The sequence below is a fragment of the Anaerofustis butyriciformans genome, assembly GCF_036289385.1.
GTDB classification, from domain to species: domain Bacteria; phylum Bacillota; class Clostridia; order Eubacteriales; family Anaerofustaceae; genus Anaerofustis; species Anaerofustis butyriciformans.
Genome location: NZ_JAYFFH010000010.1, coordinates 1 through 57,671, shown reverse-complemented (window position 1 = coordinate 57,671; position 57,671 = coordinate 1). Strand labels below are relative to the sequence as shown.

The following is a 57,671-nucleotide window of genomic DNA, read 5'->3' as shown; positions in this document are numbered from 1 at the left end:
TCTTGCGATAACTTCGTTTATAAATACAGACCTTGCAGCAAATTTAACTTTAATAGCATTTTTATGTTTAATGGTTTATATTATTTATTTTCTTATTAAAAAACTATTTAAGAATATAAACAAAATAAAAGATTTGGACAAGCAACTGCATAATCAAAAAGCTACTTTTTCTTCAAATAATATCCAAACAAATAAAACAGAATTAGAAAATGATGTTAAAGTAGAAGATATTATAGATATCCCCAAGCTACCAAGAAAACCATTATTCAGATATTCAGATTTACAAGTCTATAAAAACTTTTCTATTGAAGAAATTGAAGAAGAAATTAACAATACAATGATTTTGTTACAAGAAAATGAAAGCGAACTTGAACTCTCTCCTAATGATGAAAATCTTGTTAAAAACAAACTTGAACTAATAGATAAATATCAACACTTAGATATGCTAAAGAACAAAAAAATAAAAGCAGAACAACAAGAACCTGAGGAGGAAACCCCTATAAAAATTAAACATGAGATTGAACAGCAAAAGAAACAACGTAAAATAAATGCTAAATATTTACCCGTTGTAGGAACAAATTATACAGATGCATATTATATTTTAAGTAATACTATACGAGATAATGGTGGCATATGGAATGTTGGAGGTTATCAATATCATAATTTAATACTAACACTCCAAGCTGAACCTGATAATCCATATGATCCTAATGCAATATTAGTTACATACGAATCACCTAAAGATGCAAAGGTTGATAGAAGTGGTAAAATCGGACATTTACCAAAGGATGCCGCTAAACACATCAACATCAATCAAAAAATACAAGTTAAAGCAGAAATAGAAGAAGGCTATGGTGATATGACTGTTAGAATACCAGTTAATAGCATAGAGAAATATATTAAATAAAAAACTCCTCTACCTCGGCAAAGGTAAAAGAGTTTAAAATAAGTGTCATTGACACAATAATGAAACAAATATATTATAAGTCAATGGCACTCTAAAATCAAGCGAACAAACTTCGAACATGAAAGGAGTGTTATTTTTATACCATGAATATAAGCACTCTATAAAATTAAATTAAGGAGTAAAAAAATGGCAAAAAGAATTAATACGGCTACATGGTCACAAAAGTACAAACGTTGGCAAATTAACGTTCAAAAGGAGGGCATACGTAAAAGCTTTTATAGTTCAACAAAAGGACGTAGAGGTCAAATAGAAGCAAATAATAAGGCTGATGAGTGGTTAGAAAACAATATAGCAAACAACAACCAAACAGTTGAACAATTAAGCAAAGAGTTTATAGAATATCAAGCCTTAAGAGTTGGTACAAGCAGACTAACAAATATTAAAAGTCACTTTAAACTGTACATAAATAAAAAGATAGGCAAAAAGAAAATATCTAAACTGACGGAACAGGACTTACAAAACGTATTAGATTATATGTATAAGTTAGGTAAAGGCTATAATTACATAGACGAAACAAGGAAAACAATCTTACCATTCATGAAGTATTTAAGAAGAAATAAACTTACAACATTAAATCCGGAGTTTTTAGAGGTAAACAAGAAAGCAAAAAAGAAAACACAAAAAGGAACTTTGCAGCCTAATGATATATATAAGCTTTTTAACTCTTCTTATACCCTCTACTACGGGAAAAAGCAAAAGGATATCTTTATATATGCTTATAGATTTGCAGTTGTTACAGGGCTACGTAGAGGTGAAATAATTGGGCTTAAATGGTCGGATATTGTAAGAGATATAAACGGTAATAATATTTTATATGTAAATAGAGCTGTAAATGAGTATGAAGAGGAAACACAAGGAAAGACTGACAATGCTCAACGTTCATTTATTCTTCCAAATATTGCCGTTGATATTTTAAAAGAACAAAAACAACAATTTAATATTAATAGTGATTATATATTTTGTAATCAATATGGAGAAAGAACAAACCCTAAACTTTTATCAAGCAGGTTTAAACAATATGCATTATACAATAAACTATCAAGACACACATTGCATGAACTCCGTCATACGTTTATAAGTTTAAATAAAGATAATTTATCTATATCAATTCTTAAAGACTTTGTCGGTCATAGCCCTAATATGAAAACCTTAGATATTTATGGCCATGCAATAGACAATGAAACACTTGAAGCAAGTAAAAGCATAAATAGTCGATTTTATGACATCTTAAAAACAAATAAATAACACACCTTAAATCATTAAATTATTAAAGTGTGTTATAAAATGTGTTATTGCATAAAATAAAAAAGTTGAAATCCCTTTATACTAAGGTTTTCAACGTTTTGTTAAATGGTGCGGATGAAGGGAGTCGAACCCCCACACCGAAGTACTAGATCCTAAGTCTAGCGCGTCTGCCAATTCCGCCACATCCGCAGATTCATAAAGCTTTATTATTATATATAAAAAAATAAAATCTGTCAATATCTTTTTGAAATTTTTTTTATTTAAAATTTAAAAAATTTATAATTTTTTCTTAAGAAGTTCATAATATATATGTATTAATATAAAAAATATAATATAATACTTTTAAGGTGGTTTAAAGAAATGACAAGAGAAGAAAAAAGAATTTTCTTTAATGAAATAAAAGAAATAATTTCCCATAAAGAAGTACAAAAAATGCAAGGATATAGACAGCATGGAGGAACAACAACATATGCGCACTCTCTAAATGTTGCTTTATACAGTTATATTTTATCAAAAAAATTCAATTTAAAAATACAGGAAAAACAACTTTTAAGAGGTGCAATGCTACATGATTTCTATCTTTATGACTGGCATAATAAAACAGTAGAAAGAAAAGGAATGCATGGATTTAATCATCCTAAAGCAGCACTTGAAAATGCAAAAAAACATTTTGATTTAACAAAAAAGGAAGAAAATATTATACATTCTCACATGTGGCCACTAACCTTTAGAGCTATTCCCAAAAGTAAAGAAGCAATTATAATATGTTTGGTTGATAAGTGGTGTGCAATAATTGAATCAAAAGAACATTACATGGAAAAGATCAAAAGCAAAAAATTAAAAAATATCAATTCATACAAATAAAAGAGGATATATTCTTCTTTTATTTTTTTGTGATATAATTTATAAAAAGGGAGAGTTAAAATGATATTCATAATAATAACAGCTTTAATGAGCGTACTTATAATAATTTTTTTGATATTACTATTATACTTAACAATAAATGAATATAAACCTGAAGAAAGAGAAGATGCACTTCTTATAAGAAAAGACGAAGAACAAGAACTTCATATTAACGATTCTTTAAGTGTTCTTACATATAATATAGGATACTGTAACGACAGTGCCGACAGTGATTTTTTCATGGACGGAGGGAAAAGAACCAGAATCGAATCAAAAAAAATGGTAATAAGAAACCTTAAAGGGATTGAAGAAAATATAAGGAAAACAGGTTCTGACATAATTTTTATACAAGAAATAGACACAAAGTCAAAAAGAGGATATAATACAAACCAAGTAAGATACTTATCAAAAGTATTTAAAAAGACATCTTATTTTGCTAAAAATTTTTCATGTAAATATATCCCATACCCAATAAAAGACACCATTGGAAAAGTTGAAAGCGGAATATTAACTCTAAACCCTTATGAAACAATTTCGGCAAAAAGATATTCTCTTCCTGTTTCTTTTAAATATCCAATAAGATTATGCCAATTAAAACGATGTCTTCTTGTTGAAAGAGTTAAGATAGAAAACTCTAAAAAAGAACTTATTTTAGTAAATCTACATTTGGAAGCATATGACAAGGGAGAAGGGAAAGTAAAACAAACAAAGATACTTACGGATATTTTAAAAACAGAATACGAAAAAGGGAATTACTGTATAGCAGGCGGAGATTTTAATCAAATTTTTCCAAACACTAACATAAATAAATATCCTCTTATAAAAGATGAACACTTTAAACCGGGAAAACTTGATATAGAGGAATTTTTAAAAGGATGGAACATAGTTACCGATGACAAGACGCCTACATCAAGATTATTAAATGAAGAATTTGATGAAAAAAGCCCAAACACGCAGTATCATGTAATTGACGGTTTTATACTTTCTCCAAACATAAAACTTAACAACATAGAAACAATAGATACAAAGTTTAATTTTGCAGACCACAATCCGGTTAAAATAGATATAACACTTAAGGAGTAAAAAATGAGTATTATCGCAACAATAATAGGAATATTTTTAGGAATGTTTTGTTTTTCTTTATGGACAAAATATATGAATAAAACAGTAAATAAAAAGACAGAAACAATAAATAATAAAGACTATTTCATAATGAAAAAACCAAAATCAAAAGTAGTATTTCACACAGTAATATTAATTTTGGTTGTAGCCGGATTTGCATTATACAAACAAGGTCTTATATTTCATGATTCTATAATATGGGATGTACTGTTTATATTTGTAATAATAATGAATCTTTTTTCAGTTCAAAAAGCCATAAACAGAAAAGTAATAGTAGAAGACGAAAGAATAACGGATTCAAAGGGAAACACTTTTTATTTTTATCAATTCACTTCATGCAGAATTATCAACATGGCAACAATTTTATTTATTGACAATAATCCTGTATTAAAAATAGAAAATGATGATATAGGCTACAATATATTTTTAGAAAAATTAAAAAACTACAATATACAAATAATAGACATGAGAAAAAAGAGCATTTAAAATGCTCTTTTTTATAAGTAATTTATATTGAATTCTTTATTTGTTATAAACAACACTTCAACATCTTCATCTTTACTTCCGTGAAAAGCCTTACTTCCTTCTTTAAACCAAACAAAACTTCCCGCTTCAAAATCCCCTAAGTTCGTGTATAATGTTCCTTTTATTACATACATGCCATGAGCGCAGTCATGAGTATGCCAAGGTGTAAAAACTCCTTTTGGGTATATCATTATTTTTACCATCATTTTTGTATCTTCATCATCCACAAGATGCATTTCATAAGTAACATTTCCCGTATTTTTGCTTACACGTCTGTGTTCCTTTAAGTTAATATCTTCATTTTTAAATATAATATCGCCCATTTTACTACCTCTCTTTGATAAAAAATATAACTGTTAATATAACTGGTTATAATAATTATAACACTAAAACCCAAAATCATAATTAATATTTTTTACAAATTAAATAACCATATTTTTTAAACTTTTATAATGAAACAGTAAAATACATATTAAATTTTTCTAAAATAATCTAAAGAATTAACAAAAGACATAATAAACAAAATTTTTATGATACAATAAAACAAAAAGGAAAAATTAAAATGAATATTAAAGATTTAAATATTTCCGGAACACTTCCTTTAAAAGGAACCCAAAACACAAGAGACCTTGGTGGTTATATTACAAAAGATAAAAAAATAACAAAATATAAAGAATTTATACGTTCTTCATCTTTAAGCATTATAACAAACGAAGATATTGATTTTCTGATTAAATACGGTATAAAAACAGTGCTGGATTTAAGAAGTGAAGAAGAAGTTAAAGAAAAACCAAGTAAACTAAAAAATATAGACGGCATAAAATATTATAATGTGCCACTAAGCGTAAAAGATATGCAGGCAGACATAACAAAAGAAGACGGCTACTTTGATATGATACAAGGATATATAAAAAGACTGTCTAATAAAAAAGCAATCAAAGACATATTTGATATAATATCAAATAACCTAAATGGAGGACTTATATTTAACTGTACCGCAGGAAAAGACAGAACTGGAATTGTTTCAATGCTGCTTCTTGGCATTGCAAACGTAAGCTTAAAAGACATAGTTGCAAACTATCAAGTTTCACATACATATATGGGAGAAGATCCTGATTTTGTAAGAGAATATAACATAACAAAATCAAGAGTATTTCTATCAAAACCCGAATTTATAGATGCAACAATAGAATATATAATGGATGAATATTCTTCTTTTGAAAATTATTTATTATCATGTGACGTTACAAATAAACAAATAAACGATATAAGAAACAGATTTCTTGAAGATATAATTTTTTAGGTGAAAAAGTGAAAGATAAAAACAAAGAAAAAATAGCACCTATTATAATTGGAATACTTATTTGTATTCTTCTTATAATATATATATTATCAATCATATTTTTAAATATTTCTTTAATTTTTAAAGTAATTATAACTTTAATATTGATATTTTTAATAAAAACAATGATTAATGTTGTAATTGAAAGATTAAAGGAAATAGAGGAAGGAGAAGAAGATGATCTTAGTAACTACTGAAAAAATCGAAGGCAGAGAATTTGAAACACTTGGGCTTGTAAAAGGTTCATGTATTCAAACAAAAAACTTAGGTAAAGACATTTCTCAAACATTTAAAAATCTTGTTGGAGGAGAACTTAAGTCTTATACCCAAATGATGGACGAATCAAGAGCTATGGCAACAAAAAGAATGATTATGGAAGCAACAAATATGGGAGCAGATGCAATAGTTGCCGTAAAATATGCTTCATCTGCGATAATGCAAGGAGCTGCAGAAGTATTCGCTTATGGAACAGCTGTAAAATTCAAATAAAAGAGCTAAACAATAGGCTCTTTTTTATTTATTATTTTATTTATTATTTTATCATTTAATTAAAAATAAAATAATATATCCTCTTCCTTAACAAGCAAATATAGTGTATAGTTTAAAATATAAAAAACAAAAAGGAGTAACCCATGAAGAACGATATTATGTTGACAACCACAGAGACAATTCCGGGTAAAGAATTGGAAATATTGGGAATGGTAAGAGGCGAAGGAATTCAAACAAACAGTTTTAGCAAAGCAAGAGCAGACGCAACAAAAAACATGGTCAAAGTTGCACAAAACAAACAGGCAGATGCAATAATCAGCATAAGATATGCCTCATCACCTAGAATAAAGGAAAAAGCTGAAATATTGGCCTATGGAACTGCCGTAAAATTCAAATAAAAAAAGAGCAAAAAGCTCTTTTTTATTTACCATATCCCCATACTTCTTTGGGAATACTGTTAAGGTGTGTTAAAGTTCTTCTTCCGTACACAAGAAAGCACAAAAATACAAAATGCACACCGATTTGAACATAATCGATAGATAATACGGCAATAAGAGAATCTATCAAGTATAAAAATATTAATACGGAATACGATGCTCTTATATTTTTATAACAAAAGTACGCACAGCATCCGATTATCAATACGCACAATGCAACTGCCCCGTAAAACATAATCGAAAGAACAATATTGTCAACCCCCGCAAAAATACGTGCATTGGAAAACAATTGATCCACAAGTACAAAATTAAACCATGTTGCTCTTGTGTTTACCTGAACAATTAAAAGCACTATTTGAAATATCATAGCCAAAAATATAAATATAGGAAAAACTGATAATATTTTGGCTCTTCTTTCCAGTTTATCTTTTATAACTTTAAAATCAGCATAATTCATAATATACCTCCTAAGAATCTTTACCTATGATTCTTACTTCTTCTTCAAGCATTACGTTATATTTATTGTATACTTCCTTTTTCACATAATCAATAACTTCAAGAATATCTCTGCTTTTAGCTTTATTTTTATTAACAATAAAACCTGCGTGTTTTTCGCTTACGTAAGCATCACCTACATGAAAACCCTTAAGTCCTGCATCATCAATAAGTTTTGCTGCAATATATCCTTCAGGTCGTTTAAAGGTACTCCCCGCTGAGGGTTCCATTGGCTGAGCATTTACTCTATACTCTTTATTTTCTGCCATTTTATTTTTAATCTTTTCCGTATCGCCTTTTCTAAGTTTTATTCTTGCCGAAAGAACAACATATCCTTTTTCTTCAACATTACTGTGTCTATAACTCAAATCAAGCTCATCAGGTAAAAGCACTTTTATATCTTTTCCATCAAAAACAGTAACATCTACTAGTACATCTTTTAATTCTCCACCATGGGCACCGGCATTCATAAAAACGCCTCCCCCAAGACTTCCGGGGATACAGCTTGCAAACTCAAAACCTTCAAGTTCGTTTTTTAAAGCCTCGTTTGCAATTAAAGCAAGAGAAACTCCAGCATCTGCTTCTATTATATTATCTTTAACAGATAAATTTTTCATCATAGAAGTACTTATAACAACTGAATCTATTCCTCCATCTTTAACAAGAACATTACTTCCTCTCCCAAGAACAATATATTCTATATTATGTTCTTTAAGGTATTTAATAAGTTCAACTAAATTTTCACTGCTTAAAACATTTATATATAATTCAGCTTCTCCACCACTTCTAAATGTTGTGTGCTTTTTCATCGGCTCGTTTAACAAAACATTTTCTTCACCGACTATTTTTTTTATTTCTTCAACAAAAATTGTATTTATCATAATTCTCCTTTAACATTACTCTTTTAAAGTTTTTTTCTTTAAAAACTCAAATTTTGTTTCAGCCAAAATTAAAGCCGTAAATATTATAACAGCTCCCACAAGCATTTGCATAGTAAAAACTTCATTAAGGAAAATAATACCTAATATTGTTCCAAATACACTTTCCATACTCATAAGTATTCCCGCATGAGTGGGTGATGTATATTTCTGGGCAACATTTTGAATAACAAAAGTAATGGCAGAACCGACAACTCCCAAATAGAGCAAAGTGGGCATTGTGCTTCCGGTTATGTTAAATGTTGAAATTTCACCGTTGAAAACAAGAAAAATAAAAGCAAACACACCCGCAAAAAACATCTGCATCATACAAAGGATTATAGGGTCTTCTACTTTTGAAAAATGCCCCACAAAAAACACATGAAAAGCCCAAAAAACAGAACCTATAAGAGTAATCCCGTCATAATAGTTTATACTAAATCCTTCCTTTGGATTCATAGTAAGGAAGAATATCCCTATTATCATAAGAAAAGCCGCTAAGAAATTATGTTTTTCAGGTTTATTATCACCTATAAACATAGCTATAAACGGAACTATTGCAACATATACAGCAGTTAAAAATGCACTTTTACCAGCCGAAGTTTCCACAAGTCCATAAGTTTGGAATGCAAATCCAAGGAAAAGAACAAAACCTATAATTATACTTTTATATATTGTAGATTTTTTTATCAAATTAAGTTTTTTAATATTAAAAATAAAAAGCGTTACAAATGCTATTAAAAATCTAATAAATATTAGCTGAATTCCTGTTAATGAATCCAATGTATTTTTTGTAAATATAAATCCACTTCCCCATATTAATGCCATAATCAAAAGTGAAAAATCGGCAAGCATTGATTTATTTTTTAATTCCATATTTTTACCCCTTTAATAAATAATATCCGCTTAATTATAGCATAAAACTTTAGTTCTAAAAAGTTTATATTTAATTATTTACTTGTATATTTCAAAGTTTCATTTTTCTTTCATAATTTATTTAAATAGATATTTTAATTCTTTTATATAAATTTCTTTTATATTGTAAAACATTAATTACATTTTTTATAAATAATAAATTGCTTATGTGATTAAGTCACCGAAATAAATTTTATTTTAATATATAATTAATTCATAAAATCAAAGGAGAGAAAATATTATCATGAAAAATATTGTTATTATAGGAGGAGTTGCGGGCGGAGCAACTTTAGCTGCAAGATTAAGAAGAAAAGAAGAAAATGCAAATATCATCATATTTGAAAGAGGAGATTATATATCTTTTGCAAACTGTGGACTTCCTTACTATATAGGAGATGTAATAAATCAAAGAGCAAATTTACTTTTGGAAACACCAGAAGCAATGAAAAACAAATTTAACATAGATGTAAAAATTAAAAACGAAGTAATAGAAATAGATAAAGATAACAAACAAGTCAAAGTAAAAGACTTAATAACAAACGAAGAATATTATCAAAAATACGATAAACTAATTATTTCAACTGGGTCAAGTCCTATAAAACCTCCTATTGAGGGAATAGATAATGAAAAAATATTTACTTTATGGAACATAAACGATACTGACAAAATAAAATCTTTTATTACTAACAATAAACCTAAAAAAGCAAGTGTTATAGGCGGAGGTTTTATTGGGCTTGAAATGGCAGAAAATCTTGCAAAACAAGGCATTGAAGTTTCAATAATAGAAATGCAGGATCAGGTTATGGCACCTCTTGATATTGAAATGGCAAATCTTCTCCATGAAGAAATAATATCAAAAGGCATAAATTTAATTTTAAAAGATGGAGTAAAAGCTTTTAAGGAAGAAAAAGAACAATTAAATATTTTACTTCAAAGCGGTAAAAGAGTACAAAGTGACATGGTAATACTTTCAATAGGAGTAAAACCTAATAGTCTTCTTGCAAAAGATGCAGGATTAGAACTTAATCAAAGAGGCGGTATTGTTGTTGATGAACATATGAAAACATCAAAAGAAGACATTTATGCTCTTGGAGATGTTATTGAAGTTACTAATTTTATAACAAAAGATAAAACAATGATTCCTCTTGCAGGACCTGCAAACAAACAAGCAAGAATCCTTGCGGATTATCTAACAGGTGAAGATAAAGAATATAGCGGCAGCATGGGAACTTCCATTGCTCAAATATTCGGTTTAAATGCAGCCGCAACAGGTCTTAACGAAAAACAACTTAAATTAATGGGAAAAGAAAAAAATAAAGATTATCATACAATAATAATTAACCAAAAATCTCATGCAGGATATTATCCAAATGCAAACTTTATTACTTTAAAAATGATTTTTGATAAAAAAGGTAAAATATTCGGAGTACAAATAGTTGGAAAAGAAGGTGTAGACAAGAGAATTGATGTTATGGCTACAGCAATGAAATTAAATGCAACAATTTATGATTTACAAAATCTTGAACTTGCATATGCTCCTCCATTCTCATCAGCAAAAGATCCTGTAAATATGCTTGGATATGTGGCAGAAAATGTTCTAAACAATATGGTAGATTTTATAGAATATGATGAACTTGATGAAATGATTAAAGAAGGTAGCGATGATTTTATCATTTTAGATGTTACAGAAGACTTTGAAAGAGCTATGTATAAAATTGATCCTTCTTATCATATACCTCTTGGACAGCTAAGAAAAAGATTTTCAGAACTTGATAAAAATAAAACTATAATAACTTATTGTAAAATAGGTGTACGTTCATATAATGCAATGCGAACACTTAAAGCAAATGGTTTTAAAAACGTAAAAGTATTATCGGCAGGTACTGATTTTTATAAATCAATGCATTATTAATATCACCTACAATTCATGTAAAATATAAATTTGTTTTATAAATTAAAATATCATAACAATAAAAAAACGGAAGTAAAATTTACTTTCGTTTTTTATATTTAAACTAATAAAAGGAAGAAAATAAATTTTCATTACTCATTTTGTAAAAATTTTGTAAAGGTATATAATAGAATTATAAATAATAAACCAAAGGAGGAACAATGAATAATACAGCAAACTTTGGCGAAGGAAGTGTGTCAAAACATATACTAAAACTTGCAATACCAATGACAATGGCACAACTTATAAACCTTCTTTACAACATGATAGACAGAATTTACATAGGAAGAATACCACAAACAGGAACACTTGCCCTTACTGGACTTGGGCTTTGTTTTCCGATAATCATGATTGTAACGGCATTTACAAACTTATTCAGCATCGGTGGAACTCCTTTGTTTTCTATGGAAAGAGGCAGAGGGAACGATGAAGAAGCAGGTAATATAATGGGAAATGCTTTTGTAATGATGATTATCGTTGCTTTATTTCTTACAGTAATAGGAATCACTTTTCATAAACCTATATTATATTTATTTGGAGCAAGTGACGCAACATATCCCTTTGCAAGTGCATATATAATTATATATCTGCTTGGAAATATTTTCGTAATGACCAGCCTTGGAATGAACAGTTTTATTAATGCACAAGGTTTCGCAAAAATAGGAATGTTAACATCTCTTTTTGGTGCAGGAGTAAATATAATACTTGATCCTTTCTTTATATTTTATCTAAACATGGGTGTAAAAGGTGCCGCAACTGCAACTATTATATCTCAGTTTCTTTCTAGCATATGGGTACTCCATTTTTTAACAAGCAAAAAAGCTCTCATAAAACTTACAAAAGAAACAATGAAATTAAAATTAAACAGAATAAAAAAAATTATAGGTCTTGGAATGTCGGGATTTATTATGGCCGTTACTAACAGCACCGTACAAGTAGTATGCAATGCTACCATACAAGTATACGGAGGAGATTTATATGTTGGTGTAATGACCATATTAAATTCCATCAGAGAAATATTCACTCTTCCCGTAATGGGGCTTACAGACGGAGCAGGACCTATATTAAGCTATAACTACGGAGCAAAAAAATACGACCGTTTAAAAAAAGCAATAAAATTCATGTGTATAACATGTATTTTATATACTTTCATAGCATGGTTTGTGGTAATAGAATTTCCGGATATATTTATAAAAATATTCAATCATGACCCAAATTTAATTTCAAAAAGCATACCTGCTATTGAAATTTACTTCTTTGGATTTTTCATGATGGCTCTTCAATTTGCAGGACAAAAAGTCTTTGTATCCCTAGGAAAATCAAAACATGCGGTATTCTTTTCGATATTTAGAAAAGTTATCATTGTTGTACCTTTAACTATTATTTTACCAAAATTCTTTTCTTACCATGTAAACGGAGTATTTTGGGCTGAACCAATATCGAATTTTATCGGAGGAGCGGCCTGTTTCATAACAATGCTTCTAACGATACTCCCTGAAATCAAGAAAAATGAAATAAAAGATATAAATTAAAAAGCAGAGCCCCCTCTGCTTTTTCATTCAAATAGAACAAATAATCACATAAAATTATAAATATATAAAATTTCAATATTTTATTTATATACCATATTTAATATATAAATATTATTCTTCCCTTTTCCCTTGACTTAACCTTTTAAAAAATTTATAATTAATAAGCCACACTAAGTGGGGAGTTAGCGGTGCCCTGTACTTGCAATCCGCTATAGCAAGACTGAATTCCCGCTTTGAGGCTGATACAATTAAGGTTAGCACTCCTTTATGGATGTTGAGAATTGGGCTTCGTGCAATTATACCTTACAAACTCCATCAGGTGCGAGAGCAAGCAGTGGTAAGTAAGTGCTATGATGTGCCCCGAAATCACCTGATTTGAGTCCATACTCGAGTAAGCACTTGATTCTATCATGTCGATGGTGGGTGTGTGGCTTAAAATTTAATAAGAGTTTAGGCAATGAATAATAGTAAAAAATTTTATATCATATTAATTCTTTCTGTTCTTTTTGCAAATACGGCAGTAATCTTTACAAGAAATGCATTAAGTTATGGAGGTATGCCTATAATAATTGGGTTCTATAGATTGAGCTTTTCTGCTCTTATTATGGTTCCTTTTGTTTTTTATAGACAAAGAAATCATTCTTTAGACCTAAAATGGCATAACCTAAAATACTGCTTGCTTGGCGGTATTTTTATGGCTCTTCATTTTTTTTGTTATTTTTCTTCACTTATGTATACAAATGGGTTTATATCAACTATCACAGGCGCACTACAACCTATAACAATAGCCGTTGCATCATATTTTCTTTTTAAGGAAAAAATAAATAAAAAAGGCATAAATGCAATGATTATTGCTATTTTAGGTCTTATTTTCATAGGAATATTTACCTTACTTAGTTCAAAAGAAGGAGGTTCTTTTATTGGATTTGTTATCTCTTTATTTACTGCATTGTTCTTTTGTGCATATCTTTTATGTTCAAAGAAAGCACTTAAAGATATAGAGGAATATACTTTCCTCTTTATTTTGTTTAGTGTTTGCAGCATAGTATTAGGTTTAATTGCCATAATTACCAAAACTCCTTTTACAGGTTATCCAAAAGAAATGTATTTAAACTGTTTTGGTTTATGTATTTTCTGCACAATGCTTGGACATGCAATATTCAATATTGCTGTTAAATATGTTTCGGCAACAACCGTAAGCGTAATAAATCTTTTAGGACCTATCTTTGCAGCCTTTTATGATTATATTATATTTTCACAAAAAATATTCTATTATCAAATTATCGGAGGAATAATAATTTTTATAGGTGTTTATATGTTTTTAAAAAGCAAAACCATAAACAATACACCACAATCAAAATAATTAATATGGTAATCAAACGTTTTATTTCATTTATTCATATGAGCAAATTTATTGTAAACGATGAAAATATATTAAACTATATTATATTTTATTACTTTTTATTCCATAAACTCATAAATTTTGATATAATTAATTTATAATATATTAAAAAAGGAGTTGATAATTACATGGCAAAAGAAAGTTTATTTAAAAGATATCTTGTTTTCATTATCGGAGTTATTATAAATTCCTTTGGTATTGCTTTTATTACAAAAGCAGCACTTGGAACATCACCTATTTCCAGTCTTCCTTGTGTATTAAGCCTTAAATTTACTCCTACTCTTGGAGAATTTACATTTATAATGAATATGTTATTTATTATCATACAAATTATTCTTCTTCGTAAAAATTTTCAAATCATACAACTTTTACAAATAGTGGTTAATATAGTATTTAGTTTATTTATTGATATAAGCATGAATATGCTTTATTTTTTAAATCCACAAACTTTTATAACAAAAGGAATATTTTTAATTTTAGGATGTGCAATTCTTGCTTTCGGAATTACTCTTGAAGTTTTACCTAAAGTTATTATGGTTCCGGGAGAAGGAATAGTAAGCGCAATATCAACCGTAACTAAAAAAGAATTTGGAACAATTAAAGTAATATTTGATGTAACATTAATGTCAAGTGCTACAATTTTATCTTTTCTATTCTTTAGAGGAATGAACGGTATAGGAATTGGAACTATAATATCAGCTGTATTAGTAGGACTAATCGTTAAATTTTATCATAGATACTTACCTTTCCTAAATAACATCTTCCCTTCTTTAAATTAACTTTACAATTCATACAATTTTAATTTTTTCTAAATATTATCCTAAAAACTTTTTGTTATATTACTAGCAAAAGGAAGGATAATATTATGAAGAAATTATCATTATGGAATATTCTATTATTTTTATTAATAATTTTTTATGTTTATTTTTTATTTTCTCAAATTTTATTTAAGTATGTAAACCCTGTTGAACTTTTTTCTAATAATAGATATTTTTCAAGAAGCATTAATTTAATACCCTTTAATGACTTGTTTAATGGAATAGTAAACAGACTAGACTTAACGGGAAACATTATTTTATTTTTCCCATTTGGTATTTTATACAATATAAAAAGAAAAAAATCTTATTTTAATAACATTGTTGTATTTTTAATATCGAGCTTTAGTTTTGAGATACTACAATATATCTTAGGAATTGGGGCAAGTGATATTACTGATATTATACTAAATGTACTTGGAGGATTACTTGGTGTAGTATTTTATAATATATTTACAAAAATATTAAAAAAAGAAACAGCAGATAAAATAATAATAGTCCTTGCTACCATTTTAATGGTTTTTGTAATTTCCATTCTATTATTACTTAAATTATATAATTAAAAGCCAAACTAAATAGTTTGGCTTTTAATTATTCAAAACAATTTCTTTCTTTATTATATTCAAATCCTACACTTGAAAGTTTGTTTATTATTTCAGTTTCTTCTACTGATAAATCCATACAAAGCTCATGCAAATTTGGATAAAAATCTCTTAGTTTTGTATTTATAAAACTTAAAAGTATTATTGGGTCTTTTGGTAAATCCATTTTATTTCTCCTTTAACATTATTTTATTATTGTTATATAAAAACATTATTATTGATGCAATACATATTATTACATATCCAACTACGCTTAACATATCCGGAATTTGTCCTAAAAAAACAAAGGACAAGAACGTAGCGAAAATAATTTGTGAGTAGTCATATATTGAGATTTCTCCCGCAGGTGCATAAGTATATGCTGCCGTTATAAAAAACTGTCCTCCTGAGGCTGCAAGCCCTGTTAAAAGCAAAATAAATATTTGATACATACTCATTGGAGTAAATTCAAATATTAAATAAGGAAGAGATACAAGGCATGAAAAAGCAGAGAAGAAGAACACTATAAAAGGTCCTTTAACACCTTGAGTTCCAAGCTTTCTTACATATGTATAAGCAATACCTGCACACATCCCTCCCATTGTACCTATTAAAGCAGGGAAAATAGGCATTCCCGTAAATCCAGGTTTAATTACAAAAAGAGCCCCCGCAAATGCAATTAAAACACATAATGCTTGAAATGGCTTTATTCTTTCGTTTAAAATAAAATAAGAAAATATTATTACAAAGAAAGGTGAAAGTTTATTAAGCATTGAAGCATCACTTACAAGCATATGGTCTATTGCATAATAATTGCAAAAAATTCCTATGGTTCCAAATGTAGCTCTTAGAACTAAATCTAACCTAGACCCTTTAGGCATTTCAAATTTTATTCCGTTTTTGCGAAGTAAAAATAACGCTATAAAAAACGCTATAAAATTTCTAAAAAAACTTTTTTGAATGAAAGGAAGATCTCCTGCCATTCTTACAAAAACGTTCATTGCCGCAAAGCAAAAGGAAGATAAAATAATAAACATAACTCCTTTGTTTTTATTAGATAATTTTGATAATATATTCATTAAATATGTCCTTTCCATTAAATACATTTATATCCAATTTGTTATTATAGCATTTATAACAAAAGATAACCATAAATAATTGAAAGGATTTATATATTTACGATTAAATGAGGTATAAATATGATATACGTTACAGGAGACACCCATATTCCCCTTGATATAAAAAAACTGGAAGAAAAGTATTTCCCAGAACAAAGAGATATGACAAAAAATGATTATTTAATAATATGCGGAGACTTTGGGGGAACTTGGGGAAACGGAAGAGGAGATAATTTTTACCTTAACAAACTTGAAAATAAAAATTTTACTACACTATGGGTAGACGGAAATCATGAAAATTTTGATTTACTGAAAAGATATAAAGTTACAAAATGGATGGGAGGCAATGTTCAATTTATAAAGCCAAGTATAATCCATTTAATGAGAGGACAAGTTTATACAATAGAAGATAAAAAATTCTTTACTTTTGGTGGAGGAAACTCCATAGACAAATCAATGAGAGAAAGCGGAAGAACCTGGTGGGCTGAAGAAATGCCAAATAAAAAAGAATATGAAGAAGGTTTAAAGAATTTAAAGTTACATGATTATAAAATAGATTACATAATAAGCCACACCGCACCTTACTCAATAAATAAAAACATCTTTAAGAAAGGTTTAAAAGACGAATACAAATTAAATAAATATCTTGAAAAAATTGAAAAAACTTGTGAATATAAAAAACATTATTTTGGTCATTTTCATGAAGATATGGATATTGATGATAAACGCATTGCTTTATATAAAAGAATTTTACCGATTTTATAATTAACTTTATTATAATAAAAAAGCTCGGCATATACCGAGCTTTTTTATATTTAGGTTTTATTTATCATGAACAGGTTTTTTTAGTATAGCAAGTAAAGCCATTCCCACAAAAGACCCTATTGCTAACGCAAGTATATAATATAAAGGATTTCCAATTATGGCAATTACCCAGAATCCTCCGTGAGGAGCACGAAGTGTACAGTTAAATAACATTGATAAACCGCCTGCAACACCAGCACCAATAGCACATGATGGAATTACTCTAAGTGGATCCGCAGCTGCAAATGGTATAGCACCTTCAGTAATAAATGAAAGTCCCATTACATAGTTTGTAAGAGCAGAACTTCTCTGTTCTTTAGGGAATCTATTTTTAAAGAAAGTTGCACAAAGAGCTATTGCAAGAGGAGGTACCATACCACCAATCATAACTGCTGCCATAATATCGTAACTTCCTGTTGTAAGAGATGCTGTACCGAATACATATGCAGCCTTATTGAAAGGACCACCCATATCGATTGACATCATTGCACCAAGAATTACACCTAAAATTACTTTTGAAGATTCACCCATTGCATTTAATCCGTTTGTCATTGCTGTATTAAGTAAAGATACAGGAGGATTTACTACAAAAGTAATGATAGCACCGATTAATAATACACCAAGTAGTGGATAAATAAGTACAGGTTTCATTCCTTCTAAACTATGAGGAAGTTTTGAGAATACTTTTTTAAGGAATATCATCAAATATCCTGCAATAAATCCGGCAAGTAAAGCTCCAAGGAAGCCTGAACCACCAGCATTTGCAAGAGCACCACCAACGAAACCTGTAACAAGTCCAGGTCTATCTGCAATACTCATAGCGATGAAACCTGCTAATATAGGAAGCATAAATCCAAATGCTGTATCACCTATTGTTTTTAAGAATGCTGCAAATGGAGTATTTGTTCCGAATGTATCAGCACCAAGACTTGCATCATCAAATAAGAATGCAAGAGCAATTAGAATACCACCACCAATAACGAAAGGAAGCATATGAGATACACCATTCATAAGGTGTTTATAAATTTGTCTACCGATACTTTCTTTTTCTTCACTTTCAACTTTTACTTCTCCGCTATGTTCATAAACAGGAGCATTTCCGTTCATAGCATTTGTTAAAAGTTCTTCTGCTTTATTAATTCCGTTTGCAACTTTTGTTTGAATAACTTTTTTACCGTTAAATCTTGCCATTTCAACTTGTTTGTCGGCAGCAACGATAATACATTTTGCATGTTCTATTTCTTCACTTGTAAGTTTATGTTTAACTCCGCCTGAGCCGTTAGTTTCAACTTTTACTTTAATGCCCATTTTTTCGGCTTGTTTTTCAAGTGCTTCAGCAGCCATGTAAGTATGAGCAATACCTGTTGGACAAGCCGTTACTGCTAATACATCATAGTAACCATCGTTACTTTGAGCTTCTTCTTCAGCTTCTTCTTTGAATTTTTCTTTTTCAGCTTTATCAATCATTGCTAAGAATTCATCTTTATCTTTTGCATTAATTAAACTTTGTCTGAAATTTTCATCCATTAATAATGTAGAAAGTCTGCTTAATACTTCCAAATGAACGTTAGCATCTGTATCAGGTGCTGCAATCATAAAGAATAAATAAGCATCTTGTCCGTCTAAAGACTCAAAGTTTAAGCCGTCTTTTATTACCATTGCACTTAAGCCTGCTTGTTTTACGGCTTTATTTTTTGAGTGAGGAATTGCTACCCCTTCCCCGATTCCTGTTGTTCCTTGCGCTTCTCTTGCAAGAACACCTTTTTTGTATTCTTCTTTGTCTGATATATTGCCTGTTTTATCCATTAAATCAACAAGAAAATCTATTGCTTCTTGTTTATCTTTAACTTCAGGGTTAAGGGCAATACCTTCTTTTTTTAATAAATCAATAATCTTCATTTTCCCTCTAAAGCTCCTTTAATAATTCTTCTACTTTTTCTTTTGTAGCTATTGATTCTGAAAATGCACTTGCACTTCCTGCTGCACTTCCGAATCTTAAAGCTTCCTTATAATCTTTATTTTTTAAATACCCATAAATAAATCCTGCAACCATGGAATCTCCAGCCCCTACGGAATTTACTACCTTTCCTTTTGGAGTATTTGTTTTGATAACTTCATTTTCCTTGGTAACAAGGATTGCGCCGTCTGCAGCCATTGATACAAGCACGTTTTCAGCACCCATTTCTTGAAGTTTCTTTGCATATTCCACAATTTCTTCATCAGAATTTATCTTAACATCAAAGAATTCTGCCAATTCATGATGATTAGGTTTAATTAGAAACGGTTTATATTTTAGTACATTTTTAAGTAAATCCTTTGTTGCATCTACAACTACATGAACATTTTTTTCACTTAATCTTTCCATAATTTGTTCATATATATCATCATCTATAGATGAAGGAATACTTCCTGCCAAAACCAAGATATCGTTATCTTTTAACGTATCTATTTGATTTAAAAGTTTTTGTAAATCCTCTTTGTCAATATTAGGACCTTTTGCGTTTATTTCGCTTTCAATATTGCCTTTTATTTTTACGTTTATTCTTGTTAACCCTTCTTTTAACTCTATGAAGTTTGTTTTAATATTTCTTTCATTTAATTTATTTACAAGTTCCCTGCCTGTAAATCCTGCAATAAAACCAAGGGCAACATTTTCTTCACCAAGTTCACTTAACATGGTAGAAACATTTATTCCTTTTCCCCCAGGATTTAAAAATTCATTTTCACATCTGTTTACATTACCGCTTTTGAATTCGTCTATAATCATTACATAATCAAGCGCAGGATTAAATGTAACTGTATATATCATTATTTTGCCTCCATTATTTTTGTTTTTTCCATAAATAATTCATCAACGGAATTAGAAGTAATAATTGTTGCTTTATCTAAACTTGAAAAAGTAATTGGGGCAATTTTATTAAATTTTGAACTGTCTGTTAAAATAAATGCATCCTTACATTTTTTTATAGCAGCTTCTTTTATAAGCCCTTCACTTTCTTTATATGTTGTATATCCCGCATTTAAGTCAATACCATTTGTTCCAAAAAAGCCTTTTGTAAAGTTGTATTTTTGTATGCTTTTTACAGCTTCACTCCCAACTACCGATCCTGTCATTTCTCTTGTTTCGCCTGCTAATATAAAAACTTTGTAACCAAGCTTTGATAAATTTAAAGCATGATAAAGACCGTTTGTAACAAACGTAACGTTTTTTGCACTTATGTGCTTAATCATTTCTCCTGTTGAAGTTCCTGCATCAATATATACAAAATCATTTTCTTCAATTAAAGATGCGGCAAATTTACCAACAGTGTCTTTTTCTTCCTTGTTTATGTTTTCCTTTTGACTTATAGGTTCTTCTTCAATAACAAATCTGCTGTTTGTTATTTTTGTTGCACCACCATGAACTTTTTTAAGTTTTCCCATTTTATCTAAAGCATTAAAATCTCTTCTTGTTGTTGCATCAGAAGAATTTAATCTTTCAGTAATTTCTTTTACTGTAACAATGCCTTTTTCTTCTAAAATTTCTAAAATTTTTTCATATCTTTTTTCTGTCAGCATATTATCACTTCCTTTTTATAAGCGTATAATATCACCACTTTTGTTTATTGTCAATCATTTTTAATCATTTTTAATCAAAAATAATCAGTAAAATTTTACTTATATTGATAAATATGGTTTTATATTTTATTTTTTGTTTAGCTACAATATTTATTCATTTAAATATAATTAAATTTTTATAAATAAAAAAATATTTATTTATAAAACCATAAATATATACACCACATAATATAGTGGTGGCATATTTTACATACCCCTAAAGTTCTTTAAAATTTGACAAAAAGCTACAATTAATGTATATTTGATATACAAAAAATCTTTAGAAGGATTGATTACATATGAGTAAATTTAAAAATAATTTTTTGGAAAAGTTTGATAAAATTAAACAACCAAAAAACAAAGTTAAATTGAAAAAAAATAAAATTAAAAATGAATCTTCCTTAGATGACAAATTGACATTAACGTTAGATGATTTAAACTCTGAAAATAACTACAAAGAAAATATAGACCTTGATAAAGATGTAAATTTAGCTTTAGAAGATTTTAACGAAGAAGAATTTATTAATGAAGTTTCAAACGCATCTTCAAACTTGGAAAATACAAAAGAAGATATTTTAAGTGAAGAAACCTCTATTTTAGAAGACAATCTTCAAACAAAAGAAGAAAACTTTGAAACGGAAGAATTTAATCTTCAAGATTTAAAAAGTACAATTACATCAAATGATAATATTGTTAGTAAAGTTACAAAGGAAGATAAAACTGAAGAAGTATTAAATGAAGATAAAGAAGAACTTAATTTAATACAAGAAAGTAACAAAGGCGATAAAGAACAAATTAACTTAATACAAGAAAATAGTAATAAAGCCGATAAAAATGATACTACAATAAATTCTGAAGAAACTAAATTAAAACAAGACACTCTTCAAGAAATAGACGATGACACATTAAAAGCAAAGAAATTAATTGAAGAAGAAAATATGGATGTCATCGAAGCTTTAGATCATTTAGACAAACTTGATGAACAAAGAGATTTTGTTAAGGAAAGTAAACATAAAAGGAAAATTAAAGACTACTTAAATAAAAAGCTCATTCCTTTATGTATATGTTTCTTTATTACAGCAATGATGGTTGTAAGTGCAATTCTTATTAGTATGTCTACAATGACTGTTAGTATCATAGTCGATGATGACGATCCCGTTACTGTTAAACAAATTGGCTCTCTTACAACCGCAGATGCTTTAAGCATTGCAAAAATAACACCATCAAGTACTGATACAATTTCTAAATCTCTTGATGCTAATTTGAAAGACAATGATGTAATTAAAATTACAACAGCATCAAAAGTTCTCGTAACAGATGGAAGTGAAATTGTTAAAGTCGATACAGGACTTACAAATGAAAATGAAATTGTTGAACAAGCTGGATTTGAAGTTACAGAGGGCAAAAGCATATCAAGTATAGAGCATGATAACACTTCTGTATACGCAGTTTTAGATGAAAATCAAAAACTTGTAAATAAAACAGAAAAAGTTAAGTATAAAACAATATATAAAGAAGTAGATACTTTGGACGGCGAAGATGAAAAAGTTGTTCAAAAAGGTCAAAATGGTAAAATCAATTACATAAGTGTTGTTACAACAAATGCTAAAGGAGAAGTTGTAAAAACAAAAAATTTAACTAAAACAGTTGAAACAAAAGTTCAAAATAAAATTGTAGAAGTTGCAAAAGATTCCGATGATATGATACTTATATCAGAAAACGGTGGAAGTGCTCCGGTAAAATACAATCAAAAAATAACAGTTGAAGTTACAGCTTACTGTTCATGTGCACAGTGTTGTGGTGTTTCTACAGGAATTACGGCAAGCGGTACACGTGCAACGGCAGGAAGAACAATTGCTGCTTGGAGCGGTTTACCATTTGGAACAAAAGTATATTTCCCTGCACTTTCCGGCAACTCTAACGGAGGAGTATACGTAGTTGAAGACAGAGGGGGAGCAATTAGTTCAGGAAGAATTGATATTTATTTCGACTCCCATTCAGCTGCTTTAGCCTTCGGAAGAAGAACAATGGAAGCATATATACTTCAATAAAAAAAAGACCTTATAGGTCTTTTTTTTATTCTACTTCAAATTCTTTATAAATTTGTTTTAAAGCTTCTTTTGCTTTATCTTTTTCTATTACACAAGAAATTTTTACTTCACTTGTAGAAATCATTTGAATATTTACGCCTTTTTCATATAAAGCTTTAAAAACTCTGCTGGCTACTTGAGTACTTGCAACCATACCGGAACCTATTACTGATAATTTTGCAACCCCTTTATCATAAAGTACTTTTGTAGCACCAACTTCAATTGCGAAATCACTTGTTATTTTAAATGCTTTTTCAAATTCATCTGTTGGTACAGTAAAAGTAATATCATTTACTTGGCTTCTGTTTACATTTTGAGTAATACTTTCAATTTTAATTCCTTCATTTGCAATATTACTAAATAAATTAAATGCAATACCCGGTTTATCAGGAACTTCCATTACAGAAATTTTTGCAATATCTTCATCAACTGTAATTGCTTTTATAATGCTATCATCTTTTCTCATATCTAATCTCCTCCTATAATATATCATCAATTATTCTAGCATAGAATACATCTTCAGTAACATGAGATAATCTATCACATAACGTACTCATAAATTCTCCTGTTATTTCTTCTGTAACTAAGAATATTTTTCCGTCTTCATAAGATAGATTAATGTTGTTTATATTTCTATAAACTATATCAATAGCTCTTGAAAATTCTGTTTCATTTTCTACTGAAACTCTTAAATAGAATTTATTTTTATATCTTTCTATACCACAACTATTATATTTATTTTCAAATTTTAGATGTGTATAATCATGAACAGATTTTGTAAGAACTTTTATTACATCAGCAACAACGGCATTAGCAGTTGCTTCTTTACCGGCACCTCTTCCAAGGAAAGAAAGTTGTCCGATTATATTACCATTTATATTTATAACGTTATATTCATCATTAACATTGCTTGTAACAGAATTCTTACCAATTAATACAGGAGTTACGGTTGCTCCAAATGTATTATCATCATATAATTCACTTTCAGCCATGTATTTAAAAACATATCCAAGTTCATCTGCAGTTTTTATATCTGATAAACTTATATTTCTTACACTTCTTGTGCATACATCATCATTATCTATATATGTACCATAACATAAAGATGAAAGAATAGTAAGTTTTCTTGAAATATCAAAACCATCAACATCAGCTGTTGGATCAGCTTCTGCAAATCCCATATCTTGAGCAATTTTTAATACTTCATCAAAATCCATTTCATCTTTTGTCATTTTAGATAAAATAAAGTTTGTTGTTCCGTTTAATATACCTTGAACTTTATTTATTTTGTTTATTTTAATTGTATCTATTATAGATTCAATAATCGGAATTCCTCCGCCTACACTGGCTTCAAAAAGCAATGTAACGCCATTTTCTTTTGCAAGATTTAGAAGTTCTTCCATGTGTTTTGATATAATTTCTTTATTTGCGGTAACAACATCTTTTTTCTTCATTAAAGCTTTTTTAATGGCAGGGTATTCTTGTTCGTAACTACCCATAACCGCTATAATTAACGATATTTCATCATCTTCTAAAATATCATCCGGATTACTTGTCAAAAGCTCACTTGGAATACCTTCTCTTTCTTTAGATGTATCTCTGACTAAAATCTTTTTAATTGTATAGTCGTCTTGTTCGAAGAAGTTCCCTTTTTTTTCATTGATTATTTCATATACCCCGGTTCCAACGGTTCCGCATCCTAACAATCCTATTTTAGACATTACTTTTCTCCTCTTCTTAACTGCTTTTATATATGTACTAAAATCTACGACTTAAAAAGCCGTAGATTTTAATTATTTTTTATATTGTATCATTGTTATCTAAATCAAAACCTGAAGTACTCTAAGCATCTAAATTGTCATCTTCATCAATGCTGTGAATTGTTAATTCTTCACCGTCTATTGTAGTCAAGTCGTTATCAGAATCTTCATCTAATTCATTTAAGATATCTTTTAACAAATCATCATCGTCATCTTTATTTTTAACAAGTTCAAGATCATATTTTTTGATACCTGTACCTGCAGGAATTAATTTACCAAGAATAATGTTTTCTTTAAGTCCAAGTAATGGATCCACTTTTCCTTGAATAGCTGCATCTGTAAGAACTTTTGTTGTTTCTTGGAATGATGCTGCAGATAAGAATGATGAAGTAGAAAGTGACGCTTTTGTAATACCAAGAAGTTTTCTTCTTCCTGTTGCTTCTTGTTTTCCTTCTTCTCTTGCTTTTTCATTTGCAGAGTCAAATTCAAATAAGTCAACACTTGTTCCAGGAAGTAAATCTGTTTCTCCTGCATCTTCAACTTCATATTTTCTAAGCATTTGTCTTATTATGATTTCAACGTGCTTATCTGAAATATGAACCCCTTGATATCTATATACTTTTTGTACTTCTGTTAAAATGTATTTTTGTACTCCGTCAATGCCTTTAATTCTTAATAAGTCTTCAGGATAAATACTACCTTCAGTAATTTCATCACCGGCTTCGATTCTATCCCCTTGTCTTACTTTAATTCTTGCACCGTATGGAATATCATATTCGAAAACTTCTCCGTTTTCGTTATTCATAACGATAACTTTGCTGTGTCCGTCTTCTTCGGTAATTTCGATAACACCGTCAATATCAGAAATGATAGCTTGACCTTTTGGTCTTCTTGCTTCAAATAATTCTTCGATTCTTGGAAGACCTTGAGTAATATCTTCCGCTGAAGCAACCCCACCTGTATGGAATGTACGCATTGTAAGCTGTGTACCAGGTTCACCGATAGATTGAGCTGCAATTGTACCAACAGCTTCACCTATACTTACAGGTTTCATGCTTGTTAGGTCAACCCCATAACATTTAGCACAAATACCGATTTTACTTCTACAGTTAAATACCGCTCTGATATTTACTTTTTCAATACCACAATCAACGATTTCTTTTGCTTTTGGTGCTGTAATAAGTTCATTCTTAGCAACAATAACTTCTCCTGTGTTTGGATTAAGAACATCGTCGAAAGCATATCTTCCTGTAATTCTTTCTTCTAATTCTTCAATTATATCATTACCTACTTTAATAGCAGTAACTTCATAACCATGTTTTGTTCCACAGTCTTCTTCTTTAATTATTTGATCTTGACTTACATCAACAAGTCTTCTTGTCAAATAACCAGAGTCGGCAGTTCTAAGAGCCGTATCCGCAAGACCTTTTCTCGCACCGTGAGAAGAGATAAAGAATTCAAGTACGTCAAGACCTTCACGGAAGTTTGAACGTATAGGAAGTTCAATGATATCACCGTTAGGAGATGCCATAAGACCTCTCATTCCGGCAAGCTGTCTGATTTGGTTTCTACTACCTCTGGCACCTGAGTCAGCCATCATGTTGATTGGGTTGAATGGGTCAAGGTTATCAAGTAACGCATTTGTTACAAGGTTTGTAGTTTCATTCCAAATATCAATAACTTCTCTTTTTCTTTCGGCTTCGGTAATCATACCTCTCTTATATTGTTTAAGAACTTTTTCTACTTTTTCATCAGCTTGTTCAAGAAGTTCATGTTTAACTTCAGGAACTTCCATATCAGAAATACTTACTGTTACGGCAGCTTTTGTAGAATAAGTGAAACCTATTTTCTTAATGTCATCAAGAACCATTGATGTTTTTGCTGCACCATGTCTTGTGAAACATTTATATACTATTTCAGATAAAACTTTTTTATCTACTACTTTATCAATTTCAAGTTTAAACATATCTGCTGGAGTTTGTCTTGTAACAAATCCTAAATCTTGAGGAATGATTTGGTTAAACAAGAATCTACCAACAGTTGATTCAACTACTTTAACATGTTCTTTTCCATCAATTACTTTTTTCATTCTTACTTTAACAGGAGCGTGAATTTCAACTTCCTTGTTATAGTAAGCCATTTCAAGTTCTGCAATTGAAGCAAAAGCTTTTCCTGCACCTTTTTGGTTATCTTGAGGAATTGTTAAATAATATGAACCAAGAATCATATCCTGTGTAGGTGAAACAACAGGAGAACCATCTTGAGGTTTTAAGATGTTGTAAGCAGCAAGCATTAAGAATCTTGCTTCAGCTTGAGCTTCAACACTTAAAGGAACGTGAACAGCCATTTGGTCACCATCGAAGTCAGCATTGAAAGCTGTACAAACAAGTGGATGAAGTTTTATGGCTCTACCTTCAACTAAAATTGGTTCAAATGCTTGAATACCAAGTCTATGAAGTGTAGGGGCACGGTTTAGTAAAACCGGATGGTCTTTAATTACATCATCAAGAACATCCCAAACTTCAGGACTTTGTCTTTCAACCATTCTCTTAGCTGATTTTATATTTAAAGAATGTTTTCTCTTTACAAGTTCTCTCATTATAAATGGTTTGAATAACTCAATTGCCATTTCTTTAGGAAGACCACATTGATACATTTTAAGTTCAGGTCCTACTACGATAACAGAACGTCCAGAATAGTCAACCCTCTTACCAAGTAAGTTTTGTCTAAATCTACCTTGTTTACCCTTAAGCATATCAGAAAGAGAACGAAGTGGTCTGTTTCCAGGACCAGTTACAGGTCTACCTCTTCTGCCGTTATCGATTAATGCATCAACAGCTTCTTGAAGCATTCTCTTTTCATTTTGAACGATAATGTCAGGAGCATTAAGTTCAAGAAGTCTTTTAAGTCTGTTATTTCTGTTTATAACTCTTCTGTATAAGTCATTTAAGTCACTTGTAGCATATCTTCCGCCGTCAAGCATAACCATAGGTCTAAGTTCAGGAGGAATAACAGGAATAACTTCAAGTACCATATCTCTAGGATCGTTGTCTGAGTTTTTAAAGTCTTCAACGATTTTTAATTTCTTAATTGCTTTGCTTCTTTTTTGTCTTGTTGTTTCTGTTGCGATTATTTGTTTTAATTCTTTGCTTTCTTTTTCAAGATCCACTTGTCCTAGTAAATCTTGAATTGCTTCTGCACCAATTTTTGCAGTAAATTCATTTCCGTATATTTCTCTGTATTCTTTATATTCAGTTTCAGTTAAAACTGTTTTTTCATCTAAAGGAGTATTACCCGGATCTGTTACTACATAAGCAGCAAAATAAATAATTCTTTCAAGTTCTTTTGGTGACATTTCAAGAAGTAAACCAATTCTACTTGGAATACCTTTGAAATACCAAATGTGAGTTACAGGGGCAGCTAATGCTATATGCCCCATTCTTTCTCTTCTTACTTTTGATTTTGTAAGTTCAACACCACATCTATCACAAATAACGCCTTTATATCTTATTTGTTTATATTTACCACAATAACATTCATAATCTTTTGTAGGTCCGAAAATCTTTTCGCAGAAAAGTCCGTCTTTTTCAGGTTTTGATGTTCTGTAGTTGATAGTTTCAGGTTTTTTTACTTCACCATATGACCATTCAAGAATTTTTTCTTTTGATGCTAAACCAATTTGAATTGATTTAAAATCAATTTCGCCCATATTTGTATTTTCTTTTTTATCTATATTTACATCATTAAATTCTTTCAAGGAATGTACCTCCATTTATATTTTCCTAAAGTAACCTTAAATTTTATAGAAATTCTTCATCTTCGGCATCATCACCGTCAGAACTTAAAATATTACTTTCAAGGAAATCCAAATCTTCACTTCTTATATCAGAATTATCTGAAAGAAGATCATCACCTTCGTCATCATCAAATACAATTTCATCATCTAAAACTTCCATATCATCAAGTTCGCTTACAGGTTTATCTGCATTTTCTTCTACTTGATCTAAATCTTCAACAACATCACTGTTTGCATCATCTCTGATGTCAATGATTTCGTTTCTTTCTCCAAGAACATTTACATCTAAGCACAAGCTTTGGAACTCTTTGATAAGAACTTTAAATGATTCAGGAACACCTGCTCTTGGGATGTTTTCACCCTTGATAATAGCTTCATAAGTTTTAACTCTACCTGAAACGTCATCACTCTTAACAGTTAAGATTTCTTGTAATGTATGAGCAGCACCGTAAGCTTCAAGTGCCCAAACTTCCATTTCACCAAATCTTTGTCCACCCATTTGAGCTTTACCGCCAAGTGGTTGTTGTGTTACAAGTGAGTAAGGACCTGTTGCTCTGGCGTGCATCTTTTCATCAACAATATGATGTAGTCTTAACATATACATGTAACCAACGGTTACTTTGTTGTCAAAAGGTTCCCCTGTTCTTCCGTCATAAAGTTGAACTTTTCCGTCTGGAGAACATCCAACTTGTTCAAGAAGTTCCATAATGTCTTCTTCTTTTGCACCATCAAATACAGGAGTTGCAATATCCCATCCAAGCTCTTTACAAGCTCTTCCAAGATGAACTTCAAGTACCTGTCCAATGTTCATACGAGAAGGTACCCCCATTGGAGATAGAAGTATTTCAAGTGGTGTACCGTCTGGTAAGAATGGCATATCTTCTTCAGGAACAACCCTACTGATTACCCCTTTGTTACCATGACGTCCGGCCATTTTATCCCCTACTTGGATTTTTCTCTTAATTGCAATATAAACTCTTACAAGTTTATTTACGTTAGGTTTAAGTTCATCACCGTTTTCTTTTGTATAAACTTTAACATCGATTACAACACCTTTTTCCCCGTGAGGAACTTTTAGTGAAGTATCTCTTACTTCTCTGGCTTTTTCACCAAAGATTGCACGAAGAAGTTTTTCTTCTGCTGTTGGGTCGCTTTCTCCTTTTGGAGTAACTTTACCAACTAAAATATCATCTGATTTAACTTCGGCACCGATTCTTATAACCCCTCTTTCATCAAGGTTTTTAAGAGCTTCTTCGCCTACATTTGGAATATCTCTTGTTATTTCTTCACTTCCAAGTTTTGTTTCTTTTGCTTCACAGTCAAATTCTTCAATATGGATTGAAGTAAGAGCATCTTCCTTAACAAGTTTTTCATTTATTATGATAGCATCTTCGTAGTTATAACCTTCCCATGTCATAAATCCGATAAGAATGTTTCTACCAAGAGCTAAATCCCCATTTTCAGTTGATGGACCATCGGCAATAATTTCGCCTTTTTCAACTCTGTCCCCAAGTTTTACAATTGGGATTTGATTGATACATGTATTTTGGTTAGTTCTTTTATATTTAAGTAATTTATATTTTACGTTTTGTTTTGTTTCGTCATCAGTAATGATGATTTCGGTAGCAGTAACTCTTTTTACAACACCGCTAACTTCACTTACTACACATACCCCGCTGTCTTTTGCGGCTCTGTGTTCCATACCTGTTCCAACCATTGGAGCTTGAGGTTTTAACAAAGGCACAGCCTGACGTTGCATATTGGCACCCATTAAGGCTCTGTTGGCATCGTCATTTTCAAGGAAAGGAATCATACTTGTAGCAACAGAAACGATTTGTTTTGGAGAAATATCCATATAATCAACTTTTTCTTTTTCTACTGTTACGAAATCTCTTTCAACGCCTGCTCTACCTGTTACTTTCTTATGTTCAAAAGTACCATCTTCAAGTAAAGGTTCGTTAGCTTGAGCTATTGTGTATTTACCTTCTTCATCAGCAGGAATATATTCAATATCACCAACAACTCTACCATTTATAACTTTTCTGTATGGAGTTTCGATAAATCCATATTTATTAACTCTTGAATATGTTGCAAGAGAACCGATAAGACCGATGTTTGGACCTTCAGGAGTTTCAATAGGACAAACTCTTCCGTAGTGAGAATGATGAACGTCCCTAACTTCGAATCCGGCTCTATCTCTTGATAAACCACCAGGACCAAGTGCAGAATATCTTCTCTTATGAGTAAGTTCTCCAAGAGGATTTGTTTGGTCCATAAATTGTGAAAGCTGAGAAGAACCAAAGAATTCTTTTAACGCAGCATTTACTGGTTTTACGTTAACAAGACTTGATGGTGTTACTTCTTCAGGGTCAAAAGAAATCATTCTTTCTTTAACTGTTCTTTCAAGTCTCGATAAACCAATTCTAAATTGGTTTTGTAATAATTCACCTACTGAACGAATTCTTCTGTTACCTAAGTGGTCAATATCGTCTAATGTTCCAATTCCATGGTCAAGACCTAAGTTATAACTGATTGAAGCATAAATATCTTCAACAGTGATATGTTTTGGTAAAAGTTCATTCTTTCTAAGTTTAATTTGTTCTTTCTTTTCTTCGTTTGAAATATCTTGTTCAAGTATTTCATTTAAGACTTTTAAGTTTACTCTTTCATCAATACCCAAATCGCTTACATCAAAAGGTAAACCATATTTATTTATGTCAACAGTACCGTTACCGATAATTTTAAATCCTTTATCATCGCTAACTTTTACTTCAACTGTGTTAATACCGCAGTTTTGGATATCCCATGCAGTTTGTTCGTCTATAATTTCATCTTTGTTTACAAGTATTTCACCTGTCATAGGATTAACTATGTCTTTGAATGCATATTGTCCAGTAATTCTTGTGGCAAGAGCTAATTTTTTATTTAGCTTAAATCTACCAACCATCATTAAGTCGTATCTTCTTTGATCAAAGAACATCGGAATGAACAGACCTTTTGCTGAGTCTACACTTTCAGGTTCGCCAGGTCTTAATTTTTTGTATATTTCAATAAGACCTTCTTCCACATTTGTAGAAGTATCCTTTTCAAATGTAGTCATAAGTCTTTTTTCTTCACCGAAATAATTTATTATTTCTTCATTGCTTCCAAGTCCAAGAGCTCTAATAAGAACAGTGATAGGAACTTTCTTTGTTCTGTCTACTCTTGCATATAAGCAATCACTTGCATCTGTTTCATACTCTAACCAAGCACCTCTGTTAGGTATAATTTGACCATTATATAATTCTTTACCATACTTATCTCTTTCAATTGAGAAATATGCTCCAGGGGAACGGATAAGTTGGCTTACGATAACTCTTTCGGCACCATTTATAATAAATGTACCTGTTTTTGTCATAAGAGGGAAATCTGCCATGAATACATGCTGTTCTCTTACGTCTTTAATTTCACCGTCTTCTTTAACAACTAATCTTACTTTAACTTTCAAAGAAGCAGAGTAATTTGTTTTTCTTTCTTTACATTCTTCAACATCATATTTTGGATCGTCATCTAAAATATAATCTACAAACTCAAGTATTAAATTTTCACTTGGGTCTGTAATTGGAAAGACATCTAAAAATGCTTCTCTTAAACCTTCTTCTATAAACCATTTATAAGAATCGGTTTGAATAGAAATAAGGTTTGGCATTTCCATTACATCTTTGATTTTAGAAAAACTCATTCTTTCTCTTCTACCAATTTTCTCTGGATGAATCACTGTACCACTCTCCTTATTTTTAAACATGAAAAACACAGCAAAATTATCTTATTTTCAAATAAAAGATTTAATCAATTTGCTGTTATTTCCTCCGTCCTAAACTGCATAAAATCAACACAAATTTTAGGCTTGTTTTGTATTTTCAGTAATTTAATATTTTAGCAAAAGAGTATATATAAGTCAAGGGCAAGCACAAAAATTTATTAAATATTTTCCATTTTTTACCCTTTTTTACAGCTCTTTTTAGCTAAATTATCTTTTTTTTATTTTATCATAAATAACACCCTTTTTTTACTATAAATTTTATTTTTTAAATATAATATTTTTAGCAACCAAATATTTATGAAAACTTAGAGACATTATGCTATAATTTTATACAAATATTTAAACAAAGAGGATAGAAATTTGGCTAAAGATAAAAAAATTTTTGTATGTAGCGAATGTGGATATGAAAGTGCTAAATACTGGGGGAAATGCCCTGACTGCGGATCATGGAACACATTCAGCGAATTTTCAAAAAAAGAACTTGAAATAGTAAACCATAAACAAAATATATTTACACCGAAAATCAAAAACTTAAATGATATTGACACAAATGAAGAAATACGTTTTTCTACAAAAATATCAGAACTGGATAGAGTACTTGGAGGAGGGATAGTTCCTTCAAGCATAGTTCTTGTAGGAGGACAACCGGGAATAGGAAAGTCTACTCTTCTTATGCAGAGTGCATATAATGTATCTCTTGAAGACAAAAAAGTTCTTTATGCTTCAAGCGAAGAAAGTTTGACACAGTTAAAATTAAGACTTGACAGACTGGGACTTAAAGGAGGGAATATTCTTGTTCTTTCCAATACGAATATAGAGCAGATAATTGAAAGCGCAAAGGAAAACAAAATAGACTTACTAATAATAGATTCCATACAGACAGTAAAAAGCGAAAACATACCAAGCGCACCGGGAACAATAACACAAGTTAGGGAATGTACAAATACATTAATGAATTTTGCAAAGGCCACAAATACAAGCATATTTCTTGTAGGACATATTACAAAACAAGGAACAATAGCAGGACCCAAGACAATAGAACATATGGTAGATACTGTAATGTATTTTGAAAATGAAGCAAACAGTGACCTTAGAATATTAAGACTTAGCAAAAACAGATTTGGCTCAAGTGAGGAAATAGGCGTATTTGAGATGACAAGTAAAGGTCTTGAGTGTGTGAATAACCCTTCAAAATTATTATTAAGTCAGATGGAAAGCAGAAGTTACGGAAGTGTGATTTGTGCATTAATGGAAGGAAACAGAAGCATGTTAGTAGAAATACAAGCACTTGCAATGCAGTCCTCTTTTCAAGTTCCAAGAAGAGTTTCAACCGGGTTTGATTACAGCAGGTTTGTACTTATTTTGGCTGTAATAGAAAAAATGACAAACGTAAAACTTTTTCAAACAGATGTTTACTTAAATGTCGTAGGAGGCATAAAAGTGAAAGAAACCGCAAGCGACTTAGCTGTTGCATGCGCAGTAATATCATCAATATTAAAAAAAGAAATTCCAAAAGATACAATAATCATCGGAGAAGTTGGGCTTTGTGGAGAAATAAGAAACGTAAATAATATTTATAAAAGAATAAAAGACGCAAAATCCATGGGCTTTACGAAGGCGATTATTCCTAAATACACTTCAGAAAATGAACAAATAGATACTTTAGGAATGGAAATAATAAAAGTAAGCAGTTTAAAACAAACCATTTTCCATTTATTCAATAAATAGAAGAAAGTGTCAACCTATATGTAAATATTAGTTGACACTTTCTTTTTTTGTATATTATTATAATTTTGCCTTCATAAATAAGGCACAAAAAATTATCACCAAAAGGAGAATATATTATTATGAAGACAAAAGATATGGTTTTAGCAGCATTATGCTCTGTATTTATTGCAATTTCAGCTTGGATATCAATACCAACGGCTATACCTTTTACCATGCAGACATTTGCTATATATTTTATACTTTTTATTCTTGGAGCAAAAATGTGCATAGTTGCAGTAGGAGTATACATAATGCTTGGAATTATAGGAATTCCTGTTTTTTCAGGGTTTACTGCAGGAATAGGAATACTAATGGGAAATACAGGTGGGTATATAATAGGATTTCTTATTATCCCAATTTTTATGATGTTAACCGAAAAATTATATAATAAAAATACAATGCTATTAATATTATTTTCATTTATCTCTTTAATAATATGTTACACTCTTGGCACATTATGGTTTTATTTCTTGTACACAGCTAACACAGGAGCAATAACTATAACTGCAATACTTGCAATGTGCGTTGTCCCCTTTGTTATTCCTGATATTATTAAAATTGCTCTTGCTTACGGTGTAAGTAAAATTATAAAACCGAGGTTAAAAAATGATTAAACTACGTCCCCACCATTTACTTTGTATCCTTTTCTTTGAAGGAAAAGGATACAATAAAGAGTTCACTCTAAACATGCAAAATATAATTAATAATTTACATGATAATACAAAAATCAAACTAACACTTTGCACTGATAAAATTTGTAAAAAATGCCCCAATAACCAAAATAATATTTGTATAGATAACAAAAAAGTTTCAATTTTCGACAAAAAAGTACTATCCTTATGTGAGATAAATAATATAGATATTGAATTTTATTACAAAGATTTAAAAAATAAAGTACTTGATAAAATAATATTTCCCGGGAAAAGAAAAGATATATGTGGTTTATGCGTATGGAATGAAATCTGTGAAAACAAACATTACATAAAAAACACATAAATATTACTCTTTTATTTGTTTTTTTATATATAAACTTTCTTTTACTTACAAAATCATGTTCTTTTTTTATATTTTTAAGATAACTTTAAGAAAATTCATATTTACTTTTACATATATTTCTTATACAATTATATTAAGGTATTGTACCTTGTGATATTTTAAAATTTAATAAGGAGGTGACAACAAATGAAAAAAGCATTATATGCCATTATTTTTGTTCTTGGTGCAATTGTAGGAACCCAACTTACAAACTGGATTATTAACGGTGGACATTTGTATCAAAAACTTGGGATTAACATAACCTCAGCATTTGGGAAAGGTATGATTTATGTTTTTGCAGCTATTTTATTCGGTTTTATATTTATTATTTTTATTCCTTTTTTTGCAAAACTATTTAAACGTATCTTTGACCAAGTAAGCATAGAACTTAACAATACTACACTTACACAAATAGGTATGTTAATCGGTTCATTGATTTTGGCCCTTATTCTTGCCGCACTTTTATCTTGGCCATTTCAAAACATGGGACTTCCGGGCTGGATTTCAAGTATCATATTAATCATCATATATGCTGTATGCATATATATTTTTATTTCAATAGCTACATACAAAGCTCCGGATGTAGAAAAATTCTTTAAAGGACTTAATCCTTTCTTGAATGAAAATGCCAGAACAAAACAAAGTAAAAAACATCCTAAAGTTCCAATAGGAGTAGCCAAAATTTTAGATACAAGCGTAATAATTGACGGAAGAATTTTAGATATTCTAAAAACGGGCTTTATAGACGGTCCTATAATACTTCCAAACTTTGTATTGTATGAACTACAGCAAATTGCCGATTCAGCAGACAGTGTAAAAAGAAGCAGAGGAAGAAGAGGTCTTGATATTCTTAATCAGATACAAAAAGAGCTTCCAATAGAAGTCGTAAATCTTGATAAAGATTACCCAGATATAAGCGAAGTTGATACAAAGTTATTAAAACTTGCAATTGACATAGATGCAAAAGTAGTAACAAATGATTACAACTTAAATAAAATCGCAGAATTCCAAGGTGTTGAAGTTTTAAACACCAATGAACTTTCAAATGCAGTAAAAACTGTCGTTTTACCGGGAGAAGAACTTTATGTAAGAGTAATCAAAGAAGGAAAAGAAAATTCTCAAGGTATTGCTTATTTGGAAGACGGAACAATGATAGTGGTAGAAGAAGGAAGAAACAGAATAGGTGAAGAAATTCATACTGTTGTAACAAGTGTACTTCAAACAGCCGCAGGAAGAATGATTTTCGTAAAACCCATATAGGGAGGCATAATGAACAAGACACCTAAAGATTTATACCTTTTAATAAAAGAAATATTAAAAGAAGATAATGTATCTGAAGAAAAAAAGATTGCTTATGGAATACAATTTAGAATAAATGAAAATATTATAAGAATTTATTCCAGTAAAAAAAAGGGTATTACTTTAGATACATCTCAAAGCAAAGATGAACAACTAAATATTACACTTAACAATATATACGAGCAATTTAAGGGGAACAATACCAGTTCCCCTAATTTTAATGTGACAAATATAAAAACTCCATATCCAATACTTGCTCCACCTTTAACAGGAAGCGACGAAGTTGGGAAAGGAGATTTCTATGCACCAATTATTGTAGGAAGTATTTACTTAAATGAAAATCAATACAATATTTTAAAAGAACTTGGAGTAAAAGACTCGAAAGATTTAAGTGATATTCAAATAACAAAATTGGCAAAAGAAATAAAACAAGTCACAAGTAATTATTCCATTTTAAGAATTAAACAAAATAAATATAACGAATTATATTCAAAAATAGGAAATATAAATGCTATACTTGCATGGGCTCATGTAACAAACATAAAAAACGTATATAAAAAACATCCTTTTGAAAAACTTTTAGTTGATAAATTCGGGAGAGAAGAACAAATAAAAGCAGGACTAAAAGAACTTAATTTGAAAGAAATTATTTTTAAACCAAAAGCAGAGCAGAATATTGCCGTTGCGGCTGCCAGTATCTTAGCAAGAGATGCTTTAATAAAAAGTACTGAAAATATGAATAAGCACTATAATTTTGAATTCCCTCTTGGTGCTAATAAAATAGTCATACAAAAGGGAAAAAAATTTATAAACAAATATGGCAGTGATGAATTAAAGAATGTATGTAAACTGCATTTTAAAACAACAAATGATATTTTATCTTAATACGGGGAAAATAATGAAAAATAATTACAGTGAATACGAAAAAATGATTAAAGGAGAAGAATATATAGAGGATTCATCTCTTTTTCAAATGTTACTTGAAAATAAAAAAATTATGGATGAATATAATAGATGCGACATAGCTAAAATTGATAAAAGAAAAGAAATATTAAAAAAACTTTTCGGAGAAATAGACAAAAGCGTTGATATACTTCCTCCTTTCACTTGTGATTATGGCAACCACATAAAAATCGGAAAACATTCCTTTATAAACCATAACTCCACAATTCTTGCACAGGCAAAAGTAAATATAGGAAATTATGTAAGAATTGCTCCAAATGTTTCCATATATACCGTAGGTCATAACGAGCATCCTGAAAAAAGAGAAGCTGGATATTGCTATGCAAAGGAAGTAAACATAGAAGATAATGTATGGATAGGAGGAAATGTTATAATTCTTCCTGGTGTAACAATTGGAGAAAATTCTATAATTGGAGCAGGAAGCGTTGTTAATAAAGATATCCCAAGTGATGTTATTGCCGGTGGAAATCCATGCAAAATAATTAGAGAAATAAAAAAATAAAAGCGGTTATATACCGCTTTTTTCTATACTTGTAATATAGTCTGCTGCGCTTTAAAACTTCTTAATATATTTTCTGGAATATTTCTTTTATCAATTTTATTCCAGTTACAGCATACAAAATTTTTTATATCCATATCTTCATAGTAAATATCGGGGTTAGTTTCAAACCATGTTTTTGTAACGATGCATAAATAATACACATTATTTTCTTTGTCTTTAGTCCAAATCATATCTCCAGCATTGATTTTACTTAATATTTTTAAGGAGTTAAATGGTTTATTTGTGTATTTAGAATTGTCACATACTTCTTTCAAAATTGTTTCATCTTTATAATCTTTATGTACCTTTATATCTTCCCAACCTACACCTATTATGCCTTTCTCTTTACAAAATTTTATAACATCATCTTGTCCAAGGTTACAATTAAAGTCTGGATTTAAATGCATTCTATACACTTTGGTTTTATTATTCATATTTTTCCTCCCATTTTTTAACTACGCTTTATTTGATTAACTTAAATGTATATTGTTCTCCATTCATTTCAAGATGCAAGTAAGTTTCTCCATTTTCATTATATATTCTATAATCATATACTACCCCATTTTCTACGTTTTGAACCACATAGTCTCCAAGATAAAGTGCAAACGGCTCAATAACTAAATTACCTTGATTTTCGGATGCTCCGTTGCAATTATATGATGATTCAAAATTATACCTTTTATCTATCAATCCATATTGATAATCAATTTCCGTCAAGCTCATTTCCCACTTTACCTTTTTATCATCAAATTCAAATGTTTCTACCACATCACCTATAACAGTCATTTCCGAATTTTCATATTGTCTCTGCCATACACCTTCCAATTCCCTATATTTATTTGACTGATTTATATACATAAATGACAAAATGAATAAAGAAATTAATGCTGCTGCAATTATAATTCTTTTATTTATTTTAAATTTGTCCTTTTCATTATTATTTTGTACCTGTTGATCTACTTGTATATTTTCAAATACTTCTACTTTTTCTCCGCATTCACTGCAGACCAAGCTATCATCATCTATTCTACTTCCACAATGAGTACAATACATATCTAATTCCCCTTTCATTCCTTAGTTTAAAAATTCGTATGTAATCTTATATCCAAATACAACTTTTATATTAAATTCCTTACATGATTCAATAACTAATGGTATATCTATTTGTGAACAATTAAAAATATCTGAATTTCTATATATTGTTAAGATATGTTTACCTTTAAGTTTAGTAACAAATATTTTTACATCTTCTGCTCCCATCTTACCAATTTCTTCACCATCCAAATAAATTGTTCTCGGTGTTCCGATAAGATCATTTGGACTGCCGGCTATATATTTATTTGTAGATGTTAATTGTATTTTTATAGAAGTAAAGTTTTCATCACTATTAAAATTCTTTTGTTTATTTATCTCACCACAGTATTTGCAAAATTTAGATGAATACTTAATAACACGATTGCACTTATCACATATATAATAAAATTCATCACTCTTCTTTTTTTCTTCTATTTCTTTTTTCATCTCTTCTATTTTCTTATTTTTTCTGCATTGAATACTTTCTTTATCAAATTCAAATGCTTCTTTTTGAATTTTACGACTGCATAAAGAACAATAATACCAACCTTCCTTAACAATAGGATTCACCAATTTACAACATATAGGGCACATTATTTTTCTACTTTTTGACAAAGTAGTATTATACTTTTCGCTATAATTATCTTTATTAAGTTTACTTATTTTGTTTCCACAACAAGAACAGTATTTGATATTACTGCCTTTCAATTCTTTACCGCATTTATCACAAATCACAATCATACTAATTTAACCTCGTTATTAAAAATATGAAACTATAGTTGCCATAATTAATAAATAAAAAATAATATATGAACACGCAATGACGATTGATAGAATTGAAAATACTTGTCCTTTTTCTTTATCATTATTTTTTAACTGATTTAAAGAAATAACTCCCATTATCATTGCCAATATTTCTAATATTAAACCTAACAATCCAAAAAATAGACTTATAATAGAAACAACAAACCCACATATCGAAAGTACATTATAATTTTTTTCATCATTTACGCTTTCTTGTTTTGAAATCAACATTCCGCAATTTAAACAAATATCAGAATATTCTTTTATTTCAGCTCCGCAATTTGTGCAGTAATTTTTTGGTATACTTACTGCTTTCTCAACTTTCATACCACACTTTGTACAAAAGTTTCCATTTTCATTTAATTCATTTCCACAATTTTTACAAAAACTCATAATTTCTCCTATTAATTTTCTATAAATTAAATATCATCATACAAATCGATACTACTATACATCCTAACAGTGCTCCGTATACTACAGAACTATACCTTTTAGGCTCTTTTCTTTTTAGAATAAGAATAAGAATTGATATTCCTAAACCAATCAACCCTAAAAGTCCACCTAAGACACTTCCGGCAGAAAAATAAGCTAGATTAAACTCATCTTTTTTTAGTTTACTTTCAGGAATTAATATATTCCCACAATTAGGACATATGCTGATATTATTAACAATTTCATTTCCACATCTATTGCAATATTTCATTTTAAAATTTTCCCTTCAATTTTAATATCCACTACCAACCCATGTATAACTTACACCGTTAATATTAATCATATTATCCCCTGTAAGCCCCATATCAATCGTTACATGAGATGAATAACTATTTATACCTTCAAAACCTGCAAGGTCATATTCTATAATCCTTCCGCCTTCCTGTATACTTTTTATTGTTATTTCAGCAGAACTTTCATAACCTTTTTGATAATACTTTGAACCCTCTTTTACATACAGTATCATTGCATCACCTGTAACACCTGTTTCACTATACATACTCGCATATTCTGTTGGAAGCCATAATCCGAGTAAAGTCTGCATTACATCATCAACACTTATTTCTTCTTTAACAATAAAAGTTACTTCTTTTTTATTTTTATTTCCATTACTATCTGTTACCGATAAAGTTAATGTATATTCACCTTCTTCTTTTGTATTTACATTTCCGTTTTCTATATTCAAATTCTTTATATCAATATCCCCATCAAGATTATCCTTTATAGAAACAAATTTTGATATATCAAAATCTGATCCCTTTTTTATTGTTAAATCTTTGCTTGTATTAATTTCGGGAGCAGTTGTATCAACTACATTAAACGTACAATCAACTTCTTTTTCTTCTCCATTATTATCTGTAACTATATATGGAATTGAAATTTCTCCAAGTGTTTTAAAATTATACTTATCTTGTTTTGGCTTTATAGAATAATTATCTTTATATTTATCTTTTATTTCTACAAAATCATTTACCGATATATTTTCTCCTGCCTCAATATTTTCCTTGGTAACCTCAATAAAATTTGAAGGAGATTGTAATTTAAACATTATAAAAAATAAAATTCCCGAAATAATTAAAAGAGCTCCTATTAACACCCCAATCAGCTTCTTTTTCCTTAAAATAAATTCTTTAAAATTCTTTTTAGGAAATTTGTTTTTTTCAATATCATCTTTAAAACTTTTATTATTATTTTTTTCAGAAGTTTTTTTATCACATAAACATTTACAGCCACAATTCATACAAAAAATATCATTCTCACTTATTTCCTGCCCACAGTTTCGACAAAACTTTATTTTTTTGTTTACTTCTTTATTTATATCTTTGTCTTCTTCTTTTTTTAACTCATCATATATTTCTTTTTGATTTTCTGACATATTTACAATTCCCCTATCTTATATTGATATATATATTATTTATATAAATTATAGATATTATATCTATAATAGTCAAGAAATATTGATATCATCTATAAAAAATATATATTATATATTATTTGGGAGAAAAGATGTTAAAAATTAAAGAAATTAGGCAAAAAAGAAATATGAGCCAAATAGAACTTTCTACAAAAATAGAAATAAGTCAGGAAACAATATCAGCATACGAAAATGGAAAAGCATTTCCAAGTATAAAAACACTTATAAAGATTGCAAAGGCTTTAAATACATCTACAGACTATTTACTAGGCTTATCTAAATTTGACATACCCTCATATTATGCATATACAAATAACGAAATTGAAGAATCAATATTTTTAAATATATATTCTAAACTAACTTACGAAGAAAAAATAAAAGTTCGTGGATATATGGAAGGACTATTATATGAACATAAAAAATAAAAGCGGATATATACCGCTTTTTTACTTTTATATTACACCTATTTTTGTTGTAATTTTTGATACAAATTATCATCTATTTCATAAATTCCTTGATAAGGGCGCTCAATATAATATTTTCCCTTTTCTTCATAAGCAAATACTGTAAAATTTTCTTTTTTCACTTTAAAATCTACTTTAATATAATTATCAACCTTAGGTACATCTTGAACACTTTCTTTACGCGTTGGTTTAGCATCTCCCATTTTAGAAACAACATCATTTATCCATGATTTATCACTATGATATATTTTCTTTCCTTCAAACGATACATTAACATTATCTATATCACCTGCTTTTGGAAGACTTATTGGCGAAGCCGTCTTTGAACAACCTACGAAAAGCAAAGAACAAATTAAACATATCAATAAATATTTTTTCATAATTACATTTCCTTTTTATGATATGTCTTCATTATATTTATCCACAAATTTTTTTGCGTTGATACTATCTGAAATATAAAATACCTCCTCTCCTTTTATCTTTTGTCTATTTTCAGCTCCCTTACCAAGAATTGATATAACGACATTATCGTCAAGACTATCTTTAATAGCCTCTTCAATAGCCATTGTTCTGTCTTCTATTATCTTAACCTTTGATTTATCTTCTACATATTTTAGAATATCCAAGCAGATATCATTAAAGTCTTCATTAGAAGAATCATCAGTAGTCAAAATAAGTTCATCACAATTCATTTCACAAATTTGCCCAATATCTTTTCTCCTATTTATTGCTTTATCCCCCGTAGAACCTATTACGCAAATATGTTTTCTTCCCGGATATTCTTCGTGTATAAACTCAAAATACTTACTAAGGCTAAGTCCGTTATGAGCATAATCTACAACTATAATTTTTTTACCATCTTTTGTTTTATATATTTCCCCTCTCCCTTTTACTTTTACATTCAATATTCCTTTATATATATACTTATATTCAATTCCCAAAGTATCACATACGGCAATACATGCTACTGCGTTTTCTATGTTATATCCGCCTTTTAATTTAATACTGTAATCATATATCTTTCCGCCATATTTCACTTTAAAGGCATTACCCATATTATTTGAATTTGAAGATATTATCTGATAATCAGCCTTACTGCTTTTGCCATAAGTTATAATCTTATTTTTATCCTTATTTTTTAATGCATTTTGAACCTTATCAAAAGACATCAATTCTTCATTTATAACTATATATTCACTATTTTCTATTAATTTTAATTTTGATGAAAAATAGTCATCGAAGTTTTTATGCTCAATATCTGAAATATGATCATAACCTATATTCAAAAATACTCCTACATCAAAATTAATACCATAAACTCTGTTATATTTATAAGCAATGGAAGAAACTTCACAAACAAAATATTCCATACCTAAACTGGAAGCATTACTTAAAGTCTTATATACTTCCAAAGATTCGGGAGTTGTTAAAACGGCATCTCTTGTAATGCTACCATCAAAAGTTTTAATAGATGATATGATACCACAAGGAATATCACTTTTACCCAGCAAATACGTATCCAAAACGTTTTTTATAAAAAAGGAAGTAGTACTTTTCCCTTTTGTTCCGGTAACACCAATCTTTTTTAATTTTTCAACTTCTTTACCATAAAATATTTTAGACAAAACAGCAAGAGCCTTTCTTTCATCAGAAACTATTATGTAAGGAAAATCTTCAAAATGCACTTTTTCACTCACATATATAACAGCGCCCTTTTTTATCGCATCCTTTAGATATAACCTATTAAAATTAAATCCCTTGCATACAAAAATCTTATTTTCACAGTCCATTGTAGAATTATAACTTATACCATGAATTGCCTCCTTTATATTCAAATTTTTATAACTTACAAGAATTCCTTTCCGTGATAACTCCATTAAAATATCTTTGATGAATTTTTGCATGATTATTCCTCCATAAAAATACGTAATACTTTGTAATTTTTTATATAAAATATCATTAAATAATTACAAATTCCTTTTATAAAACCTTAACAATTTATAAACATTATTTTTAAATAAAAAAAAAACGGCAAAATGCCGTTTTAAATTATCTTACTTACCCAATCTTCAATTAAATCATAACTCACATTCAAATCTCCCCTGCCTGTAAGAATCTTTATGTCAGGTTTAGGTGAGCCATGATAGTCACTTCCTCCACTTTTATAAATATTATGTTTATTTGCATAATCGATTAAAAATTCTCTGTCTTTTATAGAATGTTTTGCATGTAAAACTTCTACCCCATCAAGCCCAAAACTTCTTGCATAGTCAAGCATTTTTTCAACCCTATCATGTTCCATATGATGAATACAAGGATGAGCAAAAAATGCCATTCCGTCTGCTTTGTGAATAATATCTATTGTCTGCTTTATTGTTTTAAAAAACCTTGATTCATCAACATAAAAACTACTTTTTTTATTTGCACAATTATCCCAAAAGAATGCTGAGGGATTCATAAGAGATGGATATTTTTTTATATTTTCTTCATGTCCTAATGCACTTATAATAGTTCTTTTATATCCCTCATTCTTTTCTCCGTCCTCTATTTTTAAACCATCATCAACTATAATTCCGTTTTTTCTAAATACATCAATATACTCTGTTAATAATTCTTTTTCTCTTTTAATATCCTCTTCTTTGGATTCAAGACTTTTTAAAATTTTTCTCATTTTCTCTATATCTATATTATATCCGAGTATATCCCTCATTTCACTTTCATAAGCACAGGAAAGCTCAACTGCAGGAATAATTTTTATTCCCATAGTATCAATGTCTTTTAAATCATCATATGCATTAACGGTATCGTGATCTGTAATAGAGATTAAACTTATATCTAAATCTTTTGCTTTTTGTATAATCTCTTTTGTACTGTCATCACCGTCAGAATTATTAGTATGTAAATGCAAATCTATATTCATAAAAACACCTTCTTTATTTTAATATTATTTTATCTACTTTATCTACCCAATCTTTAATCATATTATATGAAACTATTAAATCGCCTTTTCCTTTAACCATACTTATATCAGGTTTTGTTCCTCCGTGAAAATCACTTCCACCACTTTTATAAAGTTTATACTTTCTTGCAACTTCAGCAAGGAATAACTTATCATCAAAAGTATGCTGAGAATGCAATACTTCTATACCATCAACTCCACATTCCATTGCATGGTTTATAAGTAAAAGAGTTTTTAATTTTCCTATTCTATACATACATGGGTGAGCTAAAAAGGCAAGCCCTCCTGCTTTATGTATAAGGTCTATACCTTCCCTAATCGTAGGATATTCCTTTGATTCATCAACAAAAAACTTACTATCGCTATTTGAACAATAATTCCAAAAAAACATAGTAATTTTAGATATGAAAGGATACTTCTCTATATTTTCTGGATATTTTATAAGACTGTTATACATAACCATAAAAGCTTCACTTTTATTTCCTCTATTTACTTCAAGCCCATCATCAAATACTATACCGTTTTCTCTAAATACTCTTTTATATTCATTTAAAAGTCTTTTTTGTTTTTCAAGTTTTGCTTCTGGAGAATATCTTTCACTTACAAATTCATCTATTACTTTTCTATCAACGCCATATCCGAGAACATCTCTTATAACCCCTTCAAAAGAACATCCAAGTTCCGTTGCGGGAATGATGTTTATCGGTTTATCTAATTTAAATGTTGTATTTTTAATATCTTCATATGCCTTTACATTATCATGATCCGTTATTGCCGCATAATCTACACCAAGTTCATTCATCATGTTTATCATTTGAGCGGGAGTAAAAGTTCCGTCTGAATACGTACTGTGCATATGTAAATCTACTATTTTTTCCATAACAAACCTCATTTAAAATTTCTAAAATTATTATATATCAATATATTTCACTTTTCAATTAAGCAAAATAAATTAATATGCTATAATTATTTTATCACAATATACAATGTTTGGTATTTACAATGTAAAAAAGGAACAAATGTGAGAACACACAAAATTTATCCCAAAAAAACAGGAGAAAGAAGATGAAAGAATATATTTGCGAGAGCGAAGACATAAAAATCAGAAAATTACAAGATACCGATGAAGAACTTACAATGCTTGGGAAGTGGAGAGATGACGAAAGAGTAAGCAGATTTTACGGAGGTAGAGACAAAGATAACTCACTTGAAGGACTAAAGAAAAAATATCTTCCACGAATTCATGGTGAGGAAAATATGCAGTGCTGTATAATAGAATATAAAGGACAAGACAGCGGATATATACAGTTCTTCCCTTTAAAAAAGGAAGCATACAAAGAACATAAACTTGAAAATTATAAAAATGCCTATGGAATAGATATATTTATAGCAGGTCACATGGGCCATAGCAAAGGGCTTGGTTCAAAATCTTTAAAAACATTGTATACATACCTTTTTAACGAAAAAAATGCCGACCTTGTAGAAATATGCCCAAGAACAGTAAACGAAAGAGCCGTTGCCGCATACAAAAAAGCAGGTTTTACTCCTCATTCAAAACTTGAAAAAGGAGAATTCTTTGAAGGTAAATGGTACGAAGAAACAGTAATGATAATCACAAAATAAAAAAGACTTCATTAGAAGTCTTTTTCTATTACATTATAATTATTTTCTATTGTCTTTTTAACATCTATTCTTCTTTGATTTGAACTGCCAACAAAGGTTTTATTATATGTCTTGTTTTCAATTTCAAATTTTCCATCCATAATATAATCATTAAGTTCAATAAGTTTAAGTATATATGGATTTTTTTTATTCATTTCAAGCAGCTCTTCAAATCTAAATCCTGTATATGTTATTAAAGATAAACCTTTTTCCTTAATTTTCTTTCCTAAAAAATATAAACTTTCTGGCTGCATAAAAGGCTCTCCTCCGGAGAATGTAACTCCGCTTAAAAGAGGATTTTGCCCAATTGCATTTAGCACTTTTTCATGAGAAACAATTTGCCCTCCATTAAAATCATGAGTTTGAGGATTATGACATTCAGGACAGTTATGAGGACAGCCTTGAACAAAAAGCGTAAATCTTATTCCGGGACCGTCCACAATTGATTCTCTTACTATTCCCGCAATTCTTATTTCTTTTTCTTGATCCATTATAAAGTTTCCATTTCAGAGTTAAGTGAATGTTTTACTCTGTCTGATTCTTCTGCTCTTTTTGCATCGTTAAATCTATCAAGAGTTCCTACAAGGTAACCTGTTATTCTTCTTATTCTGTCGAAAGGAATAGGTTTTACTTTTGCACTTCTTCCAATAAAACCATCTTCGTCTGCATATAAATTAAGTTCAACAACTTCGCTGTTTTTTTGTTTTTCAACATCTTTAATATATGCTTTAATTTCTTCTTTTGTTAAATCTTTTATTTCTCCGTATACATATACGTTTGTTTCACCTATTTTTGTTTCATATGTTAGTTCTTTTGCTGTATTCATTGTTTGCCTCCTATAAACTTTCCATTTCAGAATTTAGTGAATGTTTTACTCTATCTGCTTCTTCTGCTCTTTTACCATTGTTAAATCTGTCTAAAGTTCCTACTAAATAACCTGTTATTCTTCTTATTCTTTCAAAAGGAACATCAGTATCATTTTCTTTTCTATGACAACATGGACATTCATCATATATTACACCGTTATATCCACAAACAGGGTCTCTGTCAACAGGATGGTTAATAGCACCGTAACCAAGTCCCATTTCTTTCATGCATCTTACTATTTTTTCAAATGCTTCAAGGTTCTTTGTTGTATCTCCGTCAAGTTCAACATATGTAATATGTCCACCATTTGTAAGTGCATGGAAAGGAGCTTCTTTCTTAATTTTTTCAAATGCACTTATTTCATATCCTACAGGAACATGGAATGAGTTTGTGTAATAATCTTTATCTGTTACACCAGGAATAATTCCATATCTCTTCTTATCCATTTTAACAAATCTTCCTGATAAACCTTCCGCAGGAGTTGCTATTAAAGAGAAATTCAAGTGAGTTTTATTTGTAACATCATCAAGTCTTTCTCTCATATGTGTAACAATTTCAAGACCAAGTTTTTCACTTTCTTCGCTTTCTCCGTGATGTTTACCAACTAAAGCTGTAAGTGTTTCTGCAAGTCCAATAAAACCAACTGTTAATGTACCATGTTTTAATACTTCACCTACAGTATCATCCGGTTTAAGGTTTTCTGAATCAAGCCATACACCTTCACCCATTAAGAAAGGAGAATTTCTTACTGTCTTTGAACATTGTATTTTAAATCTATGTAAAAGTTGATCTACACATAAATCAATTTTTTCGTCTAATGTTTGATAGAATTTATCAATATCTCCCTTTGCTTCAATGGCAAGTCTTGGTAAGTTAATTGATGTAAAACTTAAGTTACCTCTTCCTGTAACGATTTCTTTTGTCTTGTCAACATTAGCCATAACCCTTGTTCTACAACCCATATATGCAATCTCAGTATCAGGATCTCCTTCTTTATAATATTGAAGATTGAATGGAGAATCTATAAATGAGAAGTTAGGGAATAATCTCTCACTTGATACTTCCATTGCAAGTTTAAATAAATCATAGTTAGGATCTCCAGGATTATAATTTATTCCTTCTTTTACTTTAAAGATTTGAACAGGGAATATAGGAGTTTCTCCGTTTCCAAGTCCTGCTTTTGTTGCAAGAAGAATATTTTTTATAATCATTCTACCTTCACTTGAAGTATCTGTTCCATAGTTAATTGAACTGAAAGGAACTTGCGCACCGGCTCTTGAATGCATTGTATTTAAGTTATGTACCAATGCTTCCATTGCTTGATATGTTGCTTTATCTGTTTCTTTTAGAGAGCTTTTCTTTGTAAATGAAATCAATGTATCAATATCTTTATGAGCCAATTTATCTAAAGCTTCTCTTTCAAGCTTCATAAACTCTTCATTATCATCTAATTGTGGATAAAGTCCGCTTTTTTCTTCTATTTCTTTATATAATTCTTTTGCAACTTCTTCGCCGTTTTCCATGCCTGCAAGAAGTTCCAATGCTTTACCCATATTAGTTACATATATTTTCTTATAAGTTTTTTCAACCCCTGCAGCTAAATCATAATCAAATTTTGGAATACTTTGTCCACCATGTTGATCATTTTGGTTTGATTGAATAGCTATACAAGCAAGAGCAGAATAAGTTCTTATATCTTTTGGCTCTCTTATATATCCGTTACCTGTTGAAAATCCACCTTTAAATAATTTTGTTAAATCGATTTGACAACAAGTTGTAGTTAAAGTATAAAAATCTAAATCGTGAATATGAATATCACCTTTTGAATGAGCCGCAGCATGTTTTTCATCTAAAATAAACATACCATAGAAGTTTTTTGCACCTTCAGAACCATATTTAAGCATAGTTCCCATTGCAGTATCACCGTTAATATTGGCATTTTCTCTTTTTACATCATTTTCTATTGAGCTTTTGAAAGTTAAATCTTCATAAATTTTCATAAGAGTTGTGTTCATTTCTCTTACTTTATTTCTTTCGGCTCTATATAAAATATAATTTTTAGCTGTTTTGGCATGTCCGCTTTCAATTAATGTCTTTTCCACTATATCTTGTATTTGTTCAACAGTAGGAATAATATCAACATATCTTTCATTTAATATTTTATCAACTTGATCAGAAAGTTCTCTGGCTATTTGATAATCTTGTCCGCCAACAGCTTCCGCAGCCTTATAAATGGCCTCTGTTATTTTCCTTTTTTCGTATTTGCTTGTTCTTCCGTCTCTTTTTAAAATCTCTGTTACCATACTTCATTTTCTCCAATTATATATTAATAAAATTATATTTCGTACTGACCGTATTCAATTATATATTGTATATATAACTTTGTCAAGGATAAAAAAAACACAAGATATTGTGTTTTATCTCTTTTGCCTTACAATACAATGCTTTTATGTAATAAAATATTTTTATTGTTATGTTTAACATTATTTTATACTTTAATTTACTATCGTTTTTATTTTTTAATAACTTTTATCCAATAAAAAAAGACTAATGATTTTACATTAGTCTTTATACAATTTCTTCCATTTTATTTTGTCTTGAATAAGCTATCTGCAATGGGGCATACATAAGTACCCAAACAAATAATACAAGTGACAAAGCTGCAGGAATATAAAAATTTCCAAACACATTATATAGTATCTCAAGTGGAGAGCCTGGTGCAGGAGAACTTAAAAACATAAAATTTGTTCCCCACGCTTTATTCATAAAATATACGGGAACGGCAATTATACCAACTAACAATGCTGTCTTTGGCAAAACTTTATAATTAGGTTTTAATCTTCCACTATATAAAAGCATAAATACAAATACAACAAGCCATGCATGAATGGTAAAAGAATTTATGCATGAAAAATGAAGCATTGGATATTCTGTCCAATCAGGGAATAATAATGCTGCCATCGCTCCGGGAAGAGAAAGTGCATATAAATATTCACCGCAAATTTTCCCAGGTTTAAAAGCATACCAAAAAGTAAAAAATATTGATATACCGCATAAATGAAATGGTAAATGCCCAAGATTAAAAGTTCCTGCATAAATATGAATAATATCTTTAATTATTTCTTGTATAACTATAACTATTGCAAAAATTTTTAATATTTTATTTTGTTTTTCATAATCTGCTTTTTTAAACATACGACACATATAAACTATAAATAGCGTTATAGCAAAAAGCCATGTTAAATGCTCAACTCCATATGTATTCCATGTTAAATTTAAAGGTATGTCTTCTGGTCTTGAAAAAAAATATTTTAATGTCATTTATTCTAATCCTTATTTTTTATTGTAACAGTAAATTAAATAATTTTAATTTCTCAATTTTGATGTTACAAATACATTATAATACATTTTATTTTAATATTACAAAATTTATCTAATTTTTACATAAAAAAGAACTTCAAAAGAAGTTCTTTATATCATTTTTTCAAATTCATCTTCAGAAATTATTTTTATTCCAAGAGTCTTTGCTTTTTCTTCCTTACTTCCTGCATTTTCACCGGCAAGAACATAAGTAGTTTTTTTACTTACGGAAGAAGACACTTTACCTCCGTAGCTTTCAATTATCTTCTTCGCATCATTTCTCTTGTATTTGGATAATGTTCCCGTTAAAACGAATGTCATACCTTCAAACTTCAAATCTTCGTTTTCTTCATTAATATATTCCATATTAACTCCTAAAGATTTTAACTTACTAATCAAAGATATTTTCTTTTCATTATTAAAGAACTTTATAATTTCATTTGCCATCTTATCCCCTATTTCATTAATAGATATAAGATCATCATATGTGGCGTTCATTAAATTATCCATACTTTTAAATTCTTTTGCAAGAAGTTTTGCTCCCTGCTTTCCAACTAAATTTATGGACAGCGCAAAAATCAAATCTTCAAGAGAATTTTCTTTTGATTTTTCTATTGCTTCAATCATGTTTAAAACGGATTTTTCACCCATTTTTTCCATTTGTTCTATTTGTTCTTTTTTATCTTTTAATCTGTAAATATCGCTTACATCTTGAATTAAGTCCGCTTCAATTAAGTTTTCCAAAACTCTCTCTCCCAAAGTATCAATATTCATCGCATCCCTTGAAGCAAAATGAATTATTTCTCTGGAAATTTTAGCCGGACAGTCTATATTTACGCATTTTATTGCGCTTATGCCTTCTTCCCTTACAACTTCATGACCACATACAGGACAAGTCTTTGGCATTTCAAAGATTATTTCTTCACCATTTCTTTCTTCTTTTACGGAACTTACAACCTGAGGAATTATTTCTCCTGCTTTTTTTACTATAACTTTATCCCCTATTCTTATGTCATTGTCTTTTATATAATCTTCGTTGTGAAGAGTGGCACGACTTACAAAAGAACCGTCTATATTTACTCCTTCTAAAATTGCAACAGGGGTCAATGTTCCAGTTCTTCCTACATTTACAATAATATCCTTTAGTAATGTTTTTACTTTTGTTTCACTAAATTTATAAGCAATTGCCCATCTTGGATTTTTATTTGTAGAGCCTAAAATTTCTCTGTCTCTTAAATTATCAAGTTTTATAACAGCCCCGTCTATTTCATAAGGCAGCTTTTTTCTTTCCTCTTCTTTTTCATTTAAAGCTTTAAATATTTCATTTATATTATTAAACTTTTTATATTCACTTACTTTAAAGCCAAGAGATTTTAAGTAGTCAAGACTTTCACTGTGAGAAGAAAGTTCCACACCCTCTATATGCTCTAAGTTAAAAATAAAACAGTCCAAATCCCTTTTTGCAGCTACTTTTGAATCAAGCTGTCTTATTGAACCTGCTGCCATATTTCTTGGATTTGCAAAAAGACTTTCTCCATCTTTTTCTCTTTGTTTATTAATCTTTTCAAAATTATCTTTATATATTAAAACTTCGCCCCTTACGGTTAAATTAACATCTTTGTTTAATTTAAGAGGAATTGTTTTTATGGTCTTAACATTTAAAGTAACATCTTCACCAACTTCACCGTCTCCTCTTGTTGCTCCTGTTTTTAATATACCATTTTCATAAGTAAGAACTATAGTTAGTCCGTCAAACTTATTTTCCAATGTATATACAGGATTTTCTATTTCTTTTTTAACTCTATTATCAAACTCTAAAAGTTCGTCAAAAGAAAAAGCATTAGCCAAGCTAAGCTGCTTATACTCATGCTTTACTTTTTCAAAACCATCAAGAGCCTTTCCCCCTACCCTGTCGGTAGGGGAATATTCTTTTTTGTACTCAGGATATTCTTCTTCAAGCTTCATAAGCTTTCTAAGAAGCATATCATATTCATAATCAGAAATACTTGGATTATCTTCTTCATAGTATTTTCTGTTATGCTCCAATAATTCTTCTGTTAATTGTTCTATTTCTTTTTTTGCATCTACCATATTTTACCTTCTAAAATATATGAAGTTTATTACATTTCGTTGTTGGCTCGCTTCCTTTTATATAATACCTAATTTCTTTATTCGCAGTATCACACTTTTCATCATTAAATAAAAGTCCGCTGGCACTATCTACAGTAACCTGAGTAACAACTCTATTTTTATATTTATCCACTTCATCTTGTGGAATAGAGATAGTTTCAACTTCAAGTCTTGTAAAGTATTCTCTATCCGTTACATCAATATTATCTTTTACAACCAATAAACTAGTGTAATTTACTTCTTCTTCTGTATCTGAAGAAGAATTTTCACTTACATTTGCAATCTTACCAAAATCATCTATTTCATCTGTATTATTTACATATCTTGAATAGAAAGATGCAACTCCTGATGAAGAAATACCATATATAACATCATTTTCAGGTGTTCCAACCCAAATACTTGTTGCTAAATTACCGGTTACACCACAGAACCAGAAATCTTTATCATCATTTGTAGTACCTGTCTTACCAAATGTTTCATATTGAGTCTGAGCCAATGTACCTGTACCCGATGTTACAACACCTTTCATACATTCCACTATTGCTTCGTTTGCTTCACTTGTTCTTATACGTTCTGCTTTTGCTTCTTCTCTTTCATAAAGAACGTCACCGTCTTTTGTTGTTATCTTTTCAACAAAATAATAAGGATATTTTTCTCCGTCATTTGCAAATGTTGAATAAGCACTTGCAAGTTCTAAAGGTTTTAAACCATAAGTAAGACCTCCAAGAGCAAATGCATAGTTATTATCGTTATAAACAGCATTATCCTCAACATCTACAAGAGTAGTAAATCCAAAATCTTTTACTGCTTCGTATCCTGCCAAATTGCCGTTTTCGTCAGTACCCAGTTCCTCAAAAAGTCTTAAACATGCTGTATTTAATGAATTTGTAATTGCTTGTTTAATTGTTACTCTTCCATAATATCTATTTCCAGCATTCTTAGGTGAATATCCATAAAGATTAATCGGTCCGTCTTGAACCGTTGTATATATAGATTTATCTGGAAGTTCTAAATATTTAGATACATATAGAGGTTTTATTGTACTTCCCGGTTGACGAGGAGTATTTGCCATATCAATTGATGATTCCCCTCCATAATAAGCAAGAACCTTTCCATTAGAACCATCTACCGTAACAAAGGCCATATCGGCACTATCAGTAAGTCCATATGCTGACATAAACTCTTTTACACTTTTTATACCTGAAGTTTGCAAACTCATATTCATACTGCAATAAATCTTAAGTCCGTCTTGATTAATCATCTGCTCAACTTTTGCTTTTGCAGTTTCTTCGCTCATTTGATCCTTTTCAGTAAAACTTTTTACCAATACATCTTGTGCCTCGTCTAATACTTGTTGAGAATAAGCACCACAGCCCTCTCTTGTTCTACCGTTAAAACCTTTTTCAGAATCACCTTTTTTTATTGAAATCTTTACTGCTTTGGCTTCTTCACATTGTTCTTCTGTGATATATCCACTTTCTACCATTGAATCCAAAACTTCTTCTTTTCTTATTTTAGATTGCTCATAACCTGAATCAGTAGTTGGGTTGTAAACGGTAGGAGCCTGTGGAATACCGGCAAGTAATGCACATTCTTCTAAAGTTAAATCCTGAACGTGTTTTCCAAAGAATCTCTTTGAAGCTTCTTCAACACCGTATGTTCCTTGCCCCATAAATACATCGTTAAGATAAATTTCCAAAATCTCTTCTTTTGTAAATTCCTGTTCAAATTTTACTGCAAGTAAAATTTCTTTTATCTTTCTTGTGTATGTTATCTCATCTGATAAGAATAATCTTCTTACAACTTGTTGCGTTAGTGTTGAAGCTCCCTCATGAATACCATCACCTTTTAGATTAACCACTATAGCTCTTAATATACCTTTAATATCAAATCCGTGATGTTGATAAAATCTTCTATCTTCAACGGCAACAACTGCATTAACAAGATCATCAGGCATATCATCAATGGAAACAAGGGTTCTGTTTTCATCATAAACTTCACCAACCAACTGATTATCATCTGTTAAAATCTGTGTTTTAAGTTTAGGAGAATAAGTATATCCCGAAATATCAGGTAAGCTAAGGGAAACAGAAACAAATAAAGTTGCTCCCGCCAAAATAATACCAATTATAAAAATACCAATGATTTTTGTTAATGTTTTTCTCAATTTAGTACCCTTTCATTAAACAAATTATATTTATAATTTAATTATTTATCATTATTAAAAATTACAAAAAAATTATTTTTTTTAATTTATAATAATAATAATATAAAAAATGTAAAAAAAGAGGCTTTTAATGAATTATTCACAAAATTTTAATAAATTTCACATAATTATTTTATTCACCTTGATAACTTTATTAATATTACCACTTTTTATGCCTTTAGTAAATGGAAAGAATGAAAAAAAACTCACTAAAATAATGGGTGAAAACTGCGAGTGTAGCGCAAATCAAATGTATACATATCTAATAAAAAACAACGATAAAAAAGGCAATAATCCCATTACTAAAAAGTATGCACAAGACTTCGTCAAAACAACCATTAAAGAAGCAAAAAAAGAAGGTGTAAGAGCGGATATAGCATTTGCATTAATGATGCATGAAACAGGATATTTGAATTTTAATGGAGATGTAAAAAAAGAACAAAATAATTTTGCAGGACTTGGAACTACAGGAGGAGGAGTAAAAGGTGCAAGTTTTAAAACAATGGAAATAGGGATAAGAGCCGTAATTCAGCATTTAAAGTGTTATGCATCAACTAAGCCACTAAATGGCAAATGCGTAGACCCAAGATGGAATGATTCACTTAGAGGAAAAGCCATATATGTGGAATATCTTGGATACTCGGATAATCCTTACAAAAAAGGCTGGGCTTATCCGGGCAAAGGATACGGAAATAAAGTCTTATCTCATTTAAACAAAATAAAAAACATAAATAAAACAGAAGAAATGACAGAGGAAAATATTGTTTTACAAAGAAAAGAAGCAATAAACAAAACACTAAGCATATTATTAAACCTATTACTCATATACTTTCTATTCTTATTATTCCGTAAAATTAACAAGAAAGAGAAATATCCTCATAAAAGAAATTATCATAGATAAAATTAGAATTTTATAAAAAATTATTACATATTATACTTAATAACCCCATTGAATTTTACCATAAAAAAAGAACGGTTCCCCGTTCTTTTTTATTTTAGAATTATCTTATAGATACTATTATAAATTAGATTGTTTTCTCTTTAAACCTATTCCAATTCCAATAACACCAGCTAAACTTATAAATGATAATAACATGTATAATCCCATATTATTTTCATCAGAAGTTTTAACAGAATCTATATAGAATATATCACCTGTTCCATATGCTATTCTATCTCCGTCTTCAGGTACTATTATTGTTGGTTTCCAATAATCGTCTACGCCGTCCCCATCTTCATCAACAGGATCTCTATATAAATGATCTACATCTGCTTCACCGTCTCCATCTGTGTCTATATCTGTATCAGGTTTCCATACTCCATCTTCATTTCCGCCATCTGTACTTGGTTTCCATGTTCCGCTGTTGTCTGTATCTATGTTGATATCTGGCTTTTTATCACCATCTGTATCTACATTAATATCTGGATATCCATCTTCGTTTGTATCAACATTAATATCTGGTATTTTATCACCGTCTACATCTACATTAATATCAGGTTTTCCATCTCCATTAGTATCTACATTTACATCCGGATTTCCGTCTTTATCTGTATCGATATTAATATCTGGCTTTCCATCCCCATCTGTATCTACGTTAATGTTTGGATTACTTGTATCATAATCAGAATTACCATCTTTATCTTTATCTACATTTTTATCAGGATTCCAACTATCATCTACTCCATCTTTGTCAAAGTCATATCCAGGTCTATATCCATGTTCTATATCTACCTTTCCGTCTCCATTTGTATCTAATGAAGTATCAGGCTTCCATATTCCGTCTCCATTTCCACCTTCACCGCTTGGTTTCCATGTTCCGCTGTTATCTGTATCTACATTTATTTCCGGTAGCTTATCTCCGTTAAGGTCTATATTTACATCCGGTAATCCATCTACGTCTGTATCTATATTGATATCTGGAATGCCATCTCCGTCTACATCTATGTTAATATCCGGATTTCCATCCCCATCAGTATCTATATTTATTCCCGGATTGCTTGTATCATATTCAGGCTTATCATCTCCATC

The 57,671-nt window shown here is 29.7% G+C and carries 54 protein-coding genes, 1 tRNA gene, 1 other RNA gene and 1 pseudogene (1 of these 57 running past the window's edge); 26 read left to right on the top strand and 31 right to left on the bottom strand.

Annotated elements, in window-relative coordinates; all coding sequences use genetic code 11:
• Both V2W16_RS10670 and V2W16_RS10665 read left to right on the top strand, forming a co-directional pair.
• Positions 1-907, top strand: partial view of an HIRAN domain-containing protein gene (locus tag V2W16_RS10670; protein ID WP_329385664.1) — the 3' portion only. 50 nt of this gene lie to the left of the window's left edge; 907 of the gene's 957 nt are visible here — the last part of the coding sequence; the start codon falls outside the window, past its left edge; it ends in the stop codon at positions 905-907.
• A gap of 186 nt (positions 908-1,093) precedes the next feature.
• On the top strand, positions 1,094-2,212 hold the full coding sequence (locus V2W16_RS10665) for a tyrosine-type recombinase/integrase (RefSeq protein ID WP_329385661.1): 1,119 nt from the start codon (positions 1,094-1,096) through the stop codon (positions 2,210-2,212).
• 106 nt (positions 2,213-2,318) lie between these two features.
• Here the strand turns inward: V2W16_RS10665 and V2W16_RS10660 are convergent.
• Positions 2,319-2,401, bottom strand: a tRNA-Leu gene (locus tag V2W16_RS10660).
• 171 nt (positions 2,402-2,572) lie between these two features.
• Here V2W16_RS10660 and V2W16_RS10655 point away from each other — a divergent pair.
• The 3 genes from V2W16_RS10655 to V2W16_RS10645 are packed head-to-tail and all read left to right on the top strand — an operon-like array spanning position 2,573 to position 4,723.
• The gene (locus V2W16_RS10655; protein ID WP_329385657.1) at positions 2,573-3,076 is read left to right on the top strand and encodes an HD domain-containing protein; all 504 of its coding nucleotides are present in this window, start codon (positions 2,573-2,575) and stop codon (positions 3,074-3,076) included.
• A 60-nt stretch (positions 3,077-3,136) separates the two neighbouring features.
• Positions 3,137-4,198 carry an exonuclease/endonuclease/phosphatase family protein gene (locus V2W16_RS10650; protein ID WP_329385654.1) on the top strand — a complete coding sequence of 354 codons (1,062 nt, stop codon included), beginning with the start codon at positions 3,137-3,139 and terminating at the stop codon, positions 4,196-4,198.
• 3 nt (positions 4,199-4,201) lie between these two features.
• Complete coding sequence (locus V2W16_RS10645) at positions 4,202-4,723, top strand: hypothetical protein (RefSeq protein ID WP_329385652.1); 522 nt, start codon at positions 4,202-4,204, stop codon at positions 4,721-4,723.
• Positions 4,724-4,734: 11 nt separating this feature from the next.
• On the opposite strand, the gene V2W16_RS10640 is transcribed toward V2W16_RS10645, so the two are convergent.
• Positions 4,735-5,085 carry a cupin domain-containing protein gene (locus V2W16_RS10640; protein WP_329385649.1) on the bottom strand — a complete coding sequence of 117 codons (351 nt, stop codon included), beginning with the start codon at positions 5,083-5,085 and terminating at the stop codon, positions 4,735-4,737.
• A 239-nt stretch (positions 5,086-5,324) separates the two neighbouring features.
• Here V2W16_RS10640 and V2W16_RS10635 point away from each other — a divergent pair, with 239 nt between their 5' ends.
• The 4 genes from V2W16_RS10635 (at position 5,325) to V2W16_RS10620 (ending at position 6,991) form a co-directional block, all read left to right on the top strand.
• Positions 5,325-6,065 carry a tyrosine-protein phosphatase gene (locus V2W16_RS10635; RefSeq protein ID WP_329385646.1) on the top strand — a complete coding sequence of 247 codons (741 nt, stop codon included), beginning with the start codon at positions 5,325-5,327 and terminating at the stop codon, positions 6,063-6,065.
• Positions 6,066-6,073: 8 nt separating this feature from the next.
• A complete protein-coding gene (locus tag V2W16_RS10630) occupies positions 6,074-6,301 on the top strand; it encodes a hypothetical protein (protein ID WP_329385643.1) in 228 nt (75 codons plus the stop codon).
• Positions 6,282-6,593: a YbjQ family protein gene (locus V2W16_RS10625; RefSeq protein ID WP_329385641.1), complete on the top strand. Its 312-nt coding sequence runs from the start codon at positions 6,282-6,284 to the stop codon at positions 6,591-6,593. The genes V2W16_RS10630 and V2W16_RS10625 overlap by 20 nt, the downstream gene beginning before the upstream one ends.
• A 158-nt stretch (positions 6,594-6,751) precedes the next feature.
• Positions 6,752-6,991 (top strand): heavy metal-binding domain-containing protein, encoded by a 240-nt coding sequence (locus V2W16_RS10620; RefSeq protein ID WP_256476263.1) that lies wholly within the window; start codon positions 6,752-6,754, stop codon positions 6,989-6,991.
• A 22-nt stretch (positions 6,992-7,013) separates the two neighbouring features.
• Here V2W16_RS10620 and V2W16_RS10615 read toward each other — a convergent pair whose 3' ends face one another.
• From V2W16_RS10615 to V2W16_RS10605, 3 genes are read right to left on the bottom strand one after another with little or no spacing between them, the layout of a single operon-like run.
• Positions 7,014-7,487 carry a hypothetical protein gene (locus V2W16_RS10615; RefSeq protein ID WP_138269269.1) on the bottom strand — a complete coding sequence of 158 codons (474 nt, stop codon included), beginning with the start codon at positions 7,485-7,487 and terminating at the stop codon, positions 7,014-7,016.
• A 10-nt stretch (positions 7,488-7,497) separates the two neighbouring features.
• Positions 7,498-8,406: a UDP-N-acetylmuramate dehydrogenase gene (gene murB / locus V2W16_RS10610; protein ID WP_329385636.1), complete on the bottom strand. Its 909-nt coding sequence runs from the start codon at positions 8,404-8,406 to the stop codon at positions 7,498-7,500.
• 15 nt (positions 8,407-8,421) lie between these two features.
• Complete coding sequence (locus V2W16_RS10605; RefSeq protein ID WP_329385633.1) at positions 8,422-9,318, bottom strand: DMT family transporter; 897 nt, start codon at positions 9,316-9,318, stop codon at positions 8,422-8,424.
• A gap of 283 nt (positions 9,319-9,601) precedes the next feature.
• On the opposite strand from V2W16_RS10605, the gene V2W16_RS10600 reads away from it, so the two are divergent.
• The 6 genes from V2W16_RS10600 to V2W16_RS10575 all read left to right on the top strand — a co-directional run bounded on the left by V2W16_RS10600 (position 9,602) and on the right by V2W16_RS10575 (position 15,620).
• Positions 9,602-11,269, top strand: a complete 1,668-nt coding sequence (locus V2W16_RS10600) for a CoA-disulfide reductase (RefSeq protein ID WP_329385630.1) — start codon at positions 9,602-9,604, stop codon at positions 11,267-11,269.
• A 200-nt stretch (positions 11,270-11,469) separates the two neighbouring features.
• Entirely contained in the window at positions 11,470-12,840 is a 1,371-nt protein-coding gene (locus tag V2W16_RS10595; RefSeq protein WP_329385626.1) for an MATE family efflux transporter, read from the top strand.
• A 165-nt stretch (positions 12,841-13,005) separates the two neighbouring features.
• An RNA gene (gene ffs / locus V2W16_RS10590) (signal recognition particle sRNA large type) lies at positions 13,006-13,271 on the top strand.
• 26 nt (positions 13,272-13,297) lie between these two features.
• On the top strand, positions 13,298-14,203 hold the full coding sequence (locus V2W16_RS10585) for a DMT family transporter (protein ID WP_329385623.1): 906 nt from the start codon (positions 13,298-13,300) through the stop codon (positions 14,201-14,203).
• A 167-nt stretch (positions 14,204-14,370) separates the two neighbouring features.
• Positions 14,371-15,021, top strand: a complete 651-nt coding sequence (locus V2W16_RS10580; RefSeq protein ID WP_329385620.1) for a YczE/YyaS/YitT family protein — start codon at positions 14,371-14,373, stop codon at positions 15,019-15,021.
• A gap of 86 nt (positions 15,022-15,107) precedes the next feature.
• Positions 15,108-15,620: a VanZ family protein gene (locus V2W16_RS10575; RefSeq protein WP_329385617.1), complete on the top strand. Its 513-nt coding sequence runs from the start codon at positions 15,108-15,110 to the stop codon at positions 15,618-15,620.
• A 28-nt stretch (positions 15,621-15,648) separates the two neighbouring features.
• Here V2W16_RS10575 and V2W16_RS10570 read toward each other — a convergent pair whose 3' ends face one another.
• Together V2W16_RS10570 and V2W16_RS10565 are read right to left on the bottom strand one after the other, a co-directional pair.
• Complete coding sequence (locus V2W16_RS10570; RefSeq protein WP_329385614.1) at positions 15,649-15,825, bottom strand: DUF4250 domain-containing protein; 177 nt, start codon at positions 15,823-15,825, stop codon at positions 15,649-15,651.
• 1 nt (position 15,826) lies between these two features.
• Positions 15,827-16,717 carry a DMT family transporter gene (locus V2W16_RS10565; RefSeq protein WP_329385611.1) on the bottom strand — a complete coding sequence of 297 codons (891 nt, stop codon included), beginning with the start codon at positions 16,715-16,717 and terminating at the stop codon, positions 15,827-15,829.
• A gap of 120 nt (positions 16,718-16,837) precedes the next feature.
• Between V2W16_RS10565 and V2W16_RS10560 the strand changes: the two genes are divergently transcribed.
• Positions 16,838-17,521: a metallophosphoesterase family protein gene (locus tag V2W16_RS10560; protein WP_329385608.1), complete on the top strand. Its 684-nt coding sequence runs from the start codon at positions 16,838-16,840 to the stop codon at positions 17,519-17,521.
• A 57-nt stretch (positions 17,522-17,578) separates the two neighbouring features.
• On the opposite strand, the gene V2W16_RS10555 is transcribed toward V2W16_RS10560, so the two are convergent.
• From V2W16_RS10555 to V2W16_RS10545, 3 genes are read right to left on the bottom strand one after another with little or no spacing between them, the layout of a single operon-like run.
• The gene (locus V2W16_RS10555) at positions 17,579-19,459 is read right to left on the bottom strand and encodes a PTS fructose transporter subunit IIABC (protein WP_138269360.1); all 1,881 of its coding nucleotides are present in this window, start codon (positions 19,457-19,459) and stop codon (positions 17,579-17,581) included.
• A gap of 7 nt (positions 19,460-19,466) precedes the next feature.
• The gene (pfkB, locus tag V2W16_RS10550; RefSeq protein ID WP_329385604.1) at positions 19,467-20,369 is read right to left on the bottom strand and encodes a 1-phosphofructokinase; all 903 of its coding nucleotides are present in this window, start codon (positions 20,367-20,369) and stop codon (positions 19,467-19,469) included.
• Complete coding sequence (locus tag V2W16_RS10545; protein WP_329385601.1) at positions 20,369-21,118, bottom strand: DeoR/GlpR family DNA-binding transcription regulator; 750 nt, start codon at positions 21,116-21,118, stop codon at positions 20,369-20,371. Before V2W16_RS10545 ends, pfkB begins: the two co-directional genes overlap by 1 nt.
• 338 nt (positions 21,119-21,456) lie before the next feature.
• On the opposite strand from V2W16_RS10545, the gene V2W16_RS10540 reads away from it, so the two are divergent.
• Positions 21,457-23,208 carry a 3D domain-containing protein gene (locus V2W16_RS10540; protein ID WP_329385598.1) on the top strand — a complete coding sequence of 584 codons (1,752 nt, stop codon included), beginning with the start codon at positions 21,457-21,459 and terminating at the stop codon, positions 23,206-23,208.
• Between the two features lie 25 nt (positions 23,209-23,233).
• On the opposite strand, the gene V2W16_RS10535 is transcribed toward V2W16_RS10540, so the two are convergent.
• The 4 genes from V2W16_RS10535 to rpoB all read right to left on the bottom strand — a co-directional run bounded on the left by V2W16_RS10535 (position 23,234) and on the right by rpoB (position 32,560).
• The gene (locus tag V2W16_RS10535; RefSeq protein ID WP_138269356.1) at positions 23,234-23,713 is read right to left on the bottom strand and encodes an ACT domain-containing protein; all 480 of its coding nucleotides are present in this window, start codon (positions 23,711-23,713) and stop codon (positions 23,234-23,236) included.
• A gap of 13 nt (positions 23,714-23,726) precedes the next feature.
• Positions 23,727-24,968, bottom strand: a complete 1,242-nt coding sequence (locus V2W16_RS10530) for a homoserine dehydrogenase (RefSeq protein ID WP_329385595.1) — start codon at positions 24,966-24,968, stop codon at positions 23,727-23,729.
• A 121-nt stretch (positions 24,969-25,089) separates the two neighbouring features.
• A complete protein-coding gene (gene rpoC, locus V2W16_RS10525) occupies positions 25,090-28,716 on the bottom strand; it encodes a DNA-directed RNA polymerase subunit beta' (RefSeq protein WP_329385695.1) in 3,627 nt (1,208 codons plus the stop codon).
• 91 nt (positions 28,717-28,807) lie between these two features.
• The gene (gene rpoB, locus V2W16_RS10520; protein ID WP_329385592.1) at positions 28,808-32,560 is read right to left on the bottom strand and encodes a DNA-directed RNA polymerase subunit beta; all 3,753 of its coding nucleotides are present in this window, start codon (positions 32,558-32,560) and stop codon (positions 28,808-28,810) included.
• A gap of 405 nt (positions 32,561-32,965) precedes the next feature.
• Between rpoB and radA the strand changes: the two genes are divergently transcribed.
• From radA to V2W16_RS10490, 6 genes are all read left to right on the top strand, one after another.
• On the top strand, positions 32,966-34,333 hold the full coding sequence (gene radA, locus V2W16_RS10515; RefSeq protein WP_329385590.1) for a DNA repair protein RadA: 1,368 nt from the start codon (positions 32,966-32,968) through the stop codon (positions 34,331-34,333).
• A 119-nt stretch (positions 34,334-34,452) separates the two neighbouring features.
• The gene (locus tag V2W16_RS10510) at positions 34,453-34,986 is read left to right on the top strand and encodes a biotin transporter BioY (protein ID WP_329385589.1); all 534 of its coding nucleotides are present in this window, start codon (positions 34,453-34,455) and stop codon (positions 34,984-34,986) included.
• Positions 34,979-35,368, top strand: coding sequence for a DUF1284 domain-containing protein (locus tag V2W16_RS10505; RefSeq protein WP_329385586.1), 390 nt, complete (start codon positions 34,979-34,981; stop codon positions 35,366-35,368). Before V2W16_RS10510 ends, V2W16_RS10505 begins: the two co-directional genes overlap by 8 nt.
• A gap of 186 nt (positions 35,369-35,554) precedes the next feature.
• A complete protein-coding gene (locus V2W16_RS10500) occupies positions 35,555-36,667 on the top strand; it encodes a PIN/TRAM domain-containing protein (protein ID WP_329385583.1) in 1,113 nt (370 codons plus the stop codon).
• Between the two features lie 9 nt (positions 36,668-36,676).
• Entirely contained in the window at positions 36,677-37,591 is a 915-nt protein-coding gene (rnhC, locus tag V2W16_RS10495) for a ribonuclease HIII (protein ID WP_329385580.1), read from the top strand.
• A 13-nt stretch (positions 37,592-37,604) separates the two neighbouring features.
• Complete coding sequence (locus V2W16_RS10490) at positions 37,605-38,171, top strand: sugar O-acetyltransferase (RefSeq protein WP_329385577.1); 567 nt, start codon at positions 37,605-37,607, stop codon at positions 38,169-38,171.
• Positions 38,172-38,194: 23 nt separating this feature from the next.
• On the opposite strand, the gene V2W16_RS10485 is transcribed toward V2W16_RS10490, so the two are convergent.
• The 6 genes from V2W16_RS10485 to V2W16_RS10460 are packed head-to-tail and all read right to left on the bottom strand — an operon-like array spanning position 38,195 to position 41,955.
• A complete protein-coding gene (locus V2W16_RS10485) occupies positions 38,195-38,644 on the bottom strand; it encodes a hypothetical protein (RefSeq protein WP_329385573.1) in 450 nt (149 codons plus the stop codon).
• Between the two features lie 28 nt (positions 38,645-38,672).
• Positions 38,673-39,263 carry a zinc-ribbon domain-containing protein gene (locus V2W16_RS10480; protein ID WP_329385570.1) on the bottom strand — a complete coding sequence of 197 codons (591 nt, stop codon included), beginning with the start codon at positions 39,261-39,263 and terminating at the stop codon, positions 38,673-38,675.
• Positions 39,264-39,284: 21 nt separating this feature from the next.
• On the bottom strand, positions 39,285-40,025 hold the full coding sequence (locus tag V2W16_RS10475; RefSeq protein ID WP_329385567.1) for a hypothetical protein: 741 nt from the start codon (positions 40,023-40,025) through the stop codon (positions 39,285-39,287).
• 18 nt (positions 40,026-40,043) lie between these two features.
• The gene (locus tag V2W16_RS10470) at positions 40,044-40,481 is read right to left on the bottom strand and encodes a zinc ribbon domain-containing protein (RefSeq protein WP_138269751.1); all 438 of its coding nucleotides are present in this window, start codon (positions 40,479-40,481) and stop codon (positions 40,044-40,046) included.
• Between the two features lie 19 nt (positions 40,482-40,500).
• Positions 40,501-40,791: a hypothetical protein gene (locus tag V2W16_RS10465; RefSeq protein WP_138269750.1), complete on the bottom strand. Its 291-nt coding sequence runs from the start codon at positions 40,789-40,791 to the stop codon at positions 40,501-40,503.
• A gap of 21 nt (positions 40,792-40,812) precedes the next feature.
• Positions 40,813-41,955 (bottom strand): immunoglobulin-like domain-containing protein, encoded by a 1,143-nt coding sequence (locus tag V2W16_RS10460; protein ID WP_329385563.1) that lies wholly within the window; start codon positions 41,953-41,955, stop codon positions 40,813-40,815.
• Between the two features lie 131 nt (positions 41,956-42,086).
• Between V2W16_RS10460 and V2W16_RS10455 the strand changes: the two genes are divergently transcribed.
• A complete protein-coding gene (locus V2W16_RS10455; protein WP_253229782.1) occupies positions 42,087-42,419 on the top strand; it encodes a helix-turn-helix domain-containing protein in 333 nt (110 codons plus the stop codon).
• 38 nt (positions 42,420-42,457) lie between these two features.
• Here V2W16_RS10455 and V2W16_RS10450 read toward each other — a convergent pair whose 3' ends face one another.
• The 4 genes from V2W16_RS10450 to V2W16_RS10435 form a co-directional block, all read right to left on the bottom strand.
• On the bottom strand, positions 42,458-42,838 hold the full coding sequence (locus V2W16_RS10450) for a DUF5301 domain-containing protein (protein WP_329385556.1): 381 nt from the start codon (positions 42,836-42,838) through the stop codon (positions 42,458-42,460).
• A 15-nt stretch (positions 42,839-42,853) separates the two neighbouring features.
• Positions 42,854-44,362, bottom strand: coding sequence for a Mur ligase family protein (locus tag V2W16_RS10445; RefSeq protein ID WP_329385553.1), 1,509 nt, complete (start codon positions 44,360-44,362; stop codon positions 42,854-42,856).
• A gap of 140 nt (positions 44,363-44,502) precedes the next feature.
• Positions 44,503-45,378 (bottom strand): PHP domain-containing protein, encoded by an 876-nt coding sequence (locus tag V2W16_RS10440; RefSeq protein ID WP_329385550.1) that lies wholly within the window; start codon positions 45,376-45,378, stop codon positions 44,503-44,505.
• 13 nt (positions 45,379-45,391) lie between these two features.
• The gene (locus V2W16_RS10435; RefSeq protein WP_329385547.1) at positions 45,392-46,297 is read right to left on the bottom strand and encodes a PHP domain-containing protein; all 906 of its coding nucleotides are present in this window, start codon (positions 46,295-46,297) and stop codon (positions 45,392-45,394) included.
• Positions 46,298-46,482: 185 nt separating this feature from the next.
• Here V2W16_RS10435 and V2W16_RS10430 point away from each other — a divergent pair, with 185 nt between their 5' ends.
• Positions 46,483-47,040, top strand: coding sequence for a GNAT family N-acetyltransferase (locus V2W16_RS10430; protein WP_329385543.1), 558 nt, complete (start codon positions 46,483-46,485; stop codon positions 47,038-47,040).
• Between the two features lie 11 nt (positions 47,041-47,051).
• Here the strand turns inward: V2W16_RS10430 and nrdG are convergent, their stop codons facing one another.
• The 6 genes from nrdG to V2W16_RS10400 form a co-directional block, all read right to left on the bottom strand.
• Positions 47,052-47,570, bottom strand: coding sequence for an anaerobic ribonucleoside-triphosphate reductase activating protein (gene nrdG, locus V2W16_RS10425; RefSeq protein WP_329385540.1), 519 nt, complete (start codon positions 47,568-47,570; stop codon positions 47,052-47,054).
• The gene (gene nrdD, locus V2W16_RS10420; RefSeq protein ID WP_329385536.1) at positions 47,570-47,905 is read right to left on the bottom strand and encodes an anaerobic ribonucleoside-triphosphate reductase; all 336 of its coding nucleotides are present in this window, start codon (positions 47,903-47,905) and stop codon (positions 47,570-47,572) included. Before nrdD ends, nrdG begins: the two co-directional genes overlap by 1 nt.
• A 10-nt stretch (positions 47,906-47,915) precedes the next feature.
• Positions 47,916-50,249, bottom strand: coding sequence for an anaerobic ribonucleoside triphosphate reductase (locus V2W16_RS10415; RefSeq protein ID WP_329385533.1), 2,334 nt, complete (start codon positions 50,247-50,249; stop codon positions 47,916-47,918).
• A 265-nt stretch (positions 50,250-50,514) separates the two neighbouring features.
• Positions 50,515-51,267: a YwaF family protein gene (locus V2W16_RS10410; protein WP_329385530.1), complete on the bottom strand. Its 753-nt coding sequence runs from the start codon at positions 51,265-51,267 to the stop codon at positions 50,515-50,517.
• A gap of 150 nt (positions 51,268-51,417) precedes the next feature.
• Entirely contained in the window at positions 51,418-53,397 is a 1,980-nt protein-coding gene (gene ligA, locus V2W16_RS10405) for an NAD-dependent DNA ligase LigA (RefSeq protein WP_329385525.1), read from the bottom strand.
• A 10-nt stretch (positions 53,398-53,407) separates the two neighbouring features.
• The gene (locus V2W16_RS10400) at positions 53,408-55,603 is read right to left on the bottom strand and encodes a transglycosylase domain-containing protein (RefSeq protein WP_329385521.1); all 2,196 of its coding nucleotides are present in this window, start codon (positions 55,601-55,603) and stop codon (positions 53,408-53,410) included.
• Between the two features lie 211 nt (positions 55,604-55,814).
• Between V2W16_RS10400 and V2W16_RS10395 the strand changes: the two genes are divergently transcribed.
• Positions 55,815-56,543 (top strand): glucosaminidase domain-containing protein, encoded by a 729-nt coding sequence (locus V2W16_RS10395; protein ID WP_329385518.1) that lies wholly within the window; start codon positions 55,815-55,817, stop codon positions 56,541-56,543.
• A gap of 117 nt (positions 56,544-56,660) precedes the next feature.
• On the opposite strand, the pseudogene V2W16_RS10390 reads toward V2W16_RS10395, so the two are convergent.
• Positions 56,661-57,671 (bottom strand): annotated as a pseudogene (locus tag V2W16_RS10390) (hypothetical protein); the annotation flags it as partial.

Excerpts from the sequence above, each read along its gene's own strand:
- V2W16_RS10665 (WP_329385661.1), top strand. The coding sequence starts at position 1,094 with ATGGCAAAAAGAATTAATACGGCTACATGGTCACAAAAGTACAAACGT.
- V2W16_RS10655 (WP_329385657.1), top strand. The coding sequence starts at position 2,573 with ATGACAAGAGAAGAAAAAAGAATTTTCTTTAATGAAATAAAAGAAATA.
- V2W16_RS10650 (WP_329385654.1), top strand. The coding sequence starts at position 3,137 with ATGATATTCATAATAATAACAGCTTTAATGAGCGTACTTATAATAATT.
- V2W16_RS10645 (WP_329385652.1), top strand. The coding sequence starts at position 4,202 with ATGAGTATTATCGCAACAATAATAGGAATATTTTTAGGAATGTTTTGT.
- V2W16_RS10640 (WP_329385649.1), bottom strand. The coding sequence starts at position 5,085 with ATGGGCGATATTATATTTAAAAATGAAGATATTAACTTAAAGGAACAC.
- V2W16_RS10635 (WP_329385646.1), top strand. The coding sequence starts at position 5,325 with ATGAATATTAAAGATTTAAATATTTCCGGAACACTTCCTTTAAAAGGA.
- V2W16_RS10625 (WP_329385641.1), top strand. The coding sequence starts at position 6,282 with ATGATCTTAGTAACTACTGAAAAAATCGAAGGCAGAGAATTTGAAACA.
- V2W16_RS10620 (WP_256476263.1), top strand. The coding sequence starts at position 6,752 with ATGTTGACAACCACAGAGACAATTCCGGGTAAAGAATTGGAAATATTG.
- V2W16_RS10615 (WP_138269269.1), bottom strand. The coding sequence starts at position 7,487 with ATGAATTATGCTGATTTTAAAGTTATAAAAGATAAACTGGAAAGAAGA.
- murB (WP_329385636.1), bottom strand. The coding sequence starts at position 8,406 with ATGATAAATACAATTTTTGTTGAAGAAATAAAAAAAATAGTCGGTGAA.
- V2W16_RS10605 (WP_329385633.1), bottom strand. The coding sequence starts at position 9,318 with ATGGAATTAAAAAATAAATCAATGCTTGCCGATTTTTCACTTTTGATT.
- V2W16_RS10600 (WP_329385630.1), top strand. The coding sequence starts at position 9,602 with ATGAAAAATATTGTTATTATAGGAGGAGTTGCGGGCGGAGCAACTTTA.
- V2W16_RS10595 (WP_329385626.1), top strand. The coding sequence starts at position 11,470 with ATGAATAATACAGCAAACTTTGGCGAAGGAAGTGTGTCAAAACATATA.
- V2W16_RS10585 (WP_329385623.1), top strand. The coding sequence starts at position 13,298 with ATGAATAATAGTAAAAAATTTTATATCATATTAATTCTTTCTGTTCTT.
- V2W16_RS10580 (WP_329385620.1), top strand. The coding sequence starts at position 14,371 with ATGGCAAAAGAAAGTTTATTTAAAAGATATCTTGTTTTCATTATCGGA.
- V2W16_RS10575 (WP_329385617.1), top strand. The coding sequence starts at position 15,108 with ATGAAGAAATTATCATTATGGAATATTCTATTATTTTTATTAATAATT.
- V2W16_RS10570 (WP_329385614.1), bottom strand. The coding sequence starts at position 15,825 with ATGGATTTACCAAAAGACCCAATAATACTTTTAAGTTTTATAAATACA.
- V2W16_RS10565 (WP_329385611.1), bottom strand. The coding sequence starts at position 16,717 with ATGAATATATTATCAAAATTATCTAATAAAAACAAAGGAGTTATGTTT.
- V2W16_RS10560 (WP_329385608.1), top strand. The coding sequence starts at position 16,838 with ATGATATACGTTACAGGAGACACCCATATTCCCCTTGATATAAAAAAA.
- V2W16_RS10555 (WP_138269360.1), bottom strand. The coding sequence starts at position 19,459 with ATGAAGATTATTGATTTATTAAAAAAAGAAGGTATTGCCCTTAACCCT.
- pfkB (WP_329385604.1), bottom strand. The coding sequence starts at position 20,369 with ATGATATATACAGTTACATTTAATCCTGCGCTTGATTATGTAATGATT.
- V2W16_RS10545 (WP_329385601.1), bottom strand. The coding sequence starts at position 21,118 with ATGCTGACAGAAAAAAGATATGAAAAAATTTTAGAAATTTTAGAAGAA.
- V2W16_RS10540 (WP_329385598.1), top strand. The coding sequence starts at position 21,457 with ATGAGTAAATTTAAAAATAATTTTTTGGAAAAGTTTGATAAAATTAAA.
- V2W16_RS10535 (WP_138269356.1), bottom strand. The coding sequence starts at position 23,713 with ATGAGAAAAGATGATAGCATTATAAAAGCAATTACAGTTGATGAAGAT.
- V2W16_RS10530 (WP_329385595.1), bottom strand. The coding sequence starts at position 24,968 with ATGTCTAAAATAGGATTGTTAGGATGCGGAACCGTTGGAACCGGGGTA.
- rpoC (WP_329385695.1), bottom strand. The coding sequence starts at position 28,716 with ATGGGCGAAATTGATTTTAAATCAATTCAAATTGGTTTAGCATCAAAA.
- V2W16_RS10510 (WP_329385589.1), top strand. The coding sequence starts at position 34,453 with ATGAAGACAAAAGATATGGTTTTAGCAGCATTATGCTCTGTATTTATT.
- V2W16_RS10505 (WP_329385586.1), top strand. The coding sequence starts at position 34,979 with ATGATTAAACTACGTCCCCACCATTTACTTTGTATCCTTTTCTTTGAA.
- V2W16_RS10500 (WP_329385583.1), top strand. The coding sequence starts at position 35,555 with ATGAAAAAAGCATTATATGCCATTATTTTTGTTCTTGGTGCAATTGTA.
- rnhC (WP_329385580.1), top strand. The coding sequence starts at position 36,677 with ATGAACAAGACACCTAAAGATTTATACCTTTTAATAAAAGAAATATTA.
- V2W16_RS10490 (WP_329385577.1), top strand. The coding sequence starts at position 37,605 with ATGAAAAATAATTACAGTGAATACGAAAAAATGATTAAAGGAGAAGAA.
- V2W16_RS10485 (WP_329385573.1), bottom strand. The coding sequence starts at position 38,644 with ATGAATAATAAAACCAAAGTGTATAGAATGCATTTAAATCCAGACTTT.
- V2W16_RS10480 (WP_329385570.1), bottom strand. The coding sequence starts at position 39,263 with ATGTATTGTACTCATTGTGGAAGTAGAATAGATGATGATAGCTTGGTC.
- V2W16_RS10475 (WP_329385567.1), bottom strand. The coding sequence starts at position 40,025 with ATGATTGTGATTTGTGATAAATGCGGTAAAGAATTGAAAGGCAGTAAT.
- V2W16_RS10470 (WP_138269751.1), bottom strand. The coding sequence starts at position 40,481 with ATGAGTTTTTGTAAAAATTGTGGAAATGAATTAAATGAAAATGGAAAC.
- V2W16_RS10465 (WP_138269750.1), bottom strand. The coding sequence starts at position 40,791 with ATGAAATATTGCAATAGATGTGGAAATGAAATTGTTAATAATATCAGC.
- V2W16_RS10460 (WP_329385563.1), bottom strand. The coding sequence starts at position 41,955 with ATGTCAGAAAATCAAAAAGAAATATATGATGAGTTAAAAAAAGAAGAA.
- V2W16_RS10455 (WP_253229782.1), top strand. The coding sequence starts at position 42,087 with ATGTTAAAAATTAAAGAAATTAGGCAAAAAAGAAATATGAGCCAAATA.
- V2W16_RS10450 (WP_329385556.1), bottom strand. The coding sequence starts at position 42,838 with ATGAAAAAATATTTATTGATATGTTTAATTTGTTCTTTGCTTTTCGTA.
- V2W16_RS10445 (WP_329385553.1), bottom strand. The coding sequence starts at position 44,362 with ATGCAAAAATTCATCAAAGATATTTTAATGGAGTTATCACGGAAAGGA.
- V2W16_RS10440 (WP_329385550.1), bottom strand. The coding sequence starts at position 45,378 with ATGAATATAGATTTGCATTTACATACTAATAATTCTGACGGTGATGAC.
- V2W16_RS10435 (WP_329385547.1), bottom strand. The coding sequence starts at position 46,297 with ATGGAAAAAATAGTAGATTTACATATGCACAGTACGTATTCAGACGGA.
- V2W16_RS10430 (WP_329385543.1), top strand. The coding sequence starts at position 46,483 with ATGAAAGAATATATTTGCGAGAGCGAAGACATAAAAATCAGAAAATTA.
- nrdG (WP_329385540.1), bottom strand. The coding sequence starts at position 47,570 with ATGGATCAAGAAAAAGAAATAAGAATTGCGGGAATAGTAAGAGAATCA.
- nrdD (WP_329385536.1), bottom strand. The coding sequence starts at position 47,905 with ATGAATACAGCAAAAGAACTAACATATGAAACAAAAATAGGTGAAACA.
- V2W16_RS10415 (WP_329385533.1), bottom strand. The coding sequence starts at position 50,249 with ATGGTAACAGAGATTTTAAAAAGAGACGGAAGAACAAGCAAATACGAA.
- V2W16_RS10410 (WP_329385530.1), bottom strand. The coding sequence starts at position 51,267 with ATGACATTAAAATATTTTTTTTCAAGACCAGAAGACATACCTTTAAAT.
- ligA (WP_329385525.1), bottom strand. The coding sequence starts at position 53,397 with ATGGTAGATGCAAAAAAAGAAATAGAACAATTAACAGAAGAATTATTG.
- V2W16_RS10395 (WP_329385518.1), top strand. The coding sequence starts at position 55,815 with ATGCCTTTAGTAAATGGAAAGAATGAAAAAAAACTCACTAAAATAATG.